This is a genomic window from Pseudomonas sp. RIT357 (assembly GCF_000632245.1).
Taxonomy (GTDB): Bacteria; Pseudomonadota; Gammaproteobacteria; order Pseudomonadales; family Pseudomonadaceae; genus Aquipseudomonas; species Aquipseudomonas sivasensis.
On sequence record NZ_JFYX01000021.1, the window covers coordinates 1 to 56,692 of the forward strand.

Sequence of the window (56,692 nt, forward strand, 5' to 3'; positions counted from 1 at the left end):
CTTTACGCATTCACGATCAACACATTGCCGGACTGGAATCCACTCAACTGTGGGAGGGGGGGCAGTTACTTAGCTTTATCTTTACGCATTCACGATCAACACATTGCCGGACTGGAATCCACTCAACTGTGGGAGGGGGCTTGCTCCCGATGGCGGTGCAACAGTCAAAACATCAAGTGACTGACACACCGCCATCGGGAGCAATCCCCCTCTCACATTTGGATTTCAGTGGACTTCGGATTTCCACACGGCCTGCTTCACCTCAATCGCCTTGGGCAACAACCGGTTCTGGAAAAACAAATCCGCCGTCGCTTGCTGCGCCTGAATGATCCCCTCATCAATCGGCAAAATCGGCGATGGCGGGCGGTTATCCATATAGCGGGCGATCACGTCACCGGGCAGGCCCATGAAGGCTGTCAGTACCTTCAAACTGTCCTCACGCTGGCTGCGGGTCAGTGCTTCGGCGTTGGTCAACTCACCCAGCAGATCATGGATAAATCCACCGTTGGCCTGGGCATATTCACGCCGCGCGGTGTACACCGGTCCCGACAACCCCAAGCCTTCACCATTGGCCAGCACATGGCTGGGGCTCTGGCTCAAGGCGAGGGACGAGTAGGGCTCCCAGATCGCCCAGGCATCCACGCTGCCTTGTTCGAACGCCGCGCGGGCATCGGCGGGTGGCAGGTACACCGGCTGGATGTCCTTGTAGCTCAGGCCAGCTTTGTTCAGCGCGCGCAGGATCAGGTTGTGGGAGCTGGAGCCTTTCTGGAAGGCGACTTTCTTGCCTTTCAAATCAGCCACCGAATGCAGTGGGCTGTCATTGCGCACCAGAATGGTTTCGGCGCTGGGCTTGGGCGGCTCGGCGCCGATATACACCAAGTCGGCGCCCGCCGCCTGGGCGAACAGCGGCGGGATGTCGCCGGTGGAGCCCACATCCAGTGCGCCCACGTTGAGCGCTTCAAGCATCTGCGGGCCGGCGGGGAATTCGATCCACTTCACATCCGTCTGCGGGAAGCGTTTTTCCAACAGGCCATGTTCCTTGGCCAGGACCAAAGCGATGGAGCCTTTCTGGTAGCCGATGCGCAGGGTGTCCGGCTCGGCCGCCCACGCGGTTTGGGTCATCAGTAAGGCCAACAACAGTGCCGGGATCTTCATGCCGGAGTCTCCTTGAAGCGATTTTCCGGGCGCGCCAAACCGAGGTTTTCCCGCAAGGTCGTGCCGGTGTATTCGGTGCGCAACAGGCCACGCCGTTGCAGTTCAGGCACCACCCACTGGGCGAAATCCTCCAGCCCACCGGGCAGATGAGGCACCAGGATATTGAAACCATCCGCCGCGCCGTTTTCGAACCAGTTTTGCAGCTCATCGGCAATCTGCACGGGCGTGCCGATCAGGCTGTAATGCCCGCGACCACCGGCGATGCGCCGTCCCAGCTGTCCCAGGGTCAACTGTTCGCGATGAGCCAAATCACTGAGCAATTGCTGACGGCTCCGTTGCCCGCTGTCGGTCAATGGCAGCTCCGGCAACGGTCCATCCAGTGGGTACCCGGACAGGTCGAAATTGCCTAGCATGCGCCCCAGCAAAGCAACGCCGACTTCGGGCTCCACGAGATCCTGGAATGCCTCGAATTTTGCCTGGGCCTCGGCCTCGGTGTGCCCGACCACCACAAACACGCCGGGCATGATTTTCAGCGAATCCGGCTGACGTCCATACCCGTCCAGGCGCCCTTTGAGATCAGCATAAAATGCCTGGGCATTGGCCAGCGAAGTCTGTGCGGTAAACACCACCTCGGCGGTCTGTGCCGCCAAATCGCGGCCCGTTTCCGAAGAACCCGCCTGCACGATCACCGGCTGGCCTTGAGGCGAGCGCGCCACGTTCAGCGGGCCTTTGACCCGGAAGTGTTCGCCCACATGATCGAGCACATGCCGCTTCGTCGGCTCGTAGTAGGTGCCGCTGGCTTTGTCGCGCACGAAGGCGTCGTCTTCCCAGCTGTCCCAAAGGCCCGTCACCACCTTATGAAACTCGCGGGCGCGGCTGTAGCGCTCGGCATGGCCCACGTGTTCATCGCGGCCGAAATTTTGCGCCTCTGCAGCAGCGTCCGACGTCACCAGGTTCCAACCCGCCCGCCCCCCTGACAGGTGATCCAGCGAGGCGAATTTGCGCGCCACATGGTAGGGCTCGTTGTAGGTGGTGGTCGCCGTGGCAATCAGGCCGATATGCTCCGTCACCGCACTCAACGCCGAGAGCAGGGTCAGCGGCTCGAAATGATCCGATCGCGCCATATGGCTGGCGATCTCGCCCGTGGGCGCGGCAATGCTGTCGGCTACGAACAGTGCATCGAACCTGGCCGCTTCGGCCACCCGCGCCAAGTGTTTGTACTGGGCGAAATCCAGCCCGGCATTTGCCGGTACGTCCGGATGGCGCCACGCGGCCACATGGTGCCCGGTTGCCATGAGAAAGGCGCCGAGTTTCAGCTGACGGCTCATGTTAGAAATCCTTGCGCAGTTGCACGCCGAAGTAACGTTCATCGTCACGAGGTACGGCGCGGTAGATGTAGTTGCCGCCACTGGCCAGCGACGGCGAGTAGGACTTGTCGGCGAGGTTTTTGGCCAGCAGCGCCACGCGCCAGCCATTGCTGTAGTCCGCCAGGGCCACGCTGGCGTTCCAGATGCCGTAGGCGCCTTGTTTGGTGTCGAGGTTTTGGCTGATGTCGTACTGCACTTCGCTCTGCCAGCTGTAGTCGGTGCCCAGTTCGATATCCAGGCCGTTATCCAGTGGGATGGTGTAGTCGGCGCGTACGTAACTCTTCCAGTCCGGGCTGTAGGGCAGCGGCTTGCCGTTGACGTTGCAGGTGGCCGCCGCGCCCGCCGGGCAGGCGAATTCGTCGATGCGTGCACGGGTGTAGGCCAGGGCGCCGGAGAGCTTGAGTTGCTGGGTGGCCTGCAAGGCGTAATCGAGTTCGACGCCTTCGGTGCTGACGCTGCCGGCGTTGATCAGGCGGGTCACCACTTGGCCGGCGACCGAGTCGAAAAAGTTGGCCTGGTAGTTGTCGTAGTCGCTGTGGAAAACCGCCAGGTTGGTGGTCAGTCGGTTGTTCCAGGCGGTGGCCTTGATCCCGGCTTCCCAGGTGTTGGAGGTTTCCGGCTTGAGCGCATCGGTATCGCGCGGCTGCATGTTGAAGAACACGTTGTAGGCCGGGCCTTTGTAGCCGCGCGAGTAGGTCAGGTAGCTGGTGATGTTATCGGTCAGGTCGTACTGCACGCCGAGGCGCCCGGACCAGCCATCTTCGTCCACTGAACCCGAGCTGGACGTGGCCGGTTGAATCCCACTGACGGTGGTGGCCGAGGTGGATACGCGGCGGTGATCGTATTTCAAGTCGTCATGGGTGTAGCGCAGGCCCGCGATCCCGCGAAAGCGCGAGGTGAAGTTGAGCGTGGTCTCGCCGAACACCGCGTAGCTGTCGCTGGTGGTGCTGTAGTCGGCGACGCCGCGGTCGGTGCGCGTGGTGGTGGTGAGCGTGCGCTGGTAAGTCTCTTCGTCCTTGCCATGCATGTAGAACAGGCCGCCGACGTACTCCAGGAATTCACCCTTGGGCGAGGCCAGGCGCAACTCTTGAGAGTACTGGTCGAAGGCCAGCTCACCCTTGTCGGCAGTGCCGGGAAACGCGGCGGTCACGCTGCCGAGGCGGTCGCCATCCTGGAATTGGGTGTTGTCCCAGCCGCGCCAGGCGGTGATTGAGGTCAGGGTGTAGTCGCCCAGGTTCCAGTCCAACTGGGCGGACAAACCTTTGTTGGTGTCCTCGACATGGCTGCGCGTATCGGTGTTGATGTCGCGGTTGTCGCTGGAGGCCCGCACCGGGCTCAAGGCGTTGCTGAATGCCGGGGTCAATGACTTACTGACCACACCATTCGGTGCATCGTCGTGGGACTGCATGTAGTCGGCGATCAGCGTCAGCGTCACGTCGTCGTTGGGGGTGAATTCCAACTTGCCGCGAATGCCTTTGTGGTTGTAACCGTTGACCTCCTGACCGTTGTGCTGGTTGTCGACGTTGCCGTCATAGCTGCCAAACAGCGTGCTGACCGAGCCTTTGAGCACGTCCGGCACCAGGCTGCCGCCGATGCCGAAACGGGTCCGGCTTTCATTGCCGCTGTAGTACGACTGGTCGATGTAGCCGTGGGTCTCGGCGGTGGGTGCCTTGCTGGTGATGTTGAGCACACCGGCCGAGGCGTTCTTGCCGAACAGCGTACCTTGGGGGCCGCGCAGCACTTCGATGCGTTCCAGGTCCAGCAGGTCGAGGGTGGCCTGGCCGGGGCGCGCATAGACCACGCCGTCGATCACCGTGGCCACCGTCGGCTCCACGCCGGGGGAGGTGGAGATGGTACCCACGCCGCGTACGAATAATGAGGTGTCCTTGTTCGATGCGCCGGTACGGAAGTTCAGCGACGGCACCTGTTGCGCGATGCTCGCCACGCCGTTGCGGTTGTCGCGCTCCAGTTGCTCGCCATCGAGTACCGAGACCGCCACCGGGACTTTCTGCAGGGATTCTTCGCGGCGGGTGGCGGTGACGGTCACCGCTTCGAGGGTGGCTTGCGGCTCGTCGGCGGCAACGGCGACGCCTGCCGGAAGTGCGGTCAATCCGGCGAGGAATAATAAGTGAGTGTGTTTGTGCATGCTGTGCCCGCTCAAAAAATGCCCTGGTCCGCTGCGGTTCTACGACCGTCAGCGCCTGTGAAACTGTCTTGGACATTCGCTTGAGCGAGTAGCAGACAGCGCGCTTTGTTAGCGCTAACATCGGCATTATTGTTAGCTCTGCTTTAGAGCGTCAAATACTTAAAAATTAGTCTCATATTCTTTTTGGTTGTTAACAGGATTCTCCCGTGAGCGAAGAAAAACCGCGCAAACGCCGTGGCGCCGGGCGTGTCACCTTGAATACCGTGGCGCGCCAGGCTGGCGTGTCGGCTATTACGGTGTCGCGTTATTTCAACCAGCCGGAACAGGTGTCCCCAGAACGCCGCGAACGCATTGCCCAAGTAGTCGCCGAGCTGGGTTACGTGCCCAACCTGGTGGCCGGCGGATTGGCGTCGGCGCGTGGGCGGATCGTGGCGATGGTGATCCCGAACATTTCCGGACCGATTTTTGCCAATACCATTCAGGGGTTCAGCGATACCCTCAGTCGCCATGGCTACCAACTGTTGCTGGCGTCGAGTTACTTCAGCGCTGAGCAAGAAGAAAGCGCGGTGCGGGCGTTTCTGGGTTGGTCGCCAGCGGCGCTGGTGCTGACCAGTCGCTTCCACAGTGCGGCGACTGAAAAGATGATTGCCGACGCGGACATTCCGGTGGTGGAAACCTGGGACTACGTGCCCGAGCGTGCACCGGTACAGATCGGCTTTTCCCACTACCAGGTCGGCGTCAGCGCCGCGCGTTACCTGCATGGCAAGGGCTATCGGCGCATGGCCTTCGTGCAGAACAGCGTGGCGGGTGACTTCAGCGCCCATGAGCGTGGGGAAGGATTTGCGGCAACCCTGGTCGAGCTGGGCGTGCAGCCCCAGGTGTTCGTCCCGGACGCCGGCCGCGCACCGTTCGAGGCGGGCAAGCAGGCCATGGAGGCGCTGATGAGCCACGCCACCCCACCGGAGGCGATCTTCTTCGCCAATGACAACCTGGCCGCCGGTGGCCTGCTGGCCGGGCAGCGTTCCGGATTGAAGTGCGCGGTGCTTGGGTTCGGTGATTACCCGTTTGCAGAAATGCTGCTGCCGAGCCTGAGCACCATCAAACCGCCGGCGCTTGAGATTGGTGTGCTGGCGGCGACGCGGGTCCTGGAAAGCCTGGGGGTCTTACCGGTTGCGGATGACGTCCAGCGGCTGAATTTCTTGCAATGTCAGTTGATCGCGCGTGAGAGTGCCTGACACAACCGGGCGCTACTCACGCGGGCTCGTATGCTTATGTGCCGGTCCGACGAGCTGCCTTCGGGTAGGCCTTGTTTGCCCAGGCGATATCGCCTGGGCTGAGCATCGAGTTTCTTGAGTGGAAGGTATTACTCGTCGTCAACGCGGGGTTGATCGCGTAGTGCATGGCTGAGTCTTCGTCATACGGCAGAAAATCATAGGCAGCGCTGCGCGGCAGGGGCAGCAAGTTGGCTTGCTGGTAGTGATGGGGTATATGCCGGTCAAGTTTGGCCAGGTCCCACGGGATATTCGCGTCAGGATGCTGATGGGCGTGCCGGGCGCCGAGCATGTGGCCGAATTCGTGCAACACGGTGTGGGCGAATGAAGTCGACGAGTAGTCTATCGGCAGGTTCATGGTCGGCATTCCGGGGGAGACTTTTTGTGCATCGGTACCGACCATTGAGACCCCGGAACCTTGATGAATCGGCACCCCCGAGATGCGAACATCGCCTTCTTCCCCGCTGACGAATTCGAATTTGAGGTTGATATGGGGCAGCCACTCGCTGGCGGCCTGCTTGACCGCCTGCACATAAGGGTCGTCCATCTCGTAGTCATACATGGCGATTTTGAGGGTGCTGTGCTGCGGCCAGTATTTATCGGGCTCACCCACATCGCGGCGACTTCGGGAGAGGCGTTCGGTCGGTTGAATGCTGTCGCCGTCCTCGGCGGGCGAGGGGGGTGGCGCGGGCAGCGGAGGCGTGAATAGTCTTGAAGCGATCATGGCGTCTTACTCGGGTTAACTGGGACAAGTCCGAGCATTGATTGGCACGGATCGCCCAGAGCGTTCCATTGAAGCCCCGACACTCGCCCGAGGTTTATTTGCGGCGCGGTGGCATTTTGGATACGGTGCAAGCCTCTTCCTCCAGGACTTTTCCATGACCGAGTCGCCGCCGAAAACCCGCCGCGCACCCAAAGGTGAAAAACGCCGCGAAGAGCTGCTGGATGCGGCCTTGCAAGTGTTTTCCCTGGAAGGCTACAGCGGTGCCTCGATGGCGCAGGTGGCGGGGATCGTAGGGATTTCCGTGGCCGGGTTGCTGCACCATTTTCCGAGCAAGATCTCACTGTTGATGGGCGTGTTGCAGCGGCGTGATGAGGTCAACCAGCGAATTGCCGATGAAGTGCGTGCGGAGAAAACCCTCAATGGTTTGCTCGGCAGCCTGCGCGCAATCAATCGTTCAAATGCCACGGCGCCTGGCGTGGTGCGCGCGTTTACCATCTTGAATGCCGAAAGTCTGTTGGATACCCAGCCGGCCTGGGCGTGGTTCCAGGCGCGCTACGCGGCGATTCACCAACGCATGCAAGGACAGTTTGCCGACCTGGTGGCGGCGGGGGAGGTGCGCGGCGACGTGGACATCGCCGGGCTGGTGGAGGAGATCCTGGCCATGATGGATGGCCTGCAGATCCAGTGGTTGCGGTTTCCCGAGCAGGTGGATCTGGTGGCGCGCTTCGACGCCTACATTGCGCGGGTTGAAGCGGCCATTCGAACCTGAGTCAAACACAGTCAAAAATGTGGGAGGGGGCTTGCCCCTCCCACATTAGACCGAGTCGGGATCAGTTACCGGAAGCACTGCCCTGGCTGCTGTCATCGCTCATGTCATAGCCATCACCTTCACTGGTGCCGCTGTCGCCTTCATTCTGATGCAGCACACCGCCAGTCTTCACCTGTGGCAGCTCACGCAACGTCGAATTGAGCGCTGAACGCGGCAACGGGTTGCTGGTGGTCGTCGACAGTTCCTGGCGGAACGGGTTGACCAGCTTGGCGTTCAGGCGAATGTCCTGAGACGACGCGCCCACCGACAAGTTGAAGCTGTCGGCGTCCACCACCCATTGCTTGCTCTTGACGTCGTAGTAGGCCAGCGAGCGATCGTTGAGCTCGATGGTCACGCGCTTGCTCTCGCCCGGCTTCAAGAACACTTTCTTGTAGCCCTTGAGTTCCTTGAGCGCACGCTCGACTTTCGGGTTGTTCTGGCCCACGTACAGCTCGGCGACTTCGGCGCCCGCCACCTTGCCGGTGTTGGCCAGGTCGAACGACACCTTGATCGGCGCCCCTGCAACTGCAACCCCTGGCGTCACGCTGATGTTGCTGTAGCCGAAGGTGGTGTACGACAAGCCATAGCCGAACGGGTAGAGCGGCTTGATGCCTTTTTTCTCGTAACCGCGATAGCCCAGGAACAGGTCGTCCTTGTAGCTCATCTCAGCCAGGGTTTCCTGGTTGTCGAACTTGGGGAAGGTCGCGTAGATCGGGTTGTCTTCGATGTTGCGCTCGATGCTGATTGGCAACTTGGCCGACGGGTTGACCTTGCCCAGCAGGATCTCCGCCAATGCCTGGCCGCCGTTCTGCCCAGGGTAGAACGCATGCAATGCGGCCGGTACCTGGTCGATCCAGTCGCTCATTTTCAACCCGGTGCCGCCGTGCAGGGTGACGACAGTATTGGGGTTGACCTTGGCAATGCTCTGGATCAGTTGGCCCTGGAACTCCGGCAGGTCGAAGCTGTGGTCAAAGCCTTCACCTTCGTATTCATTGCTGTTGCCCGCAGCCACCAGCACTGCGTCGTACTTGGCCAGGTCCTGTGGCGCCACCAGCGAGGCCCAGCTCATCTGCACGCCCACCAAACCGCCCATGGTCGAGAGGTAGCCGTTGCGGCGCGAGTATTCCAGCTTGATGTCGACGGCTTTGCCAGCCTCCAGATTGACCTTGGCGAATACCGGAATGGTCGGTGGGATGCTGTTGTTGGGCAGCGGCTTGCCGTCGCCGTTATCCAGCACTTTCTTACCGTTGACGTAGAGACGCACGGCACCGTCGGCGCGAATCTTGAACACCTGTTCGCCGCTGACGGTCGGGGTGATCTGGCCGCTGTAGCGAATCGAAGTGGCCGCCGTATCGCCGTTCACCGGCAGGCTGTCGGTGGACCAGTCCAGGTCGACATGGCGATCGGTGCGGCTGGCCGCCGGGTCGCCGGACCAGTTGGTGTTGTTGAAGAACTCGGTCTTCACGCCTTTGACGCTGTTGCCGTCGCTGTCCGTGTGAGTCCAGTTGGAGGCCGTCGGGTCCAGGGACAGGCCGTCGATAAACTCGACCTTGGCACCCGGCGCCAATTGCTGCAGGCCGCTCAGCTCGCTGATGTAGTTGGCCGCCATCACATTCGCGCTGCCGAAACCGGTGGGCGGGGCGTATTTGGCCAGGTTGCCGACCACCGCGATGGTCTTGACCTTCTTGGCATCCAGAGGCAGCAGGTTGTTCTGGTTTTTCAGCAACACGATGCCTTCGCGCGCCGCGTTCAGGGCCACGCGGTTGCTGGTGGCGCTGTTCATGTTGTGGCTGGTCAACGGCGCTTTGCTGTCGAACTTGTACAGGTAGATCTGCTTGAGGATGCGCCGCACCTTGTCATCGATGGTCGCGCTGCTCAGCTCGCCGCTGTCCAGGAACGGCTTGAGCACCGTGCTGTTCATCTGGTAGCCCATCATGTCCAGGTCGGTGCCGGCCTGCGCCGCTGGCAAGCCGTTGACCACCGCGTTGTAGTCACTCTGCACGAAGCCTGGATAGCCCCATTCGGTCTTCAGGATGTCGCGCATCAGGTGTTTGTTCTGGCAGGCGAACTCGCCGTTCACTTTCTGGAACGCACACATCATCATCGCCACCTTGCTGTTCTTCGAGGCGGACTCGAAGGGCGGCAGGGTCATCTCGCGCAGCACACGCTCGCTGATGATTTCGTCGAGGTGGAAGCGATTGCTTTCCTGGTCGTTGGCCGCGAAATGCTTGGCGTTGGCCCACACGCCACGGGACTGGATACCGTTGATCACTGCCGGCCCCAGGCTGGCGCCGAGGAACGGGTCTTCACCGGACAGATACTCGAACGCACGGCCACTGTAGGGCATGCGGTACAGGTTCACGCCGGGGCCGGTGACGAACTGATAACCGCCGCTGGCGGTGTCGTAGCCCAGTGCACGACCCAGGTCGATGGCACGGCGCGGGTTCCAACTGGCGGCCAGGTTCGGTCCGGAAGGGTAGACCACGCCCTGGGCGTTGCCTTCACTGGTGTAGCGCACACCGACGCCGCCGTCGGCACCGTGGATCTGTGGGATGCCGTATTGGGTCAGCGGCTTGACGTCCCAGCCACCGGTGCCGCCGATGTAGGCGAGTTTTTCTTCCATGGTCATCTTCGCCAGGGTTTTGTCCGCGGCCTTTTCTGCACGGTTCACCCGGCCTTCGTCCAAGGCAGGGCTGGTAGCCGCGTGCACCTGGGACACGGCCAGCGCCAGCAGGGCAAACGCCGACTGCGCACCGATCATCTTGCGTTTATTCATGGGGTTTCTCCGACAACTGTTTAGTAAAAATAGGGTGACGCTCGTCACTTTTTCGTGGGCAATAGTTCGCCTTGATCGCAATGTTTAACCGATGGCTAATTGCAATTACTTGGCGGGTTTTGCAGATTTTGTAAGTTTAATAATTGTGTTAATTATTGTTGTGGATGATGTCTTGGCGATATCACTAGATGGCATTTTGAACCGCGAAAACGTGATAATTAAGGCAATTCTTGCGGTTATAAGTCAAACGAAAGCTAATTTTTGCGTGAAATAAGAAATATTTCATTACGATTTTGAACTAAGACTAAACCTACCAGTCGATTGGTTTAAGAAAATAGATGGTGGCATGGCGAACTAGTGGCGCTGATCGGTAGTTCTAAAAGGCCATGTTTTATACACGCTGTCATACACAACGCTTTGCTGTAGGGTCTTGAACCGATTCAAGGCGCCACGTGAGCGTTTCGCAGTTTTTTATCTGGAGAATGTTTATGAAAAAGTCCCTGCTGGGTGCCGGTTTTGTGCTGGGCGTTGCATTGAGCGGCGCGGCCATTGCGGCTGAAGCCACCGACGCGGATGCCAAGTCCGGCGCCGCCGATTCCACCGTGTTGACCCAGTCCCACGATGCCAAGGCTGCCAAGAAGCAGAAGGCAGAAACCACCAAGGGTGGCCGACCGTTGAATGGCAGCCAGGCCGCGCCGAAGACCTCGAACTAACGGCGAAACGCGGCCCCCTGCGGGAGGGGAAAGCCCACTCCCACAGGGGTTCCCAGTAGCCCTTTAGAACATCGCCCCTCAGATAGCTACTCATGCCAAGTCCCTCAACGCCCATCAACGCCTGCCAGATGCACATCCCGCACACCGAACAGGTCTGCGCGTGGCTGATGCAGCACGCCGGCTTGAAAACCGTTGACCTGGAGCGCGCCCGGCGCCTGTCCCAGGAGTCTGACGACACCGAATTACTCGGCCTGCTCACCCGCCTGGGACTGGTCTCCGAAGTGGAGTTGGCCCGCGCCTGGGCAGACCTGCTTGGCGCACCGCTGTTGCTGGCGGACGCAGCGCCGCCGTTGCTCGACCCGTTGCCGGCCCTGACCGAGCGTTTTATGCGCCATCACCAAGTGGTGCCCGTGGGCTGGAGCCAGGGCGGGTTGCGGGTGCTGGCGGCCAACCCGGCGTTGGTTTATCCGTTCCAGGCCATGGCTTATGCCTGCGGTGTGCCGGTGTGGCTGGCGGTGGGCCCGCGCAATGAAGTCGATACCCTGATCGAGCGCTATTACGGCCAAGGCCGCTCGGCGATGGGTACCCTGATCGAAAACCTCGACGAACAGGGCGGCGCGCTCGAAGACATCGAACACCTCAAGGACATGGCCTCCGAAGCGCCTGTGATTCGCCTGGTCAACCTGATCCTGCAGCGCGCGGTTGAACATCGCGCCTCGGACATCCATATCGAACCCTTCGAAAATCAGCTCAAGGTGCGCTACCGCATCGACGGCGTGCTGCACGAGGCGGAGGCGCCGCCGTCCAGTTCATCGGCGGCGGTGATTTCGCGGGTAAAGATCATGGCGCGCCTGGACATCGCCGAACGCCGCCTGCCCCAGGACGGGCGCATCATGCTGCGCATCCAGGGCAAGGAACTGGACTTGCGTGTGTCCACCGTGCCCACCAGTTTTGGCGAGTCGGTGGTCATGCGTTTGCTCGACCGCCAGACCGTGCAGTTCGATTTTCAGAGCCTGGGCTTCGATGGCCAGCGCCTGGAAACCTTCCTCGAAGTGCTCGAACGCCCCCACGGCATCCTGCTGGTCACCGGTCCGACGGGCTCGGGCAAGACCACCACGCTGTACACCGCGCTGTCGCGGCTCAATACCGCCGAGCGCAAGATCATCACCGTGGAAGACCCGGTGGAGTACCAGCTCGAAGGCATCAACCAGATCCAGGTAAAACCGGCCATCGGCCTCGACTTTGCCGGCGCGCTGCGCTCCATCGTGCGTCAGGACCCGGACGTGATCATGATCGGCGAGATCCGCGACCTGGAAACCTGCCGCATCGCCATCCAGTCCTCGTTGACTGGCCATTTGGTGCTGTCGACCCTGCACACCAACAGCGCGGCAGCGAGTATCACGCGCTTGCTGGACATGGGCGTTGAGAGCTATCTGATCGCCTCGACCGTCAACGGCATCCTCGCCCAACGCCTGGTGCGCCGTCTTGATCCGGCCACTCGAGAAGCTTTCGAAGCACCGGCCGAACTGATCGCCGAACATGGCCTGGACCGTTTTACCGAGCAGCGCCCGATCATGCTCTATCGCCCTCGCGCCGACGCGCCCGGCGGCGGCTACCACGGCCGCAGTGCAATCACTGAATTGCTGGTGATGAACGATGAACTGCGCAGCCTGCTGATGCGTCAGGCCGACGCCGCCACCCTGGAACAGGCTGCCCGTCGCGGCGGCCTGCGCACCTTGCATGAAGAAGGCCTGCGCCAGGCCGTAGCTGGGGTGACGTCCCTGGAAGAAGTGCTGCGCGTTACCCGAGGGGAGGGCACGTGAGCCTGTTCAAATACCGCGCCCTCGACAGCCAGGGCACGCCGCAAAATGGCACCCTGGAAGCCAAGGACCAGGATGCCGCCGTCGCCGCGCTGCACAAGCGCGGTTTGTTGTTATTGCACATTGATGTGGCCGGCGCTCAAGGGCTGCGCAACGCCCTTGGGCGCGGCCAGTTGAACGGCGCGGCGTTGGTCAGTTTTACCCAGCAACTGGCCACGCTTTTGGGCGCCGGACAGCCGTTGGAACGCTCCCTGGGCATCCTGCTCAAACAGCCCGGCCAGCCCCAGACCCGCGCGTTGATCGAGCGCATTCGTGAGCGCGTCAAAGCCGGTCAGCCTTTGTCCAAAGCCTTGGAAGAGGAGGGCAGCCAGTTCTCGCCGCTGTACCTGAGCATGGTGCGTGCCGGCGAGGCCGGCGGTGCCCTGGAAAACACCTTGCGCCAGCTCAGCGACTATCTGGAGCGCAGCCAACTGTTGAGGGGCGAGGTGATCAATGCGTTGATCTATCCGGCGTTTCTGGTGGTCGGCGTACTAGGTTCACTGGCGCTGTTGCTGGCCTATGTGGTGCCGCAGTTCGTGCCGATCTTCAAGGACTTGGGCGTGCCGATCCCATTGATCACTGAAGTGATCCTGAATCTCGGCCAATTCCTGGGTGCCTACGGCCTGGCGGTGTTGGCCGGGTTGATTGTGACGATCTGGACCCTGGTCGCTCGCCTGCGGGACCCCCGGCGCCGCGAAAAATACGATCGCCGCGTGTTGGGCATTCGCCTCATCGGCCCACTGTTGCAACGGGTCGAAGCCGCACGACTGGCGCGCACCTTGGGCACCTTGCTGAGCAATGGCGTGGCCCTGCTGCAAGCCCTAGTCATCGCCCGGCAGGTCTGCACCAACCGCGCCCTGCAAGCGCAAGTCGCCCAGGCCGCCGAGTCGGTCAAGGGCGGCGGCACCCTGGCGAGTGCCTTTGGCTCGCAGCCGCTGCTGCCGGACCTGGCCTTGCAAATGATTGAAGTCGGCGAACAGGCCGGCGAACTGGACAGCATGCTGCTCAAGGTCGCCGACGTATTCGACGTTGAAGCCAAACGCGGCATCGACCGCTTGCTCGCTGCGCTGGTGCCGTCCCTGACCGTGGTCATGGCGGTGCTGGTGGCGGTGATCATGCTGGCGATCATGCTGCCGCTGATGAGCCTGACCAGCAATATATGAACCCTCAAGGACCCACCTCCATGCGCTCAAAACCTGCACGCCGCCAAAGCGGTTTCACCCTGTTGGAAATGCTCGCCGTGATCGTACTGCTGGGCATCGTCGCGACCATCGTGGTGCGCCAGGTCGGCGGTAACGTCGACAAGGGCAAATACGGCGCGGGCAAGGCGCAACTGGCCAGCCTTTCGATGAAAATCGAAAGCTACGGGCTGGATGTCGGTTCACCGCCCAAGACCTTGCAGCAACTGGTCGAAAAACCGGGTAACAGCGCCGGTTGGGCCGGGCCGTACGCCAAGCCGTCGGACCTCAAAGACCCGTTTGGCCATGCCTTTGGCTATCGCTTTCCTGGCGAGCACGGTGCGTTTGACCTGATCTTCTACGGCCAGGACGGCCAACCCGGCGGCGAAGGCTACAGCGCCGACCTGGGCAACTGGGAATAACCCACGACCATGCCCAACGCCCAACGCGGCTTTACCCTGCTGGAGATGCTGGTGGTGATCGTCTTGATCAGCATCGCGGCCGGGTTGGTCGGTTTTGGCCTGCAACAAGGTCTGCGTGCGGCGAAAGAGCGCCAGGCGGTCGGGCAGATCGTCGAGGCGCTGCGCAGCACGCGGGCCCGGGCGATTGTCGGTGGCACCACTGAAAGTACCGTCTTCGATTTGCGCGACTTGAGTTTTCAGGCGCCCGGTCGTCCGAAAAAACACTGGCCCGCCGAGCTACAGGTAACGCTGCACACCGCCGAGCAAGCGGGCTCGGCGGTGGATTTCTATCCTGATGGCAGCTCCACCGGCGGCAACGTGCTGCTTGTCAACGGCAGCCGACGTTGGCGCATCGACATTGGCTGGCTGACCGGCAGCGTCCAGTCCAAGGCCCTGCCATGAAGGACCAGCGCGGTTTTACCCTGTTGGAAATGCTCGCCGCGCTGACGCTGATGGCGATCTGTAGCACGGTGCTGCTGGTCGCCTTCGGCCAGAGCGCGCGCTCGTTGTTGCAGGTAGCCCATAGCGACCGCCTTACCCATGCCGCCTTGAGCGTAATGGATCAGGAGGGTACCGGGCCTCTGGCGAGCGGCACGCGCCAGGGCGAAATGGACGGCATCGCCTGGCAACTGCGCATCGCCCAACAGCCCAGCCGCATCGGCCAGGCACATTTGTTTCGCCTGGACCTGAGTGTCAGCGAAGGCCCGCGCCAGGCCAGCTTCAGCACCTTGAAACTGCGCGCCGCCGGGGCTGGATTGTGAAGCGGCGCCAGCAGGGCTTTACCCTGCTCGAAATCATGATCGTGCTCAGCCTGCTGGGGGTGCTGCTGACCCTGGTCGGCGGCGCGTTGCTCGGTGCCAATCGCGCGGTACTCAAGGCCCAGCGCTACACGGTCAGCCTGGATGAAATGCGTGCTGCCCAGCAGTTTTTGCGCACCGCCATCAGCGAGGCGTTACCGCTGGATGTGACCGAGGACGACAGCCAGGTCGATGGTTTTTTCGCGGGCGGACCGCAGCGCATGCAGTTTGTGGCGACCTTGCCCGGTGTGCTCGGTGGCGGCATTCAGCGTTTCACCCTGCAACTGACTGGCCCTGAGGCGCAGCGTGATTTGCAGGTGGCGTTTGCGCGGTTTGAGTCTCTGGCGCAGGTCAGCGTGCCGGCGTCACGCAGCGAGCCACAGGTGTTGCTCAAAGGCGTCGAAGACCTGCAATTCAGCTATCGCGGCTTGTCGCCCAAGGGCCAGGCCACCGGCTGGATCAGTGAGTGGCCGTGGACCAAACGACTGCCCTACGCGGTGCGGATTGCCGCCCGCGTCGACGGCCCGGTGCCGTGGGTGACCCAGGTGGTTGCTTTGCGCCTGAACCTGTCCGGCGGGGCGCCCGAATGATCAAGCACCAACGGGGTGTGGCCCTGCTGCTGGTGCTCTGGGTGCTGGCCTTGCTCAGTTTGCTGCTGGGCGGGCTGGCCGGTTGGGTACAGCTGGAAACGCGCCAGGCCGCGTGGCATCGCCAGCACACCCAGGCCGTGCTGGCGGCGGAGGCGGGCGTGGCGCTGGCGATGCAAGCCGTGGCCGACCCGTTACAGCGCAAACAGTGGATTGCCGACGGGCGTGAAATCCCGCTGGTGTTCGACGACGCCCAACTGCACGTGAGCCTGCGCAGCGAGCGCGGCAAGTTGTACCTCAACAGCGCCGAAGTGGGGGATTTTGCCCGCTTGGCCCTGGCCTGCGGCGCCACACAGGCCCAGGCCAAGCAGTTGGCCAGGGACTTGGAAGTGCGCCGCAACCAGGGCCTTGCACCGTTTCGGGTGGTGGAAGAAGTGCGACAACTGCCGGGCATGACCCAGGCCTTGTACAGCGCGCTGGTGCCGGAAATCAGCCTGTGGAGCGGCCTGGATCGGCCCGATCCGGCGTTCGCGAGCCCGTTGATGCGCCGCGCTTTGAACCTGCCGCACCAAAGTGCGGTGGGTGCCGACCCCGGTGATGTGCTGGTGGTCAGCAGCCGCGCCCAACGCCCCGGCGGTTACCACGCCGAGCTGCAAGCCACGGTGTTATTGAGCCCCGCGCAAGGCAGCGCACAACCTTATCGAGTACTACGTTGGCAAGAATGAATGAACACTTAACCGCGCGTCTGCACCTGCTGACGCAGCCGCTCGCCCGGCGCTGGCACGGCAGCCTGCTGCAACAGGGCTGGCGCCTGTGGCTCAAGGAGCTGCGTGGCTGCCTGCCGGGGTGGTTGTTGCCCCATGACATTCCCGAGCACGTCTACCCGTGGCCGATCACTGCGCCTGTGGTAAAGCTCACCGGCGAGGCGCGCCAGGTGTTGTTGCTGGCACCGGACGCCGTGTTGGTGCAGAGCCTGCAATTGCCTGTGGCCGCCGCACGCAACCTGTCCACGGTCGTCGGTTACGAACTGGACCGCTTCACTCCGTTCGACGCCGCCCAGCTGTACTTTGTCGCGCGTCAGGAACGCCGCACGGCCGCCCATCTACAGGTGACGCTGGTGGCGATCCTGCGCGAGCGTCTGGACCAGATCCTCGATGACTGCGCGGCACTCGGCTTGCAACCCCACGCCGTGGACGTATACGACCGCGCGGGCGTGCCCATGGGCATCGACCTGCTGCCGGCGCCGTTGCGTCCGCGCCAGCGCCCGGCGGGCAAGGGCTTGCAGCGCAGTCTGCCGTGGCTGTGCGGCGCCTTGCTGATTGCCGCCATGGTGCTGTGGCTCAACGACCGCCAGCGCGTGCTCGACGCCATGCAACAGAGCGTGCGTGCGCAAAAGGCCCAGGTCGCCGAGGTCCAGGCCCTGCGCCAGCAACTGCTCAACACCCGGGGCGCCGCGCAGTACTTGATCCGCCGCAAGGCCGCGCAGCCGCCCTTGGCCGCACTGCTCAATGAACTGACCGCCTGCCTGCCGCCCGACACCTGGATCGACCAGTTGGAAGTCAACGACGGTGCCGACGTCTCCTTCTCCGGGCAAAGCGCCAAGGCCAGTGCCCTGATCACCCGCATCAAGAACTGCCGCAGCCTGGAAAACGCTCAGTTCGAAGGGGTCATCCAACCCGATGCGCAAACCGGCAAGGATCAGTTTTCCTTGCGCGCCCACCTGCACCAGGAGGCCGCCGATGCGCCGACCACTGACACCCCGTGAACGCCGTGGCGCGGCCTTGATCGTCCTCGCGTTGGTGCTCGGCGGCGCGTATTGGCTGTTGATCGACAGCTGGTTCGCCGGACCGTTGCGCACCCTGGGCGAACAGGCCGAGCAGCTGCGCGAACAGCAGCAACGCTACGCCGGCGTGCTGGTCCAGGGCGACAGCTTGCGCCAGCAACTGGAAGAAGCGCGCCAGGACCCGGCTAGCAGCACCAGCCTGTTGCCCGGCGATGACCCCAGCGCGGTGGCCGCCGATTTGATGCAGCGCATCGCCGACCTGATCAATAGCCGCGCCGGTCTCGGTGGCGGCTGCAGCCTGACCCAGCGCATGCCCATCACCCCGGAGCAGGACGATGCCGAGCCCTATCGCCAGGTCAAAGTCAGCCTGACCCTCAACTGCGCCATCGAGCCCTTAACCGCGATCCTCCATGAACTGGAGTACCAGCGACCGTTTCTGTTTGTCGATGAAATGAGTATCCGCCGCGCCCCGGACGCACCCGCCAGTGGCGGCGCCGGCAAATTGGTGGTGCACCTGTTGGTGCGTGGCTACCTGCAACCGGCTGCCGCCGCGCAGGTGCGCCGATGATCAGCACCTTGCGTCCCCTGGAGTGGGGCTTGATCGGCGTGGCCGGGCTGTTGGGGCTGCTGATGGCCGGCATCCTCAGCAGCATCGGCGATGCGCCCCAGTGGTTGCCGCCGCCCGCGCCCGACACACGCGCCAATGCCGCGGCCAAGGTGTTGGTGGCCCCGAGCGCAACCCTGGACAGCCTGGCCGGCACCTGGCAGGCACCGTTGTTCAGCCCCGATCGCAGCCCCGACCGCGCGGTGGGCCAAGGCGCTGTCTCCAGCCTGTCGAGCCTCACGCTGACCGGCATCGTCCTCGACGGTGACCTGCGCGTGGCGCTGCTCAAGCGCGCCGACGGCCCGCCGTTGAAAGTCCACCAGGACCAGACCCTGCCCAATGGTTGGCGCTTGGAGCACCTGACCCCCCGCGACGCCCGTTTCGTACTCGACGGCCGCAGCCAAACCCTGAGCCTGCGGGCCCTGCGTTTGCCGCCGCCGTCCAGCACACCGCCGATTACCCTTCCTCGCGAGTCCACCCCTTGATCGATACCTTCCCTGGCGCCTTGCGCACCACCGCATTTTGCCTGGCCACCGCCGTCGCCCTCGGTGGCTGCGGGACATTCCCCGACCACCTCGACCCGGACGAGGCCCTGTTGCACGAAGCAATGCAGGGCACCGGCTCGCAACGTCCGCCCGTGGACCCGGCCAGCGAACAGGCGCCGGTCGACAGCGGCCAGCCCCAGGCAAAAACGCCGCCCCAGCGCCAACTGATTCGCGGCAACCAACAGTTTGTGCGGCAACCGGTTGCGGCACCGTCTGCGAAGGAGGAGGGCGGCGGCGACATCGTGTTCAACTTTGCCGACCAGCCGATTGAAGCGGTGATCAACAGCGTGATGGGCGATCTGCTGCACGAGAACTACAGCATCGCTCAGGGCGTGAAGGGCAACGTCAGCTTCTCCACCTCCAAACCGGTGAACAAGCAGCAGGCGTTGTCGATTCTGGAAACCCTGCTGTCCTGGACCGACAACGCGATGATCAAGCAGGGCAGTCGTTATGTGATCCTGCCGGCGAATCAGGCGGTGGCGGGAAAACTGGTCCCCGAAATGCGTGTGTCGCAACCGTCCAGTGGCCTGTCGGCGCGGTTGTTTCCGCTGCGCTATATCTCCGCCACCGAAATGCAGAAACTGCTCAAGCCGTTCGCCCGCGAAAATGCCTTCCTGCTGGTGGACCCGGCGCGCAATGTGCTGAGCCTGGCCGGCACCCCCGAAGAACTGGCCAATTACCAGGACACCATCGACACCTTTGACGTGGACTGGCTCAAGGGCATGTCGGTGGGCGTGTTCGGCCTGCAACGCGCCTCGGTGGCCGAACTGATGCCCGAACTGCAAAAGATGTTCGGCCCCGACAGCGGCATGCCCCTGGCGGGCATGGTGCGCTTTCTGCCTATCGAGCGGACCAACTCGGTGGTGGCGATTTCGTCGCAGCCGCAGTACCTCAGTGAAGTCGGCGACTGGATCCACACCATCGACGAAGGCGGCGGCAACGAGCCGCAGATGTATGTGTATGACGTGCGCAACATGAAGGCCACCGACCTGGCCAAGTACCTGCGGCAGATCTACGGCACAGGCGCGATCAAGGACGATACCCCGGCCAAAGTCGCCCCCGGTTTGCGCACGGCAACATTGTCGTCGCCGGGCACCAACAGTACGTCCGGCAGCACGCCGGGTGGCCTGAGCAACAACCTCAATGGCAACCAACCCGCCGCAGAGGATGAGGAGCAGGAACCCGAAGTCGAGCAGGACACCGCCGAGCAGGGCGCGACCGAAGACGCCCCGGCCAAAAGCCTCGACGCAGGCACCCGGATCACCGCGCAAAAAAGCAGTAACCAACTGCTGGTCCGCACCCGGCCGGTGCAGTGGAAAGAGATCGAATCGGCGATCAAACGTCTCGACAATCCACCGCTGCAAGTGCAGATCGAGACGCGCATTCTCGAAGTCAAACTCACCGGTGAACTGGACCTTGGCGTGCAGTGGTACCTGGGGCGCCTGGCGGGCAATTCCACCAGCACCACTGTGGCCAATGCCTCCGGCAGCCAAGGCGCGTTGGGGGGGGGCGGTGCTGGGCTAGGCGCGGATTCGTTGTTCTACTCCTTCGTCAGCACCAACCTGCAAGTGGCGCTGCATGCATTGGAAACCAACGGTCGCACCCAGGTGCTGTCGGCGCCGTCGCTGGTGGTGATGAATAACCAGCCAGCGCAGATTCAGGTGGGGGACAACATTCCCATCAGCCAGACCACGGTTAACACGGGTACCTCGGATACCACCTTGAGCAGTGTTGAATATGTGCAGACCGGGGTGATCCTCGACGTGGTGCCGCGGATCAATCCGGGTGGATTGGTGTACATGGATATTCAGCAGCAGGTCAGTGATGCGCAGGATCAGGCGTCGACTAACAGCGACACGCCGACTAATCCGCGTATTTCCACGCGGTCGGTGTCCACCCAAGTGGCGGTGCAGAGTGGGCAGACGGTGTTGCTGGGCGGGTTGATCAAGCAGGACAACGCGGAGTCGGTGAGTGCGGTGCCTTACCTTGGAAAGATCCCGGGGTTGCGGTGGTTGTTTGGGAATACGAGCAAGTCCAAGGATCGGACGGAGTTGATTGTGTTGATTACGCCTAGGGTGATTACCAGCAGTAGTCAGGCGCGGCAGGTGACGGATGATTATCGGCAGCAGATGCAGTTGTTGCGGCCGGCTCGGTAGGTCTGGGTATGTATGTGGTTTGATGTGGGGCTTGCTTCGGATCTGCGGTTTGTCGGTGTACATACCCGTTATTCAGGTAATGGCGGCTTATGGTTCCGCTCTTACAGCGGGTCACTTTTGTAAAGGCCGGAATGCCGGCCAGCGTGGTTGACGGGGCGACTCCAGATCAAAAGCAAGGCCGCGGCGGCCTTAGAGCCGACCGCATTCCAAATGTGGGAGGGGGCTTGCTCCCGATTGCAGTGGTTCAGTTACAGCTCTGTTGGCTGACACACCGCCATCGGGAGCAAGCCCCCTCCCACAGTTTGATCTCCGTAGACCAGACAGATACCTAGGCTCGGTGTGCCCGTAATCCGACATTGATTTGGCGGCGGCCCCCCAAATCAACATCGAATTCCGGCCAGCGTGGTTGACGGGGCGATTCCAGATCAAAAGCAAGGCCGCGGCGGCCTTAGAGCCGACCGCATTCCAAATGTGGGAGGGGGCTTGCTCCCGATTGCAGTGGTTCAGTTACAGCTCTGTTGGCTGACACACCGCCATCGGGAGCAAGCCCCCTCCCACAGTTTGATCTCCGTAGACCAGACAGATACCTAGGCTCGGTGTGCCCGTAATCCGACATTGATTTGGCGGCGGCCCCCCAAATCAACATCGAATTCCGGCCAGCGTGGTTGACGGGGCGATTCCAGATCAAAAGCAAGGTCGCGGCGGCCTTAGAGCCGACCGGGTTCTTAAGCCGAACGCATTCCAAATGTGGGAGGGGCGGTGCGACGATTCGACTTGCTCCCGATTGCAGTGGTTCAGTTACAGCTCTGTTGGCTGACACACCGCCATCGGGAGCAAGCCCCCTCCCACAGTTTGATCTCCGTAGATCAGACAGATACCTAGGCTCGGTGTGCCCGTAATCCGACATTGATTTGGCGGCGGCCCCCCAAATCAACATCGAATTCCGGCCAGCGTGGTTGACGGGGCGATTCCAGATCAAAAGCAAGGCCGCGGCGGCCTTAGAGCCGACCGCATTCCAAATGTGGGAGGGGGCTTGCTCCCGATTGCAGTGGTTCAGTTACAGCTCTGTTGGCTGACATACCCCCATCAGGAGCAAGCCCCCTCCCACAGTTTGATCTCCATAGATCAGACAGATAGGTCTTAGCCTGCTTTTGATCTGCTTTTGATCTTTATCTTAGGCGCCCCGTCAAACACGCTGGCCGGACACCGAGCCTAGGCGAGGTGCCGAGTGTTGGGGCAAGAGTCCTTGGTTACTTCGGGATGGGCTGGTATTCCGGCTCTTTTCCAAAGTGACCCGCCGTAAGGGCGAAACCAATACCCGCCGTTACTCCAACAACGGATATCCCCCCAATCCACCTAACCCCTCGCACCAAAAACATCATTATTATGAATAAAGTAATTAATAAATAATGAAATTAGAGAATATTAGCTTATATCAAAACAGCATTATATTTTCAAAACCCATTCCGTTATGTTTGATCGCAACAGCCTACCCCTGACCTCGGATGGTACCCAGCGTAATCAAGATTCTGCGCGCCATAACCGGGTGATCATCCCCCGCAGCAGAATCGTTGGAAGTGAGTTCAACGTATGTTGCCAATTCAATCCCCGCAGTCGCCCTAACCCCAAATCGCCGCAATAGCCCCATAAAACCGAGCACCGCGCATCGCCGCGTGACTGCCCGACTTCGCGATTTGGAAATACAGGCACGCCTATGAAGCAAACGTCAAAACCCACCGCCATCCTGGCCCTGGCAATTCTGGCCAACACCGCCCATGCCCAGGACGACAGCACCTTGTCCACCGTGGTGGTCACCGGCAACCGTGGTGCCGAGCAGCGCACGGTCACCAGCAGTCCGGTGCCGATCGATGTGGTCAGCGCCAAGCAACTGCAAAGCACCGGCAAGCCGGGTTTGATGGAGGCGTTGAGTGCGGTGATCCCATCGCTGACCCTGCCGGAAAAAACCGGTTGGGACGCCAGCGGCATTGCCCGCGCGCCGAACCTGCGGGGCATGAGCGCCGCCGAAGTGCTGGTGCTGGTCAATGGCAAGCGCCGCCACACCGCCGCGACGCTGAATATCAACGGCATCAACACCGGCGCCGCCCCGGCAGACCTGGACCTGATCCCCATCAGCGCCATCGACCATGTGGAAGTATTGCGTGACGGCGCCGCAGCCCAGTACGGCTCCGATGCCATCGCCGGGGTCATCAACGTGATCCTCAAGGCCGACACCAGCGGCACTTCGGTGACCAATGCCGGCCTTGGCTATGACGGCAAAAAACAGACCGTGCAACAAAGCCTCAACAAAGGCTTTGAGATCGGCAACGGCGGCATCGTGCAACTGGCACTGGATGCCCGCAGCCAGAACGATGACAACAAGGCCAGCGCCAACGGCTACACCTACGCACAGGCCTATGAGCAAGCCGGCCGTTCCACTTATGGCGGCTACGGCACGCCGAAGACCAACTTGCTGACCCTGGGCTACAACGCCGAGTTGCCTATCGACGACGATTTCAGCCTGTATTCCTTCACCACCTATTCACGGCGCAAGGCCGAGCAGGGGCAGAATTTCCGCCTGCCGACCATCACCAACACCATCACCACCGGGCCTAACGGTTACCCCGGTGGCTACACGCCGACCTGGTACATCGATGAGGACGATTTCCAGGCTGCATTCGGCGGCAAGGGCACCGTCGGCGAGTGGGACTGGGATTTGTCCACCACCTACGGGCGCAACGAAGCGGAGCAGGGCACCACCCATAACCAGAACCCGTCTTTGGGCGAGGCCACGCCGAACAGCTTCACCTCCGGCACTTGGATCAGCACCGAGCTGACCACCAACCTCGACTTCAAGCGCGGCTTCGATATCGGCCTGCAAAAGCCGCTCGACCTGAGTTACGGCTTCGAGCATCGGCGCGATACCTATGAGGTGCAGGCCGGTGATTACGAGTCTTATGCCAACGGCGGTTACTGCGTAGCCCCAGGCAATTGCGCATCAAGCGGGGCGCAGGTCACCAACGGCATTTCGCCGGATGAAGAAAGCAGCGCCTCGCGCAACAGCCTGGCCAGTTACGTCGATGTGGGCTTCAACCCGGTGCCGGACTGGTACGTGGGCACCGCGTTTCGCTACGAGCATTACAACCAGGGCGTGGGCGCCACCCGCAGCGGTAAGTTGACCACTCGCTACGATTTCACTCCACAGTTCGCCGTGCGCGCCACGGTGAGCAATGGCTTCCGCGCGCCGTCCCTGGCCAACAGCCTGTTCAGTGCGCGTTCCACCACCTATGGCGTGGTGGACGGGGTGTATCAGTCGATCAACTACGGGGTGCTGCCCACCGGTTCGGCGGCTGCCCAAGCCCTGGGCGCCCAGGATTTGAAACCCGAGCGCTCGACCAACTTCAGTCTCGGCTTCACCCTCACGCCCACCGACCGCCTGAGCTTCACCGCCGACGCCTACGTGATCAACCTGCGCGACCGCATCACCCTGACCGGCACCTTGCTGGGCCCGGAAATCACCCAGGTGCTGCAAGGCAACGGCATCACTTCCACCTCCGGCGGCCAGTACTTTATCAACGGTGCCGACACCCGCACCAAAGGCCTCGACCTGGTCGGCAACTACAGCCAGGACCTGGGCCAGTACGGCGCGCTGAAGTGGACCGCAGCGTTCAACTGGAACCAGACCAAAATCCTCAACTACAAGGAGTCCACCACGATCCTCGGCACGTCCTACGACCTGATGGACCGCCAGGCACGCAACCTGATCACCGGCGTACAGCCCAGCACCAAGCTGATCCTGGGCGGTGACTGGAGCATCGATCGCTTCAACCTCAACCTGGCCCTGACCCGCTACGGCTCCTACAAGGAGGTCAATGTGTCCGCCGACCGCAGCCTCGACCGGGTCTACGCGGCCAAATGGATCACCGATCTCGACCTTGGCTACAACCTCACCAAAGACCTCAACGTGGCCATCGGCGCCAAAAACCTGTTCGACGTCTACCCCAAGAAACAAGGCGTGCCCAGCAGCACCATGGTCAGCAGCTACGGCACCTATTCGCCCTACGGATTCACCGGCGGGTACTACTACACCCGCTTGACCTATGCCTTCTAAGGCCGAGGAATAAACCATGCCTATTGTTGCCAAACCCTATGACCTGATTGACCAGCCCCGCGAGGTTCGCCAGGTCCGTGTCTCCCCACCGATCAAAGCCCTGCAAGTGGTGCCTGCCCGGCACCCGTGGCGTTGGGCCGGGTCGATCTTCGCCGCTCTGGTGCTGCTCGCGATCGCCCATTCCCTCGCCACCAACCCGCGGTGGGAGTGGGGTGTGTTCGGCCAGTGGTTCTTCTCGCCGTCGGTGCTGCGCGGGCTTGGGCAGACGTTGTTGCTGACGCTGTTGAGCACGGTGTTCAGCGTGATCCTCGGCACGGCGCTGGCCCTGGCGCGACTGTCCGGCTCGCCGCTTTTGGCGGCCCTGGCCTGGGGCTATATCTGGTTTTTCCGTTCGATGCCGGCGTTGCTGGTGCTGATCATCCTGTACAACTTTGCCTACCTGTATGACCACATTGTGCTCGGTGTGCCGTTCACCAGCGTGGTGTTTGCCGAGTGGTCGACGGTGGACGTGCTCAGCCAGTTCACCACGGCGGTTCTCGGTTTGAGCCTGATGCAGGCGGCCTACGCGGCGGAGATCATTCGCGGCGGCCTGATCGGTGTGGACGCCGGTCAGCATGAAGCGGCAGCGGCGCTCGGTTTGCCTGCATCACGCCGCATCTTCCGGATCATCCTGCCCCAGGCATTGCGCTCGATCCTGCCGTCGGGCTTCAACGAGATCATCGGCCTGGTCAAGGGCACGTCCATCGTCTACGTGCTGGCCCTGCCGGAGCTGTTCTACACCGTGCAGGTCATCTACAACCGCACCCAGGCGGTGATCCCGCTGCTGATCGTCGCCACCGTGTGGTACCTGATCATCACCACCGTGCTGACCAGTGCCCAGTATTACGTCGAGCGTCATTTCGCACGGGGAACGGCAAGGGTGCTACCGCCCACGCCGTTGCAGCGCATACGCGGTTGGCTCAAGGAGAAATCCCATGAGTGAAGCGCGCGCAGGACGTATCCAGATCCAGGGCGTGGGCAAGCGCTTTGGCAGCCAGCAGGTGCTCAAGGACATCGACCTGACCATCGACCCCGGCAAGGTCACGGTAATTCTCGGGCCGTCCGGCTCGGGCAAGTCCACCTTGCTGCGCACCATCAACCACCTGGAGAAAATCGACAGCGGGCACATCACCATCGACGGTGAATACGTCGGTTATCGGCGCAAAGGTGACCTGCTGTATGAACTCAAGGAGCGGGAGATTCTCAAGCGCCGCATCGACGTGGGCTTCGTGTTCCAGAACTTCAACCTGTTCCCGCACCTCACCGCTTGGGAAAACGTCGCCGAAGCGCCTTTGGCCCACAAGCGCTGGAGTAAGGCTGAGGCGCAGTCCAAGGCCGCAGAGCTGTTGGCCAAGGTCGGCCTGGCGGACAAGGTCGATGCTTATCCGCGCCAGCTTTCCGGCGGTCAGCAACAGCGCGTCGCCATCGCCCGTGCCCTGGCGCTGGACCCGAAGGTGCTGCTGTTCGACGAGCCCACATCGGCCCTCGACCCCGAGTTGGTGGGGGAAGTCCTCGACGTGATCAAGGGCCTGACCCAACTGGGCGTGACCTTGGTCATCGTCACCCATGAGATCGGCTTTGCCCGTGAAGTGGCCGACCACGTGGTGTTTCTCTGCGACGGCCAACTGATCGAAGAAGGCCCGCCTGAACAGATTTTTCGCCAACCCCGACATCCCCGCACCGTGGCCTTTCTCGGCAAAGTGCTTTAGTTAACGGAGTGACTGCCCATGTTTATCTCTACCGCTCGTATCGGCCTATTGGCGCTTGCCGTCAGCACCGCACAAAGCGCATTTGCTGTGCAACAGGTCGACCTCAGCCCCGACCGCGTGCGCGTTCATGTGCCGCGCAACGAGGCGGCCATCGCGCAGATCCCACCGGGTTTCAAGTTCGCCCAGCCGGGCAAGTTCACCGTGGCCGTGTCCGGCGTGGCCGGGCCGCCCCTGGCGCTGCTGGCCAGTGACGACAAAACCACCATCGGCAGCGAAGCCGACACCGCGCAACTGGTGGCCGACAGCCTTGGCCTGCAACTCAACGTGGTGCAGACCAGTTGGGAGGATTGGCCCCTGGGCGTCAGCTCGGGCAAGTACGACGCGGTGATCAGCAACGTCACCGTGACTGAGGCGCGCAAGAAGCGTTTCGACTTCGCCACCTATCGCCAGGACGTGCTCGGCTTCTACGTCAAGACCACCAGCAAGATCTCTGAGATCAAACAGGCTGCGGATATTGCTGGGCTGAAGATCATCGTCGGCTCCGGTACCAACCAGGAAAAAGTCCTGCTGGCTTGGAACGAAGCCAATGAAAAGGCCGGCCTCAAACCCGCGCTGTTGCAGTACTTCGACGACCAGGCCGCCGCGCAATTGGCGGTGCAGTCCGGGCGCAGCGATGCGCTGTTCGGGCCTAACTCGGTGTACGCCTATTCGGCGGCGATCACCGGGGGCATCAAGCGCGTCGGCACGGTGAACGGTGGCTGGCCGTTGCAGGCCGACATCGCTGTGACCACGCGCAAGGACAACGGCCTGGTCAAGCCTATCCACACCGCCCTGGAAGGCGCGATTGCCGGCGGCCAATACGAACAGGTGCTGCAACGTTGGGGCCTGGATGTGGAGCGCGTGGACAAGTCGCTGATCAACCCACCGGGCCTGCCGGATTAAGGAGCAATCGACATGGGACTGACACGACGTGAAGCGTTGTCGAGCATAGCGGCGGTAGGCGGCGAAAAAGCCGTCAAGGATGCACTGGCGGCATTAGGTTTGGGGCCGTCGTCGCACCGCCGTCCGCAACCGTTGAAACTCAAGGAAGGCGTGGGGCAAGGCACCCGCGTGCTGGTGTTGGGCGCCGGGATCGCCGGTCTGGTCACCGCCTTGGAGCTGACCCGCGCCGGGTTTGACGTGCAAGTGCTGGAGGCGCGTGAGCGGGTCGGGGGGCGCACCTGGACCCTGCGCCATGGCGACCGCGTGGACTACAAGGATGGCCGCACGCAAACGGCGGCATTCGATCAAGGGCATTACTTCAACGCCGGCCCGGCCCGGATTCCCAGCCAGCACCGCACGATCCTCGACTATTGCAGTGAGCTTGGCGTGCCGTTGGAAGTGCTGGTCAACAGCAGTCATGGCGCCCAGGTAAGGCCCGATGTGCAAAAGCCGGCGTTCAGCGTTGGCCAGGCGATCAATGATGCGCGGGGGCACTTGTCCGGTCTGCTGGCCAAAGCCGTGCAGCGTGATGCCCTTGATGATGTGCTGAGTACTGAGGAACGCGCGCGGTTGCTGGCGTTTTTGCAGGTGTACGGCGACCTGTCCCAAGAGTTGGCCTTTGAGGGCACGATTCGCTCGGGGCACCTTGAGTCTCCTGCCCATCCGGGCGCGTTGCCGGCCAGTCGCAGCCCGTTGTCGCTGGATCAACTGCTGCACCCGGAACTGTGGGGCGCATTGCTGCACACCGAGTTTCCGGAGTTTTCGGCGACCATGTTCCAACCAGTCGGCGGCATGGACCGCATCACCGACGCGTTCTATCAACGGGTGAGTGATCACGTGCAGTTGGGGGCCGTGGTGCGTCAGATCCGCCAATTGGAGGACGGCGTGGCGGTGACCTATCACGACCAGCACAGTGGCCGCGAACAGGTGGTGCGTGCCGATTACCTGATCTCGACGTTGCCGCTGCCGTTGCTGGCCAAACTCGATACCGACTTCAGTGACCCGATCAAAGCCGCGCTGCTCAGCACCCGCAGCGACCAGGCGACCAAAGTGGCGTGGCAATCCCCGCGCTTCTGGGAAACCGACTACCGCACCTATGGCGGGCTGTCGTGGATCGAACACCCCGCGCGCCTGTTGTGGTACCCGAGCAACGACCTCAATACCCGCGAAGGCTTGCTCGTAGCCGGCTATGTAACCGGCGAGGGCGCCGATGCGTTTGGCGCAAAACCCTTCACCGAGCAATACGCCACGTCCAGGGAAGCGGTTGAATTGCTGCACCCCGGTTTCTCCAAACACCTGCGTAACCCGCTGGCCGTGACCTGGGAACAGATCCCCTACAGCGAGGGCCCGTGGTCGCAACGCGAACACTTCCCGGCTGACGCAAGCAGCCTGCTCGAAGCCGGCCATGGCCGTGTGTACTTCGCCGGCGATGGTCTGGTGCAAAGCGGCGTGGGCATCTGGCAGGAATCGGCGGCCAACTCGGCGCGGCATGTGATCGCGCAACTGGCCGAACGGGTAACCCAACAACGACAGGTCGCGGCACTCGCCGCCTCTTAAGGAGACACACCATGAGCGACAGCATTCAACGTACCAGCGTCGGCGATTTTCCGATCTCGCAGACCGTCACCGTGCCTGCGTCCGCCAGCCTGATCTTTGTCAGCGGGACCTTGCCGGACGCTGCCGATCCTCAGGTGCCGGGGGTCTATGGAAACACCGAAGTACAGACGGTTTCGGTATTCAACAAACTGCGCAAGGTTCTTCAGCAGCAGGACCTGGATCTGGGCGATATCGTGCAATTGCGGGTGTTTTTGGTGGGGGCTGAAGAGACCGACGGCAAGCTGGATTTTGCCGGGTTGCAGCGTGGGTATACGCAGTTCTTCGGTACGCCGGAGCAGCCGAACAAACCGGCACGGACGGCGTTGCAAGTCGTCGCGCTGCCATTGCCCGGAGCGTTGGTTGAAGTCGAAGCCATCGCTGCCCGCACAGCCTGATTCACGCGGTTAACAGTGTGGAAGGGGGCTTGGGCCTCGATGAGGGCGTGTCAGTTGATGCCTCTTTGACTGACCCGCAGCCATCGGGGGCAAGCCCCCTCCCACAGTGTGATCTTTTTTTTGCCAGTCAGTCCTCATGTTCGTTATGGAGAAATCCCTATGTCCACCTCACCCCGGCAACTCAAATTCGGTGCCATCCTCACCGGTGTCGGTACTGCGCAAAACGAATGGCTGCACCCGCAAATCCCCGGCGATGCCAGTGTCGATATCGACTGGTACCGTGCCCAGGCGCAACAGGCAGAAGCGGCCAAATTCGATCTGGTCTTCATCGTCGACAGCCCCTACATCACCCCGGATTCCGCGCCGCATTTCCTCAACCGTCTGGAGCCACTGACCTTGCTTTCGGCCATCGCCGGTGCGACGTCGAAGATCGGCCTGGTGGCCACGCTGACCACGTCCTACACCGAGCCCTTCAACGTCGCCCGCCAGTTTGCCTCGCTGGACCTGATCAGCAGCGGCCGCGCCGGTTGGAACGTGGTCACCACCGGCCTGGAAGGCGCGGCCGGCAACTTTGGCCGTGAGCAGCATATTGATCACACCGAGCGCTACCGCCGCGCGGCCGAGCACCTGAGCGTGGTGCAGGGGCTGTGGGATTCCTATGAAGACGACGCCTTCGTGCGAGACAAGGCCAGCGGCGTATTCCTCGACCCGCAACGCCAGCATCGCCTCGACCACCACGGCGAGTTTTTCTCAGTGACCGGCCCGTTGAACATAGCGCGTTCAGCCCAGGGCCAGCCGGTGATTTTCCAGGCGGGTATTTCCGAGTCCGGCCGCAGCCTGGCAGCGAATTACGCCGAAGGCATTTTTGCCGGCGTGGGCAATTTTGAAGACGCCCAGGCGTATTACAGCGACATCAAAAAACGGACTGCTGCCGCCGGACGTAACCCTGATCACGTGACCATCCTGCCGGGCATTTCGCCGATCATTGCCGACACCGACGAACAGGCCCAGGCCATCGACCGCGAGCGCAATGGCGAGTTGGACCTGGACAAAGCGCTGGTGCAACTGGGGCGGCCGTTCAACTACCACGACTTCAGCCAATACCCATTGGATGAACCCTTCCCGGAGTTGGGCGACCTGGGCAGCAACGGCTATCGCGGCCATGCCGAAAACATCAAGCAAGTCGCCCGTGATCAGGGCTTGACCCTGCGCCAGGCGGCGTTGCGTTTTGCCAAGCCGTTCTCCAGCTTTGTTGGCTCGCCCAAGACCGTGGCCGACGAGATCGAACGCTGGTTTGTCGAAGGTGCGGTGGATGGTTTCAACATCCACGTGGGCGCACCGGATGACTTCGCGCGGTTTACCGACCAAGTGCTGCCGTTGTTGCGTGAGCGTGGGTTGTTTCGCAGTGAGTACAGCCACAGCACCTTGCGCGGGCATCTTGGGCTGCCGGTGCCGGTGAATCGGCACACGGCTGCACGGAGCGAGGCGGCCTGAGGGTTACCACCATTTCCAGCGGCCCTGTTGTTTCAGGGTCGCGATGATGGCTTCGCGTTTGTGGCGTAGCTCTACCGACTTTTGCCGCAGTTCGCGGCAGCGGTTGCTGTTTAGGATCAGCAGACCGACAAGTGGGCCGAGTAGGGCCAGTGCGTAGAGATAGGTGTTGGGGCGCCACAGGATGGCGGGTAGGGATATCAGCAGGCAGAGGAGGTAGATCGCGACGTTTATCCATACCCAATGGATTCGGCCGTAGAGCACTTCGTATTTGGCCAGGGCGAAAACTGCGGCGACTACCATGCCGCCAATAAAGGATGCGTTAGTGGATGTATGAATAGGAAGTGGAGAAAAATAGGTCATTGCAGCCAGCAGCGTTACCAACCCTATTGAAAAGCATCCTGCAATAAGGTCGGCGCCTATTATTGGCATGAAGCGTCTTAGGAGTTTGCGCGGATCTTCGATAAAGAGCTCTGAGTGATAGGCATCTTCTCCTGTCATTCCTTTCCCATCGTTTATGCTTTTAAGGTTGTTCAGACTGTTGGTTTTTCTTCGCTTATTCACTCGGTCACCTCTTCGTATAGACCGATTGCGAGTGTCTTGACGTTTCCGTTCATTGCACTGCTGGTAAACCCCAATGTTGCTGCCAAGGCATCTCTTATATGGTTGGCGGTGGCTTGTTTCATTTCGGTTGCGCTAATGCGTTTGGACGCCCGACCCGCTGCCTGTTCCAACTTGAGTAGCTGAGTGGTGAGGCGTGGGTCGCGGATTCTGAGCAACTCGTTGTTCAGTTTTGCCCGCTCTTGTCGGGATAGACCGCTAAGGACTTGCCGCAGGTTTTTTCCTGTCACGCGCGTAGCAGTGTTAGCCGCTTTAACCGTTACAAGCGCCGAGCTTGTGACGCCGAGCAACGCCACACCATCCAGGACAGTCATTGCAGCGTCATACCATGCATTGTTGTCCAGTTCATCGTTGAATTGAGGGTTGTAGGCCTCACTGAATGTTCGAACAACACCAGAAAAGCATTGAATTGTGCTCGCAACTGCAGCGGCTTTACCAACGAAGGAGATCACCGCACTTGCTCCGCCAGTGAATGGCATAAACATAATTCCACTGCCGATAACCACCCAACTCAACACTGCTCCGATACACGTCGCTGTTGTACTCAGCGCCTCTACCATCAATTTTGACTCCCGAGGCTCATGCTCCAACATCCGCTTGAACTCCACCGGCCCCACATACCTCGGCGCTTCCCGCAGCACCACTTTGATCGGCCGCACGCTGCAAATCGCCTGGAACTCCCGCAGTACCACCACGTTGAAATCCCCATCGATATACACCACCCCCGCACCGATCAACGCCGGGTCGGCGTCTATGGCGAAGAACAACCGCCGCAGGTCGAGGCTGCTTTCAATGCGTTGGCGTGTAGTACGGTGGGCTGAGGGGAATCCATCCTTGAACAGAGCGGCCGTCATTCCTTAACTCCTTTTTTTGGGAGCTGAGAGAGTAAAGACGCCGCAATTGGGATGAATGTCGGAAGCTTCGCCATTTACAGTCGGGTACGTCCTGAAGCGATGTTGACGTCTTGTATGCCCGCTCCTGATTGAGGAAAAGTGCGCGCCACGTCACTTCCGGCGGACCACAGGACAAGGAGCCAACATGGCAGTCGACATGTTTTTGAAACTGGGCGACATCAAGGGTGAATCGCAAGACTTGGCCCATCGTGACGAGATCGATATCACCAACTGGGGGTGGGGATTATCGCAAACGGGCTCGATGCATTCCGGTACGGGAGGCGGTTCGGGCAAGGCCGACTTCACCAACCTGAACCTGACCAAACCCCTGGATAAATCCAGCCCCAACCTGATGATGGCGTGCGCCACCGGCAAGCATTACCCCGAAGCCAAATTGGTGGTGCGCAAGGCCGGCGGAACCAGCCCGGTGGAGTATCTGGTGATTACCTTGAAGGAAGTCATGGTGGTGTCGTACAGCACCCGCGCTGACACGGCCGATGATGTTTTGTACGACAGCATCGCCTTGAACTTCGCCACCGTCGACGTCAGCTACCAGCCGCAGAAGGCGGATGGCGCCAAGGACGGTGGGCCGGTGAAGTTTGGCTGGAATATTCGGCAGAATGTCAAAGTCTGATCCTTTGCCGCCAACCCGGTTGTCTACCCGCTCGACGGCAATGCGACGATGGCAGCGTTGGGCAGCAAACAGCTCAACCGCCTGTTCCTCAGCCCCATGCCGCTACGCATCGAACACAATGTGCCCACCTTCGACTGCATGCCGCAGGTGGGCGAGGGCGCCCAGCATGACCCGCTGACCACGAGTCCAGCGGCGCCGCCTGTGCTTAGAGGATGTTCAACGGGTAGCTGACAATCACCCGATGCTCATCACTGTCCCGTTGGGTCGTCACTTCAGTGCGCAACGACGCGTGGCGCAGGGCAATGCTCAGGTTCTTCAACGGCCCCTGCTGGATCACGTAGCTCACCGTCAGGTTGCGCTCCCACTCGCTTTTATCCCCAGTGGGCGTGCGGATGTTCGAGCCGCTTTCGTACATGCCCATAAAGCTCAGGCCTGGCACGCCGACCGAGGCGAAGTCATAGCCGTAACGCACCTGCCAAGTGGTTTCCCCGGCGCGCTGGAATTTGCCGATCATCGACTCGGTCATGAAGTAGGCCGTGGAACCGTCACCCTGGTTCAACCACACCGCATCGCTGTCGCCGCTGACCTGCTGCAGGCCGGCGGCAATCGTGTGGCCGTTGACCAGGTAGGTGAATTGGGCGCTGCTCAGGCGGCTGTCGACCTTGCCCTTGGTCACGCCGTCGCCGTAGTAGCCGAAGGTGTAGAACGCTGGGTCGTTGCCGTTGGCGCCGTCGGAGCGGTTGTCGAAGTGGCGCAGGTCGGTGCGCAGGGTGCCTGGGCCGATCTGCCAGTCGTACTTGAGGCCCAGGAAGTTCTGTTTGTAGAAGTCCTGCAGGTTGCCGTAGTAGTACTGCAAGGTCAGGTCTTTGGTCGGTTTGTAGTCGACGCCGCCGTAGTAGAACTTGTTGACGAACTCACCGGTACGCGCGTTGTTGGCGCCGGGAATCGACATGCCCATCTGGTCGCTTGAACCACGGCCCTTCACGTGTTCCAACTGGCCGAGGGTGAAGGTGAAATGGTCCAGGTCCTTGGACTGCACCTGCCCGCCATTGAAGGTCTGTTGCAACATGCGGTCGGTGGACATCACCACCGGCAGCATCGGCACCAGAGTGCCGTATTTCAGCTCGGTCTTGGCAAAGCGCGCCTTGGCCGTCAGCCCCAGGCTGCCGAACTCATCCACTGCGCGGCCATCGCTGTCGGTGGGGAACACGTTGCCGTTGAACGCGGTGCTTTGCGGGTTGTAGTGGCGCCCCTTGCCGGAGTCCAGACGCACACCGAACATGCCGATGGCGTCCATGCCGAAGCCCACGGTGCCTTGGGTGTAACCGGACTCGAAGTTGGCGATAAAACCCTGGCCCCATTCCTGGGTGTAGTTGGGGTCGGCGGCGCCGCTGCGGTTGTCGGCGTTGCTGAAGAAATTGCGGGCCAGCACATTTAGCTTGCTGTCTTCCACCAGGCCTGCGGCGTAGCCCTGCTGGGCGATGATCAGGCCACAGAGGCCGGCGAGTACGGTTGGTGCGCGATTGAAAAGCTCCATTGGTGTCATCCCCATGTGTGATTGGTTTTTTGAGGGCAGTCAAAAGCGGCAGTGAAAGTTTTCTATTTTTTTTCAGGAGCGGGAGCAACGGTGGCCGGCACGACGTGCAGTCGCACCGGCGGTAAGCGGTACAGGATGAACAGGGCGAGCACGCCAATTCCCGCGCACAGCAGCAGGCCCACGCCCACCGACTGGGCCAGCGCATCGCGGGCCAGCTGCAGCCATGGCGTGGCGTCGAGATTGGCGTGCAACAGCACTTGTGGGTCGGCATACAGGGCAATGCCCTCGGCGTGGCCCGCCGCAAGAAACACCCGTTGCAGATGTGTGCTGTAGAGCAGGTTGACCAGCACGCCCATGCCGGCAGTGCCGAGCAAACCGCCCACCAGACGCAGGGATTGAGTGAGCGCGGTGGCGATGCCGAGAAACTGCCGTTCGGCCAGGGTCTGGGTGAATACCGTGAGGTTGAGCAGGATGAATCCCAGGCCCAACCCGGCCAGTAGAATCAAGCCAAGCAACTCATTGAACGACGCGCTTCGTCCGACCACTGCCAACCCCAGGCACGCCAGCAGCAACGCGACAAAACCGGCCAGCGGCAACCAGTTTGGGTTGCGCAAACGGGTCACGATGCGGCTGTTGACGATGGCGCCGAGGGTGATGCTCAACGCCAGCGGTGTGATCAACACACCGGCGTCCTGAGGCGAATACCCGTAGGCGCCTTGCAGTAAGAGCGGCAGGTAAAACAGCAGCGAAAACATGATCGCCCCGGCGGCCACCGACAGCGTGAACAGCAGTTGCAGGCTCGGCAGGGTGAACAGCGCGGCCGGCAACAGCGCATGCGGGCAACGCCGCTCCCAGTGCCACAACGCAATGATCGCCGCGATACACCCCAGACCTAACGCCGCGCTGAGTGCGAGGCTCGAATGCCCCAGCCATTCCACAAACAATTGCAGACTGCCCAACGCCAGCGCGATCAACAGTGCGCCGGGCCAATCCAGACGAATGCTGCTGTGTTGTTGCGGGCGATACCACGGCAGGAAACGCCAGGCAATCAACAGCGCCAGGCAGCCCAACGGTAGGTTGATATAGAACACCGAGCGCCAGCCGAAGGCGCCGGTGAGATACCCCCCCAGCCCAGGGCCGATGGCATTGACCACGCTGAACAGCGCACTCAACAGCATCTGCCAGCGCAGGCGCTGGCGGGTGTCGGGAAACAGTTCGGGGATACAGGCGAACGCGGTGCCGATCAACATGCCGCCGCCAATGCCCTGCAACGCACGGCCGATCACCAGCACCAGCATGTCGTTGGCCAGGGCGCAGGCCAGGGACGCCAGAGTGAAGATCAACGTGGCGGCCAGTACGAACGGCTTACGCCCGTAGTAATCCCCCAGCCGTCCGAAAATCGGGATGGTGACGATGGACGCCAACAGATAACCAGTGGCGACCCATGCATAGAGTTCAAAGCCGTTGAGCTCGGCCACGATGCTCGGCAAGGCGTTGCCGATCACGGTCTGGTCGAGCGCCGAGAGCATCAGCACCAACGAGATGCCAATCATCGCCAGCAAGGCTTGCTTGAAACTCAGGGGAGGGTGGGCCGCCGCGGTCATCGTCGATCCTCAGCGCAACGCGGCAACGGCAGCGGCAATGCGCGCGCAGCCTTGGTCGAGGGTGCTGATGTCGGTAGCAATCGACATGCGAAAGAACGGCGCCAGGCCATAGGCCGTGCCCGCCACTACCGCCACGCCCTGGCTTTCGAGCAGGTACATCACCACTTCGCTGTCGCTGTTGAGGGTTTTACCCTCGGCTTTTTTTTTTCCTAGCAGGCCGCCGCAGTTCACATACAGATAGAACGCGCCGTCCGGCTTGCGGCAGCTCAGGCCGGGGATTGCATTGAGCAGTTCAAGGCAACGGTCGCGTCGTTGCTGGTACACCTCGACGCTGTGTTTGACGAAGTGTTGGTCGCCGTTGAGCGCTTCCAATGCCGCCGCCTGACTGACTGAGCAGGCGTTACTGGTGGACTGGGATTGCAGGGTCGCCATGGCGCCGATCAGGTCGGCGGGGCCGGCGGCATAACCGATGCGCCAGCCGGTCATGGCGTAAGTCTTGGATACGCCGTTGACCACCAGGGTGCGGTCCTTCAAGGCCGGTTCAATGGCCAGGATGTGTGGGTTGTCCAGACCGTCGAAGCGGATGTGCTCGTAGATGTCATCGGTCATCAGCAGCACATGCGGATAGTCCAGCAGCACGTCGGCCAGGGCGCGCAGTTCGGCGTGGCTGTAGCTGGCGCCGGTGGGGTTGCTCGGTGAGTTGAGCAGCAGCCAGCGGGTGCGCTCGGTGATCGCCTCGCGCAACTGTGCGGGGGTCAGCTTGAACCCGTTGTGTTCCGGGCAGGCCAGGGTCACCGGCTCGCCTTCGCAGGCCAGGACCATGTCCGGGTACGACACCCAGTAGGGCGCAGGGATCAGCACTTCATCACCGGCGCCTAGGGTGGCGGCGAAGGCGTTGAAGATCGCGCTCTTGGCGCCGCTGGTCACCAGTACATGAGCGGCGGTGTAGCTCAGGCCGTTCTCGCGGGCCAGTTTATCGACGATGGCCTGGCGCAGTTCCGGGGTGCCGGCGTTTTGGGTGTAGCGGGTTTCACCGCGCTCGATGGCCGCGCTGGCGGCTTGGCGGATGTGGGGGGGTGTATCGAAGTCCGGTTCGCCCACTACCAGGTTGATGATGGACTGGCCTTGGCGACGCAGCTCGTTGGCGCGGTCGGACGCGGCGCTGCTGGGCGATGGTTTGATGCGTTGCACACGGGCGGCGATGCGGGAGGCGGTCACGGGCGTTCCTCGATGATGGCGTTGATGGCGTCACAGTACGAGGGCCGGGCGAGGGGGCCATAAGACGAGTTTGTTCTGGGTTGATAGGCAGTGCTTATGGCTGGGCTTGCACCAAGCAGGTGCGTCCAGTCCTGGCTGCTCCGAGCGGGTGCTTTGGGTGGGGGATCAGGAGCAACCATAGCAAAGCCTTATGGCTGGTTATGCGGGTGGCCTGTCTTTTGCAAACCTGCCAGGTGTACACAAATCCAAATGTGGGAGGGGGCTTGCTCCCGAAAGCAGTGTGTCAGTCACAGGTGCATCCACTGACACTGCTATCGGGAGCAAGCCCCCTCCCACATTTAAGGCATCACTTGTCCCTTACATGAGCACCGCCATTTTGAACCTGCGTCGATTGAAGTATTTCGTAAAACTGGTCGACATCGGCAGCATGACCCAGGCCGCTGATGTGTTGCATGTGGCGCAACCGGCGTTGAGTCAGCAACTGGCAACCCTGGAAGCCGAGTTGCAACAACAATTGCTGATCCGCACCAAGCGCGGCGTGACGCCGACTGAGGCGGGCAAGGTGTTGTATGGCCATGCGCAAATTATCCTGCGCCAGTGCGAACAGGCTCAGAGCGATATCAATGCCACCGGCCATGCCTTGTCCGGGCAGGTGTCGGTGGGGCTGGCGCCGGGTACGGCGGCGTCGACGTTGTCGCTGCCGTTGCTGCGCACCGTGCGCGAACGTCACCCCGGCATCCTGCTGTACCTCAATGAAAACTTCGGCACCACGTTGAGCGAACTGATCATGAACGGCCGCATGGACATGGCCGTGCTTTACGGCGGGCGGGAGGTGCATGGTTTGAGTTTTGTCTCGCTGCTGCGCGAGCCGCTGTACCTGGTGAGTGCCGACCCGGCCATTGCCAGTCGCGAAGACATCCCGCTGGCCGAGTTGGCCGACATGGACATGCTGTTGCCGCGCCCCTACAACGTCATGCGTCGGATGGTGGACGAAGCCTTCCTGCGTATCGGCCTGGGTGTGCGGGTAGTGGCCGAGATTGAATCGTCTACCACCCTCACCGCCGCCGTGGCCGACCACTTCGGTTCGACCATCCTGCCTGAGTCGTCGGCGCGGGTCATGGCCGCGGACCCTTCGGTGCATATGTGTCGCATCGTCGAGCCCGAGGTGGAGGCGCCGTTGGCGTTGTGCCTGTCCGGGCATTTGCCGTTGTCCGTGCCGGCCCAGGCGGTCAAGGCGATTCTGCTGGAGCTGGTGGCGCAGATGCGTGGCAGCGCCGTGTGAGGCGTCATAAGGTCGGCTTATCACCCCAAAGCCAAAGCGTCTTGGCCGCGTTTCGAGGGGCTCGGTAGATTGGGCTCATCCACTCAAGACACGCTCGACAGGCAGGGGCCATACATGGATTCAGCACGTATCAAGGGGTTGATGGATTTGCTGGCCGAATCCGATCTGCTGGAACTGAGCCTCACCGAAGGCGACAGCACGCTGCGGCTGTTCAAGCAGGCGGGGCAGGGGACTACCAGCGTTGCACCCACCGTGGTCGCAGCCCCCAAAGCTGCACCGGCTGCCAGCGCCGTTGAAGTCAAAGCCAGCCTTTATGGCGTGCTGCACCTGACGCCCGCCGTCGGTGAGCCGCCTTTTGTGACCGTGGGGCAAAGCATCGAGGCCGGCCAGACCGTGGCGGTGATCGAGGCGATGAAGATGTTCCACCCGGTAAAGGCCAAGGTGGCGGGCCAGGTGGTTGAGATCCTGGTCGAGGCCGGGGTTGAAGTCGACGCCGGCCAGTCGCTGTTCCGGCTCGGTTGACCCTTACGCGTATTCGTTATTCAGGTGAATCCAATGTTCGACAAAGTGCTGATCGCCAACCGTGGCGAAATCGCCCTGCGCATTCAGCGTGCCTGCCATGGCCTGGGCATCAAGACCGTGGCGGTGTTTTCCGAAGCGGACCGTCACGCCCACTACGTGCAAAACGCTGACGAATCGCTGTGCATCGGTCCGGCCGCGCCGGGCATGAGCTACCTCAACCAGACCGCGTTGCTGTTCGCCGCCAAGGTCACCGGCGCCCAGGCGATCCACCCTGGCTACGGGTTCCTTTCGGAAAACGCCGGGTTTGCCGAGCTCATCGAAACCGCCGGCCTGACCTTTATCGGCCCGAGCGCAGCCTGCATCCGCACCATGGGCGACAAGGTGGCCGCCAAGCGTGCCATGCGTGAAGCCGGTGTGCCGTGCGTGCCGGGGCCTGATTCGACAATGCCTACCGACGACGCCAGCATTCTCGCCATCGCTGCCGAGATCGGTTACCCAGTGATCGTCAAAGCCGCTGGTGGTGGCGGTGGTCGCGGCATGCGCGTGGTGCAGGCCGAAGCCGAGTTGCTCGCTGCCATCGCGCTCACCCGTGAAGAGGCGCGGTTGGCGTTCGGCAACCCGGAGCTGTATATCGAGAAATTCCTCGGCCACCCGCGGCATGTGGAAATCCAGGTGCTGTGTGATGCCCACGGCCATGCGATCTGGCTCGGCTGCCGCGACTGTTCCCTGCAACGCCGCCACCAAAAAGTGTTGGAAGAAGCACCCGCACCGGGCATCGATCCCGCATTGATCGCCAAGGTCGGCGAACGCTGCGCCGAGGCCTGCCGCCAGATTGGCTATCGCGGTGTGGGCACGTTTGAGTTCTTGTACGAAGACGGCGAGTTCTTTTTCATCGAGATGAACACGCGTCTGCAAGTCGAACACCCGGTCACTGAAATGACCACCGGCATCGACATCGTGCAGCAGCAACTGCGCATGGCCCGCGGCGAAGTGTTGGGCTTGCGCCAGGAGGATGTGCAGCTTAACGGCCACTCCCTGGAGTGCCGGATCAACGCCGAAGACCCGATCACCTTTATGCCCACACCCGGCTTGATTCAGCGTTGGGAAGTGCCCGGCGGATTTGGCGTGCGGGTTGATTCCCATGTCACCACCGGCTACCGCGTCCCGCCGTACTACGACTCGATGGTGGCCAAGGTAATCACCCACGGCGCCACGCGGGAAGAGGCGTTAGCGCGGATGCGCCTGGCCCTGAGCGAAATGATCGTGGACGGCATCAGCACCAATATCCCGTTGCACCGAGACATTCTCGACGATCCGGCATTCTGCGCCGGCGGTGTCGACATTCATCACCTGGAGCGCTGGTTGCAGCAAAGGAGCCCGACATGAACACCGCACCTTCCATCAGCCTGCTGGGCTCCAGCGCGTTGCTGTTCGAGGCGCCGGGCGAGCTCGACCTGGCCCCGCAGCAGCGTATCTGGCGCCTGGCCCTGCAAGCGGGCGAATGGCCGGAAATCCACGAAGCCGTGCCGGGCATGAACAACCTGATGCTGACGTTCCTCACGCCGCCCCGTGAACTCAACGGCGTGTGCCAGCGCCTGCTGGATGCCTGGGAACAGAGCCAACCGCTGCCCCTGGAAGGGCGAATTGTCGAGTTGCCGGTGGTGTACGGCGGCGAATTCGGCCCGCACATGGCAGACGTGATCGCCCACACCGGGCTGGATATCGAGACCATTGCCAACCTGCATTGCGAGCCGCTGTACCCGGTGTACGCCCTGGGCAGCCACCCCGGTTACTGCTACCTCGGCGGCATGGACCCACGCCTGGCCACGCCCCGTCGCCAGGTGCCGGTGCTGAATATCGGTGCGGGCTCTGTGTCCATCGGCGGCGTGCAGACGGGCGTCTCCGCCTCGGCCGGCCCCAGCGGCTGGAACACCATCGGCCGCACCGAGATGGCATTTTTCGACCCCGCCCAAACCCCGCCTGCCATCTTGCGGCCGGGTGATTTCCTGCGCTTGCGCATCGAGAGGATCATTCGATGATCGAGATTCTATCGGCCACCGCCCTGGCCACCGTGCAGGACCTCGGTCGTTTCGGCAGCCTGGGTTACGGCGTAGGTACCTCGGGCGCCATGGACCATCTGGCCCTGGCCTTGGGCAACTTGCTGCTGGGCAATCCCGAAGACGCCGCTGCGATTGAAATCCCGCTGTTTACGTTTGAAGTTCGCCTGCTGCAGGACTGCGCCTTTGCCCTGACCGGCGCCGCCTGCGACGCCACGCTGGACGGCCAGCCGTTGCCGCCGAACTGGGTTTGCCAGGGGCGAGAAGGTCAAGTGTTGAGCCTGGGGTATCCGACGTCTGGCAGTCGCGCTTATCTGTGTTTGGCGGGGGGCGTGGACGTGCCGTCGGTGCTGGGTTCACGCAGCACGCAATTGCGTGGCGAGTTCGGTGGTTTGGACGGCCGAGCGTTGCAGCAGGGCGATCGACTCGCTGCCTTGCGACCAGGCCTCAGCACCTTGGCGCTGGACTTCGGCGTTTTGGCGCCCAGTCTCTCGCTGCCGTTACAGGTAGACGGCGTGCCCGCGATGCGCGTGCTGCCCGCCGCTGAATACGAGCGCTTCCAGGAAACCTCCCGCGCCGCGTTCTGGGCTGGCGAGTGGAAGATCACCACCCAGAGCAATCGCTATGGCTACCGCATGGAAGGTGAACCGCTGATGCCCATCGCACCGATGGAAATTCGCTCCCACGGCATCGTGCCCGGCGTGATCCAGGTGCCCCATGGCGGTCAGCCGATCATCCAGATGCGCGACGCGCAGCCCAGCGGCGGCTACCCCAAGTTCGGCAGCGTGATCGAGGCTGACCTATGGCGTTTGGGGCAGGCGCCGATCGGCAGCAAAGTGCGCTTTATCGAGTGCAGTTATGAAGAGGCCGTTGACGCCTTGGAAACCAATCGACGTTACCTGCGTGAAGTCAGCCGTCTGGTGGAGCTGCACCGTCAAGGAGTGAAAGCATGATGCTTGAAGAGATTCGCCAACTGGCGCTGTGGCTCAAGGAACACCACTTGGCTGGCGCAGAGATGAGCAGTCCTGGCGTGCACCTGACCCTCAAGCGCGGTGCGCCTGCCGTCAGTGTGGTCACGCCAGCCGCGGCTGCGACAGTGGATGACAAGGTGCTGCGCACCACCGGCCTGGGTCGTCTGCTGCTGACTCATCCGCAACAAAACCAGCCGTTCGTGGCTGTGGGCGATCAGCTTAGCGCCGGTCAACTGGTGGCCGTGCTGCAAGTGGGTGAGCTGTTGCTGCCTCAGCGCAGCCCGAAAGCCGCCAAGGTCGTGGATATACGCGTGCCGTGCGGCACCACCGTCGGCTACGGCGAAGCCTTTCTGGGCCTGGAGTATCCGGTATGAAGATCGATTTGAATGCCGACCTCGGCGAAGGCTTCGGCCCGTGGCGCATGGGCGAGGACGAAGCACTGATGAGCCTGATTTCCTCGGCCAACGTCGCCTGCGGTTATCACGCCGGCGACCCATTGATCATGGACACCACCGTACGCCTGGCGAAAGCCGGTGGCATCGACCTGGGCGCGCATGTGGGCTTCCCGGATTTGATGGGCTTCGGTCGTCGCCAAATGAACATCGAGATCAAGGAACTGGCCACCTATGTGATCTACCAGCTCGGTGCGCTGGCCGGGATGGCGGCTGTGAATGGCCATCGCATGACCCATATGAGCTTCCACGGCGCCCTGGGCAATATGGCCGCCGCCGATGCGGCGCTGGCCGAGCCGTTGGTGCGGGCGGTGGCGGCGTTCGACCCCACGCTGATCATCAGCTCTTCCAGCAGCCGCGCCATCGAAGGCGCGGCCGAAAAATGTGGTCTGCGCGTTGCCACGACGTTCCTCGCCGACCGCGCCTATGACGATGACTGCCTGCTGGTGCCACGCAAGGTCGAGGGCTCGGTGATCAAGGAGCCTGCGGCAGTCTTGCAACGGGTGCGGCAGTTGCTGGAGGAGGGCACCGTGACCGCCCTGAGCGGCAAGGTGCTGCGGGTGCCGGCCCACTCGATCCTGCTGCACGGCGACACCCCCGGCGCGGTCGACCTGGCGCGCACCATTCGCCAGGAAATCGAGCAATTGGGCGGGCGGATTACCCCGATTTCCCAGCTGCTGGCGGCGTCATAAGCAGGCCTTATCGCCACACAATCATCGCGTCTTGGTCCAGCGCCTGAAGGCTGGATAGAGTCGAACCATAACCCGCGACACAAGGAACACCCCATGCCATTTTCCGACTACAAAACCGCACTGGTCACCGGCGCCTCATCGGGCATCGGTGCCGCCGTTGTGGAGCGTCTGTGCCAGGAAGGCGTGCAGGTGCATGCCCTGGCCCGCAGTGCCGACAAGTTGCAGGCACTGGCGGCAAAGACCGGCTGCATTCCCCACGCTATCGACGTGACCGATATTGCCGGCCTGACTCGGTTGTTCGCCGAAAACACCTTCGACATCCTGGTCAACAACGCCGGTGTCGATAAACCCGGCTCCTTGCTCAAGGCCGATGCCGACGGTATCGACCTGCTGATCGACGTCAACCTTCGCGCGGTGTTGCACCTGGCGCGCCTGGCGTTGCCGGGGATGGTCGAGCGCGACTGCGGGCACATCATCAACATCAGCTCGATTGCAGCGGCCTACAACTTTGGCGGCAACTCTACCTACCACGCGACCAAGGCCGCGGTGAGCATGCTCTCGCGTCAATTGCGCATTGATGCCTTCGGCAAGCGCGTGCGGGTTACCGAGATCTGCCCAGGCCGAGTGGCCACGGACATCTTTGCCCATGTGCATGGCGACTCCGAGGAGACCTACAAACGCTTCGTCGAAGGTTTTGAATTGCCCCAGGCCGAAGACATCGCCAACGCCATTGCCTTCGCGATTGCCGCGCCGATTGCCGTCAACGTCGGGCATATGGAAATCACCCCCACCCTGCAAGTGCCGGGCGGGCTTTCTACCGCGCGACCTCAGGATTATCAGGGCTGAAACCAGCCCTCTAAAACAGAACGGATCAATCCGTCATTGCTGCACCGCGCCACGGCCACGCCGGGTGACTTTGATTTCTGCCCTAGCCCAATGCCGATAGGGATTGACCATGAAGCAAGACTTCGATTTGGCCGCGATTCTGCAAGGCGAGTATGCCGAGCTGATCGTCAAGGGCATCGAAATGACCTTGCAGCTGGCGTTGTTCGCCTGGCTGCTGGCGATGGTGCTGGCGCTGACGCTGGTTACGATGCGCCTGACCGGCAACAAGCTGGCCGACCGTCTGGTGGCGGGGTACGTGTCCTACCACCGCAATGTGCCGACCCTGGTGCAACTGATGCTGTGGTACTTCGGCGTGCCCACGTTGCTCAGCGAGTCCGCGCAACTGTGGCTGGCCAACCACAACACCGAATACCTGTTTTCGGTGATCGCCCTGGGCTTGTGCCAGGCCGCTTATTTCTGTGAAGACATGCGCAGCGGCCTGCGCGCCATTCCGGCCGGGCAGACCGAAGCGTCCAGAGCCCTGGGATTGGGCTACGTGCGCTCGATGCGCTACGTGATCCTGCCCCAGGGGGTGCGCAACTGCCTTCCGTCCTTGATCAACCACACCGTGTTGTTGTTCAAGAACACCAGCCTGGCCATGGCGATTGGCGTGATGGAACTGACCTACGCCAGCCGCGAAGTGGAGAACTATACGTTCCGCACCTTCGAGTCGTACCTGGTGGCCACGGTGTTCTACCTGGTGTTTTCACTGCTGCTGATGGGCGCCGGGGCGTTGCTCGCTCGGCACTTCAGCAAAGCCCTGGCGAGGTAGATGGCGATGTTCGATATCGTTGAAATCCTGCAGAACAACTGGACGTTGTTCCTCATCGGTCAATACCCCCATGGCCCATTGGGTGGCCTGGCGAGCACCCTGATCCTGGCCGCGCTGGCATTGCTGTTGGCGTTCCCGTTCGGCTTGCTGCTGGCGCTGGCGCGGGTATCGCCGTGGAAAGGTTTGTACTGGGTCGCCACGGTGTGGGTCTACGTGCTGCGCGGTATTCCGTTGCTGATGGTGATCTTTTGGACGTACTTCCTGGTGCCGTTGCTGATCGGCCATAACATCACCGGCTTCATGACCATGCTCTGCACCCTGGTTATCTACCAGAGCGCCTACCTGTGCGAAATCATTCGCGGCGGCATCCAGGCCTTGCCGAGTGGGCAATACGAAGCTTCCCGCGCCCTCGGCCTGGGCTACGTGCGCACCACGCTCTGGGTGATCCTGCCCCAGGCACTGTACAACGCGTTGCCGAGCCTGATCAGCCAGTTCATTTCGATCATCAAGGAGACCTCACTGGGCTACGTGATCAACGTGCAGGAGGTGACGTTTGCCGCCAACCAAGTCAACAACCAACTGCTGACCAAGCCGTTCCAGGTGTTTTTCATCCTGGCGATCATCTACTACCTGCTGTGTTTCGGCCTGACCCGCCTGGCCGGTTATGTGGAACAGCGCATTGCGCGCAAGCGCCTGGGCGACGGAGGGCAAACCCTGCCTGGCCAACCGTTGCTGGCCACCGATAATTGAAGAGGGCTGCGCTCATGCATCCAATGATCATGTTTTCGAAAATCAATAAATGGTACGGCGAGTACCAGGCGCTCACTGACATCACGGCCGAAGTGCAACCCGGCGAAGTGGTGGTGCTGTGCGGCCCTTCGGGGTCGGGCAAATCCACCTTGATTCGCACGGTCAATCGCTTGGAAGACATCCAGGCCGGCCAGATCCTGTTCGACGGCCAGGACGTGCACGGCACTGACGCGCAGATCAAACGCCTGCGTAGCCGCGTGGGGTTTGTGTTCCAGAGCTTCAACCTGTTCCCGCACCTGTCGGTGCTGGAAAACATCACCCTGGCCCCCAACAAACTGCGCAACCTCAAGGGCGCGGCGGCCAAGCAAAAAGCCATGGAGCTGCTCGACCGTGTCGGCCTGGCCCACAAGGCCGGTGCCTACCCGGCGCAGTTGTCCGGCGGGCAACAGCAGCGCGTGGCAATCGCCCGCGCACTGGCGATGGAGCCGCCGGTGATGCTATTCGACGAGCCCACCAGTGCCCTCGACCCGGAAATGGTCGGCGAAGTGCTGAGCGTGATGAAGGGCTTGGCCAAGGACGGCATGACCATGATGTGCGTGACCCACGAGATGAATTTCGCCCGCGAAGTGGCCGACACCATCTGGTTTATGGATGCGGGGCAGATTCTGGAAAAGAGCAGCCCCGAGGCCTTCTTCACCCAGCCCTCGCACCCGCGAGCGCAACGTTTCATCGCCGACCTGCGGGCCCATTGAGCTGCGGCGGTTTTGCTCCCTCTGCCATTTTGCTGGTCCAACTTTCTGGAGATTTCCCATGGGTATGAAGCATCTGTTTACTGCGCTGGCGTTGGGGCCACTGGCAATCGCGGTCGCACAGGCCGACCAATTGAGCGACATCATGGCCAAGCAATCCTTGAGCTGTGGGGTGTACGCCGACGTCCCGCCATTTTCCGCACCGGACCCGAAAACCCGCGAGCTGGTCGGCATGGACGTCGACCTCTGCAAAGCCCTGGCCAAGACACTCGGCGTAGCCCTGGAACTCAAGCCACTGTCGGTTGAAGCGCGTATTCCTGAAGTGAAAATGGGCCGTGTCGATGTGATCTTCGCCAACCTGGCCTACACCAAGACCCGCGCCGACCAGATCCAGTTCAGCGACCCTTACTACATCGCCAAGGAAACCCTGGTGGTGCGCGCGGCGAATGCCGACCAGCCGAAAAGCTTCTTCAAGGACAAGCGCATCAGCTCCACCAAGGGCTCGACCTCCGAACAGTCGATCCGCCTTGCTGGCGCCACCCCGGTGACCTTCCAGGACACTGGCTCGGCCTACATGGCCCTGCAACAGAACAAGGTCGTGGGCCTGGTGACCAACACCATGACCGCCCTGAAGCTGGTCAATCAGGCCAAGGCCGGTGGTGTGGAACTGGCGATTGCCAAAGAACCGATGGCCTTGGAGCCGATTGGTGCCGGTATGCGCCGCGACGAGCCGGCGTTTTTGGCCAAGGTCAATGAGTCGCTGATGGCGATGGAAAAGGCCGGGGAGATCGACGCGATCTGGGAGCGCTGGATCGGCCCGAACACCGAGTACAAGATGGTGCGCGAGGACAAGGTGCAGCCTTTGAGCGCGTTGAAGTTCGAGCCGTTGCCTTAAGGGTAATCGGTCACAAAAAAGCCCGCCGTGTGTGATGCACGGCGGGCTTTTTTACTGGGTGCTCCAGACAGGGTTCAGATCCTCATCAATCATCCAGTGCGGCTGGCCAGGTGTGATACGCACGCCGCCGACCCAGCGCTCATGCGTTGCATGGTCGGGCCAATGGGCTCGGCCATGGAGCACGTCCTGCCCCAAGGGGGTCAGCGCCAACATGCGTTGCGGCCATGGTTTTTGTGGGTCTGTCTCGGTCAGCAACGGCTTGTCGCCATCGATCAATGGCCGCAGCAGCACCTGAAACATCATGTCCCCCATGGACGGCAGCGGGTCGCGCTTGGCCATCAATTCGGCGAACACGCGACCGAACGGCAACGGCCCAGCTTCGGCGAGGTAGGTGAGGGACAGGCGCTCGGTCAGCGACAGACCATCGTGTGCTCCCGGCAATTCCTGCAACTGGCGCAACAGCGCCGGGGCAAGCAAGGGCAGGGCGGGGTGTTTGCCGTGGGCCAACGCTGCCCATGCCATGGGTGAACTGTCGCAATAGGCTGCCCAGGCGCGTTTGGCCAGTTGCACGGCCTCGTCGCCGATCAGTCTGCGCTGCGGCCAGAGCCAGGCGAGCACGTCCGGCGCCAGTTGGCCGATGCCGATAAAGCGCTCGACGCCGGGAATGCGGTCCACCTCGATCAGCTCCAGTTTGCCCGGTGCTTGTTCAAGACCGGCCAAGGCGCGGATCAGGAACAACTGGTCATAGGCATCTGCCTCGCACCACAACACGCTGTGTTCGGCGCTGGCCAGGGTTTCGAGGTGGTTGTATTCATCGTCGACACGGCGCGCTGCATCCGTCTCATTGATGGCAAAGGCTTGGCTGATAAAGGCACTGCGCATCGCACGAAATGCCGGGCTGGGCAGATCACGCACCGGACCCATGCACAGCGGGTCGCTGAGCATGTGGAACCGGCCCTTGAACCCCGCCACCTGCAGGCTATGGGCGATGTCATTGCCGCAGCGCCAGTGGGTGGTGCGCGCTTCATCGCTGGCTGCAAAGTCGGGATGGCGGGCGGCGAAGTCGATGGCGTCGATATGAGCCTTGAGCTTGGGCCAACTGCTGAAACCCAGTTGTTTGGCCACCTGCCATTGGGCCTGGGACAGTGTGGCAGCCGGGTCTTGGCTTTTCAGGTGCCGCAACAGTTCCTTGGCGCGCTTGCGCTGCTGCTCAAGGTTGAGACGGCCATCGGTGTTGGAAGATAGGGGGCGTTGCGACATACGATCTCCTTGCACAGACCTTTTCCGCTTTAAGGTTGGGAGTCGTAGAAATGAGGTGAAGCTTGAGTGTCTTGGGCGCAGCCCTTTCCGCGGAAGGTGGCGTAGAGAGCGCCAGGCGGGAAATATAGGCAGTGTGGCGCTCGATTGCAAATCAGGTATGCGCCCCCGATAAGGTTTAAGAATCGTCTTAAAGTCATGCGCTCCTGCTGACGGTTACCGTGTGCACCGTTGAATGATCGACGTTGCTGCCCAACTGTCAGGGTTACCCTATGTCCACTAAAACGCTCCGCCTCTTGATTGCCGATGCTGACCTTCAGCAGCGGATCAGGATTGAGAAGATGCTCAATCTGATGGGCTATCACCGCATCGCGCCCTTGAGCTCGTTCGATGAGTTGCGGGTGCTGACGCGTTCGGGGGGCGTGGCATTCGACCTGTTGATCATCAACAGCGCATTGGTGAGTTCGCCGCAGGAGAACCTGCTGGAGTACTGCCACGCCAACCCGTTGATTCGCCACACGCTGATTTACGATGGGCAATGCACACCGCATGTGCTGGTAGCGGGCAATCAGCCGACCTTGCACCTCTCAGTGCCGCACTTGCCGGACTTTATCGCGCTGCAGCATTGCATGGGGATCGTCGATCCTGCCCCTCGCATACGCGTGGGTAAGCGGCCGACCTTGCGCGTTGCTGACAGCCCCAATCCAGCATCGGCGCGCTTCCAGGGTGACCCGGCCTTGGTGGCGTGCGCAGTGGGGCTGTCGCCCAGGCGTTGAGGGGGTCAGGGGTTACTTGTCTTTGCGTGCATCCATGGTTTTCTGATGCTCGGCGAGGAACGGCTGCTCCGCCGGATCAAAGCGATCAATGCCGGCCGTAAAACGATGCCAGTACGGATACAACGGTTGGCGCCGTGTCACCGCTTCGATACGCGAGGACTGTTCGTCGGTGAGTTTCAGTTCGGTGGCCGCCAGGTTGTCGCGCAGATGCGCTTCAGTGCGGGCACCGACAATCAGCGAGGTAATCCCCGGACGATCCTTGAGCCACGCCAGGCAAGTGCGCGCCACCGACACGCCGTGTTCATCACCCACGGCGGCGAGGGTTTCGATGATGTCCAGCGCACGCTCCTGGTCATGCACGTAGGGTTCCGGCCAGTCGCTGCCCTGGCGGGTATTGGCCGGCGGCTTTTGCCCACGGCGCGTGGAGCCGGTGAGCAGGCCTTCGCCCATTGGCCCCCACACCAGAGTGCCGACGTTCTGATCCAGGGCCAACGGCAGCAACTCGTACTCGGCCTCGCGGGATTCCGGGGTGTAGTAGATCTGTTGGGTGATCGGCTTGAGCATGCCGTGCAGTTCGGCCTTGCCCAGGGTTTTCATCATCTGCCAGGCGGTGAAGTTGCTGGTGCCGAAGTAACGGATTTTCCCCGAGCCCACCAACAGCCGCAGGGCTTCGAGGGTTTCCTCGATGGGCGTCATGCCGTCCCAGTTGTGCAATTGGTAGAGATCGATGTGGTCGGTACCGAGGCGCTTCAAGCTGGCTTCGCAGGCGCGAATCAGGTGGTAGCGCGAGGAGCCGGAGTTGTTCGGGTTGCTGTCTACCGGGCTGCGGCCCTTGGTGGCCAGCAGGATATCGTTGCGTTTGTCACCCAGGGCCTTGCCGACCACTTCTTCGGCCAGACCGTGGGAATAGAGGTCGGCGGTGTCGACCATATTGACCCCGGCATCGAATGCGATATCGAACATGCGCTTGGCCTGGGGCACGTCCACCGATCCGCACTTTTCAAACTCGGCGCGACCGCCAAAGGGCACGGTGCCGAGGATGATTTCGGATACCAGCAGGCCCGAATGGCCCAGTTGTCGGTATTGCATGTCGTCTCCTACTTAACGTTGAACCTGAGTTTCTGAACAACGTGGGTGGCGATAGTTTGAATTTTTTCATGAAAACTTCCTGCGCCTGCTTCACCATTGCGCCCAACAGGTTTTAAGAGGAATACCGCGTCCATGAGCGCCCTGATAGAAACCCGCGCCCTCACGCGTATCGACGAGCGTCGCCAGGTGGCTTTGCTGCAACCCACGGATTTCACCTTGAAGCGCGCCGACCGCGTCTCCATCACCGGCTCATCGGGCTCTGGAAAAAGCGTCTTCCTGCGTGCGCTGGCTTTGCTCGATACGCCGAGTTCCGGGCAAGTGCTGTGGAATAACCAGCCGATCGTCAACGCGCAGATCCCCCATTACCGCAGCCATATCAGCTACCTGTCTCAACGCCCGGCGTTGCTCGAAGGCACGGTGGAGGACAACCTCAGGTTCCCGTTCAGTCTCAAGACGCTGCACCAACGCCGCTTTGACCAGGACGTGGTGACGACCTTGTTGGGGCATGCCGGCAAGGCGGCGGATTTTTTGACCAAGAACGCGTTGGACCTGTCGGGCGGTGAGTCCCAGGTGGTCTCGCTGATCCGTACACTGCAACTGAACCCCGAAGTGCTGTTGCTCGACGAGCCAACCGCCGCCCTCGACCCTGCGTCATCCCGTGACGTGGAAGCGCTGATCGACGCCTGGTTCGCCGGTAACAAGGCCCGCGCCTATATCTGGGTATCCCACGATCTGGATCAGGCACAGCGCATGAGTGACATCCACTTGCACATGAGTGCCGGTGTCCTCAGCGGAGCGACCCAACCATGAATTATCAAAACCTCACCGCCCTGGACATGGGCATTGCCGCGTCGCTGATCCTGGTCAACGGCGCGCTGTCGTTGCTGCTGCGCCTGGGCCTTGGACGCCAGTTGTTATGGGCGGCGGTGCGCACCGTGGTGCAACTGCTGGCCATCGGTTACCTGCTGGGCTGGGTGTTTGAATTCGCCTATTGGTACGTGGTGCTGCCGCTGATGTGCGCCATGACCCTGATCGCCGGGCTTTCGGCGGCGGGACGTGGGCGGCGTACGTATCGGGGGCAGCGGGTCGACAGCATTCTGTCGGTGTGGGGCAGTTCGTGGCTGGTGACGGCGGTGGGCTTGTTTGCGGTGATCCGCATTCACCCATGGTACGAGCCGCAATACGCGATCCCGATCCTTGGCATGATCCTCGGCAACACCTTGACCGGCGTGTCCTTAGGGATTGAGCGCATGACCCAGGAACTTACCTCGGGCCGCAACACCATCGAAATGATCCTGGCCCTCGGCGGCTCACGCTGGGAAGCCGCCCAGGAAGCCATTCGCCAGGCCGTGCGCGCCGGGATGATCCCCACGCTGAACCAGATGACCGTGGTCGGCATCGTCAGTCTGCCCGGCATGATGACCGGCCAAGTGCTGGCCGGAGAGAGCCCTGTGGACGCGGTGCGGTATCAAATCGTGATCATGTTCTTGATCGCCGCGTCATCGGCGTTGGGCACGGTAGGGGCGGTGTTGCTTACCTATCGGCGGTTGTTTTTGGTGGGCCACCGCTTTTTGCGCGAGCGACTGGAAGAGCGCTGACAAACCAGCCCCTGTGGGAGCCAGCTTGCCGGCGATGGCGGTCGATCAGGCAACCTCAGGTTATCTGGCCCACCGCTTCAATCCACCTCCGCCACACCAAAATCGAGCACCACCTTCATCGCCTGGGTCTTGTCCGCTGCCAGTTCAAACGCCTGCACGGCTTGCTCGAACGGCACCGTATGGGAGATCACCGGCCGTACATCAATGACCTGGCGATTGAGCAAGTCCACCGCCTGGGCAAACTCACTGTGGAAGCGGAAGGTGCCGCGCAGGTCGATCTCGCGGCTGACCAGCAGGTTCAGCGGCAGCGACACTTCACCGCCCAACCCGACAGTGACCAGCACGCCGCGCGGGGCGATGCAGTCCAGGCCGTTACGCAGGGCTTGGGCACTGCCGGAGACTTCGAACATCACCTCGAAGTAACCCTTCTCGGCGGTGTAGCGTTTGAGCGCATCGATGCCGTCGGCGATGTTATGGGTGCGCGTGGCGCCCATTTTTTCCGCGCAGGCCAGTGCGCTGGCGGACAGGTCCACAGCGACGATTTCAGCGGCACCGGCGGCGCGCAGGCTGCCGATCAGCAGGTTGCCGATGGGGCCGCAACCGGTCACCAGTACGCGCTTGCCGAACACCGCGCCGGCCCGTTGGATCGCATGCAGCCCGACCGACAACGGCTCGGCCAGCGCACCTTCGGCGAGGCTGACGTGATCGGCCAGCACATGTGCCTGATGCGTCTCGATCACCAGGCTCTGGCGAAACGCGCCCTGGATATGCGGAAAGGGCATCGCGCTGCCGTAGAAGCGCATGTTCAGGCAATGGTTGGGCAGGCCTTGATGGCAATAGCGGCAAGCGCCGCACGGGCGTGACGGCGATACGGCAATGCGCTGGCCGACCTTGAACAGGCCGGCGTCCGAGCCCACGGCGTCGATCACTGCCGATACTTCATGGCCGAGCACCATCGGCTCGCGCAGGCGCACAGTGCCGAAGCCGCCGTGCTGGTAATAGTGCAAGTCCGAGCCGCAGATACCGCCGCGGGCGATGCGTACACGCAGTTGCTCGGGCCCCAGAGCAGGGGGTTCGTCCTGGGGGCTCACCCGCAGGTCTTTTGAGGCGTGGCAGACAATGGCGTGCATAAGGTTCTCCAGGGTTACAGCGACGCGGTGATGCCACCGTCGACATACAGGATATGACCGTTGACGAAACTTGCGGCATCGCTGGCCAGAAACACCGCCGCACCGGCCAACTCGGCGACGTCGCCCCAGCGGCGGCTCGGTGTGCGCTGCACCAGCCAGTCGCTGAATTCGGGGTTGGCCACCAGGTTGGCGTTCAACTCGGTCTTGAAGTAACCGGGGCCGATACCGTTGACCGTCAGCCCGTGCGGGCCCCAGTCGATGGCCATGCCCTTGGTCAACATCTTCAACGCGCCTTTACTCGCCGCATACGGCGCGATGCCCGGGCGGCCCAATTCACTTTGCACCGAACAGATATTGATGATGCGCCCCCGTTTGCGCGGAATCATCGCCCGCGCCACGGCCTGACCCACCAGGAAGGCGCTGTCGAGGTTGGTGCTGATCAGTTCGCGCCAGTGCTGCTCGCTGTAGTCTTCCAGCGGCCCACGGCGTTGCATACCGGCGTTGTTCACCAGGATGTCCAAGGGGCCGAAGCGTTCCTCGATCGTTGCCACCCCGTCCTGGATTGCTGCGCTGTCGGTCACGTCGAAGGCCTGGGTGTGCACCTCCAGGCCTTCGAGGGTCAGCAGGGCGGCGGCGTCACGCAATGTGCTGCGGTTACGCCCGTTGAGCACCACCCGTGCGCCCGCTTGGGCCAGGCCACGGGCGATGGCCAGGCCGATACCAGCACTGGAACCGGTGACCAGCGCCAGCCGGCCGTCGAGGCGAAAGGTGTCTAGAACGCTTTGCATGGGCATATTTCTCCGCGCGCGCTTGTGATAATCAAAACGCTGTCTGATGGGCTTAACTTCACCTCGGTGTAGGGCGCAGGTCCAATGTTCATTTATGATCGGCTGATCAATATCCGTGATAACCAGGAGGGCTGGATGGAACTCAAGCACTTGCGCGCCTTTGTGGTACTGGCCCAGGAGCTGCATTTCGGCCGGGCGGCGGGGCAGTTGTCGATTGTGCAACCGGCGCTGAGCATGCAGATCAAGCAACTCGAAAGTGGCTTGGGCGTACGTCTACTGGACCGCAATCGGCACTCGGTGACGTTGACCGATGCCGGCCGGGTGTTCCTGCCGGAAGCCCAGGCGACCCTGCACCAGGCCGCGCGGGCGGCGGAGGCGGCGCGGGCCTCCAACCGGGGGGAAATCGGCCGAGTGCGGCTGGGCTTTGTGTCGTCGGTATTGCCGCAACTGTTGCCCGAGTTGATCCGCGCGGTGCATCAGCGCTACCCGCGTATCGAGCTGGAACTCAAGGACATGCCCGGCCCCGATCAAGCCGCCGCGTTGAAGCATGGCCGCCTCGATTTCGGCTTGATGCGCCTGCCCGCCGCCTACCCCGGTGTGCAGACCCGTGTGGTGTTGCGCGAGCCGTTCTGTGTGGCCTTGCCGATGGATCATCCGTTGGCCGCACAGGATTCGATCCAGCCCGGCGATCTGCTCGACGTGCCGGTGTACATCCTCGCGCGGCGCTATGCGCCGGGGTTCTACGACGAATTTATCCAGGCCGTGGGCATCCCGCTGCAGATCGCGTCCGAGCTGGGCGAGTTCACCACCATGCTCGCGCTGGTCTGTGCCGGGTTGGGCGTCGGCGTTTTGCCGCAGCAGGCTGCGCGGGCGTTGCCAGCCAACTGCGTGTCGCGGCCGCTGGTATTGGGAGCGTTTCAGGCCAGCACGGGGTTGGCTTGGACCGAGTTGGACAGCGCAGTGAAGACCACGCTGTTTACGCTGATCGTCGAACTGTTTGGCGAGTGATTGTTTCACCCGGTGAAATGCTGGATTGTAAAACCTGGTGATTCCATTGATCGACGCAGCGGTGGAACATCTCAGGTGTCGGAACCCCCACCTTTTGGAGCCTTACATGTCCCAGCCTGCGATCAAACTCTATGGTTTTCCACTGTCCGGCCATTCCCATCGGGCCGAGCTGATGCTGTCCCTGCTGGGGCTGCCTACCGAATTCATCCTGGTGGACCTCAAGCAAGGCGCCCATAAATCCGCTGATTTCACAGCGACGATCAATCGCTTCGGCCAGGTGCCGGCGATTGACGATAACGGCACGGTGCTGGCGGACTCCAACGCGATCCTGGTCTACCTCGCCACGAAATACGGCAACGGCCACTGGCTGCCAAGCGATCCGGTGGGGCAGGCGCGTGTACAGCGTTGGTTGTCGGCGGCTGCCGGGCAGCTGCATGCCGGGCCCGCAACTGCACGGTTGGCCACGGTATTTGGCGCCGACGTGGACGCGGCGGCCGCCATCAGTCGCGCCCATGCCTTGTTGGAAATGGTGGAACAGCAACTGAGCGAAACCCGCTTCCTGGCTGGCGAGCAGCCGAGCATTGCAGATATCGCGTTCTACACCTACGTAGCCCATGCGCCGGAAGGTAATGTGTCGCTGGTCGACTACCCTAAGGTGCGCGCCTGGCTTGCCAGTATTGAGGCCCTGCCAGGTTTTGTGGGCATGCCGCGTACGGCGGTAGGTTTGCAATCACAGTAACCTTCCTGAGGCGCATCGATGGACCGATTTCACGAAATGCAGGTGTTCCTGGCGGTGGCCGAGGAGGAGGGTTTCGCTGCCGCGGCGCGCCGGCTGAACACCTCGCCGCCCAGCGTGACCCGCGCCATCGCGGCCATGGAACAACGCATCGGCACCCAGCTGCTGGCGCGCACTACGCGCAGCTTGCACCTGACCGAAGCCGGCCAGCGTTACCTCGCAGATTGCCGGCGCATCCTCGCCGAGTTGGACGAAGCCGAAGAAGCGGCGGCGGGCAGTTATTCGATCCCCTGTGGCCACCTTACGGTGACCGCACCGGTGCTGTTTGGCGAGCTGTATGTGGCGCCGGTGCTGGGTGACTATCTCGACCGCTTTCCCCAGGTGAACATCAATGCCTTGCTGGTGGATCGGGTGGTCAACATGGTCGACGAAGGGATTGATGTGGCTGTGCGTATCGGCCATCTGCATGAACCGGGGCAACAGGCGATCAAGGTGGGCGAGGTGCGCCGTGTGGTGTGCGCGTCGCC

At 62.0% G+C, this 56,692-nt stretch carries 54 protein-coding genes (1 of these 54 cut by a window edge); 40 read left to right on the forward strand and 14 right to left on the reverse strand.

Annotated features, from left to right (window positions below; genetic code table 11):
• Positions 1-225: 225 nt before the first annotated feature.
• The 3 genes from BW43_RS13155 to BW43_RS13145 are packed head-to-tail and all read right to left on the reverse strand — an operon-like array spanning position 226 to position 4,668.
• Positions 226-1,155 carry a sulfonate ABC transporter substrate-binding protein gene (locus BW43_RS13155; RefSeq protein ID WP_032887227.1) on the reverse strand — a complete coding sequence of 310 codons (930 nt, stop codon included), beginning with the start codon at positions 1,153-1,155 and terminating at the stop codon, positions 226-228.
• Positions 1,152-2,483 carry an LLM class flavin-dependent oxidoreductase gene (locus BW43_RS13150; protein ID WP_032887228.1) on the reverse strand — a complete coding sequence of 444 codons (1,332 nt, stop codon included), beginning with the start codon at positions 2,481-2,483 and terminating at the stop codon, positions 1,152-1,154. The genes BW43_RS13155 and BW43_RS13150 overlap by 4 nt, the downstream gene beginning before the upstream one ends.
• 1 nt (position 2,484) lies before the next feature.
• A complete protein-coding gene (locus tag BW43_RS13145; RefSeq protein ID WP_032887229.1) occupies positions 2,485-4,668 on the reverse strand; it encodes a TonB-dependent receptor in 2,184 nt (727 codons plus the stop codon).
• 206 nt (positions 4,669-4,874) lie between these two features.
• On the opposite strand from BW43_RS13145, the gene BW43_RS13140 reads away from it, so the two are divergent.
• The gene (locus tag BW43_RS13140) at positions 4,875-5,903 is read left to right on the forward strand and encodes a LacI family DNA-binding transcriptional regulator (protein ID WP_032887230.1); all 1,029 of its coding nucleotides are present in this window, start codon (positions 4,875-4,877) and stop codon (positions 5,901-5,903) included.
• A 34-nt stretch (positions 5,904-5,937) separates the two neighbouring features.
• Here BW43_RS13140 and BW43_RS0127520 read toward each other — a convergent pair whose 3' ends face one another.
• Positions 5,938-6,663: a M12 family metallopeptidase gene (locus BW43_RS0127520; protein ID WP_081797720.1), complete on the reverse strand. Its 726-nt coding sequence runs from the start codon at positions 6,661-6,663 to the stop codon at positions 5,938-5,940.
• 154 nt (positions 6,664-6,817) lie between these two features.
• Here BW43_RS0127520 and BW43_RS13135 point away from each other — a divergent pair, with 154 nt between their 5' ends.
• Positions 6,818-7,432 (forward strand): TetR/AcrR family transcriptional regulator, encoded by a 615-nt coding sequence (locus BW43_RS13135; protein ID WP_032887231.1) that lies wholly within the window; start codon positions 6,818-6,820, stop codon positions 7,430-7,432.
• Positions 7,433-7,493: 61 nt separating this feature from the next.
• On the opposite strand, the gene BW43_RS13130 is transcribed toward BW43_RS13135, so the two are convergent.
• The gene (locus tag BW43_RS13130) at positions 7,494-10,247 is read right to left on the reverse strand and encodes a glycoside hydrolase family 3 protein (protein WP_032887232.1); all 2,754 of its coding nucleotides are present in this window, start codon (positions 10,245-10,247) and stop codon (positions 7,494-7,496) included.
• A 488-nt stretch (positions 10,248-10,735) separates the two neighbouring features.
• Here BW43_RS13130 and BW43_RS13125 point away from each other — a divergent pair, with 488 nt between their 5' ends.
• The 19 genes from BW43_RS13125 to BW43_RS13035 all read left to right on the forward strand — a co-directional run bounded on the left by BW43_RS13125 (position 10,736) and on the right by BW43_RS13035 (position 31,252).
• Positions 10,736-10,960, forward strand: coding sequence for a hypothetical protein (locus BW43_RS13125; RefSeq protein ID WP_032887233.1), 225 nt, complete (start codon positions 10,736-10,738; stop codon positions 10,958-10,960).
• A gap of 128 nt (positions 10,961-11,088) precedes the next feature.
• Positions 11,089-12,783, forward strand: a complete 1,695-nt coding sequence (gene gspE, locus BW43_RS13120) for a type II secretion system ATPase GspE (RefSeq protein ID WP_032887234.1) — start codon at positions 11,089-11,091, stop codon at positions 12,781-12,783.
• Complete coding sequence (gspF, locus tag BW43_RS13115; RefSeq protein WP_032887236.1) at positions 12,780-13,982, forward strand: type II secretion system inner membrane protein GspF; 1,203 nt, start codon at positions 12,780-12,782, stop codon at positions 13,980-13,982. The genes gspE and gspF overlap by 4 nt, the downstream gene beginning before the upstream one ends.
• A 20-nt stretch (positions 13,983-14,002) precedes the next feature.
• Entirely contained in the window at positions 14,003-14,419 is a 417-nt protein-coding gene (gspG, locus tag BW43_RS13110) for a type II secretion system major pseudopilin GspG (protein ID WP_095185610.1), read from the forward strand.
• Positions 14,420-14,428: 9 nt separating this feature from the next.
• Positions 14,429-14,860: a prepilin-type N-terminal cleavage/methylation domain-containing protein gene (locus BW43_RS13105; protein WP_032887238.1), complete on the forward strand. Its 432-nt coding sequence runs from the start codon at positions 14,429-14,431 to the stop codon at positions 14,858-14,860.
• Positions 14,857-15,219 carry a prepilin-type N-terminal cleavage/methylation domain-containing protein gene (locus tag BW43_RS13100; RefSeq protein WP_032887240.1) on the forward strand — a complete coding sequence of 121 codons (363 nt, stop codon included), beginning with the start codon at positions 14,857-14,859 and terminating at the stop codon, positions 15,217-15,219. Before BW43_RS13105 ends, BW43_RS13100 begins: the two co-directional genes overlap by 4 nt.
• On the forward strand, positions 15,216-15,845 hold the full coding sequence (locus tag BW43_RS13095) for a prepilin-type N-terminal cleavage/methylation domain-containing protein (protein WP_032887241.1): 630 nt from the start codon (positions 15,216-15,218) through the stop codon (positions 15,843-15,845). Before BW43_RS13100 ends, BW43_RS13095 begins: the two co-directional genes overlap by 4 nt.
• Positions 15,842-16,567, forward strand: coding sequence for a hypothetical protein (locus BW43_RS13090; protein WP_032887242.1), 726 nt, complete (start codon positions 15,842-15,844; stop codon positions 16,565-16,567). The genes BW43_RS13095 and BW43_RS13090 overlap by 4 nt, the downstream gene beginning before the upstream one ends.
• A complete protein-coding gene (locus BW43_RS13085) occupies positions 16,564-17,607 on the forward strand; it encodes a PilN domain-containing protein (RefSeq protein WP_032887243.1) in 1,044 nt (347 codons plus the stop codon). The genes BW43_RS13090 and BW43_RS13085 overlap by 4 nt, the downstream gene beginning before the upstream one ends.
• Positions 17,582-18,193: a type II secretion system protein GspM gene (gene gspM / locus BW43_RS13080; protein ID WP_032887244.1), complete on the forward strand. Its 612-nt coding sequence runs from the start codon at positions 17,582-17,584 to the stop codon at positions 18,191-18,193. The genes BW43_RS13085 and gspM overlap by 26 nt, the downstream gene beginning before the upstream one ends.
• The gene (locus BW43_RS13075) at positions 18,190-18,714 is read left to right on the forward strand and encodes a general secretion pathway protein GspN (protein ID WP_032887245.1); all 525 of its coding nucleotides are present in this window, start codon (positions 18,190-18,192) and stop codon (positions 18,712-18,714) included. Before gspM ends, BW43_RS13075 begins: the two co-directional genes overlap by 4 nt.
• The gene (gspD, locus tag BW43_RS13070) at positions 18,711-20,930 is read left to right on the forward strand and encodes a type II secretion system secretin GspD (RefSeq protein WP_032887247.1); all 2,220 of its coding nucleotides are present in this window, start codon (positions 18,711-18,713) and stop codon (positions 20,928-20,930) included. The genes BW43_RS13075 and gspD overlap by 4 nt, the downstream gene beginning before the upstream one ends.
• A 1,714-nt stretch (positions 20,931-22,644) precedes the next feature.
• The gene (locus BW43_RS13065; RefSeq protein WP_032887248.1) at positions 22,645-25,038 is read left to right on the forward strand and encodes a TonB-dependent siderophore receptor; all 2,394 of its coding nucleotides are present in this window, start codon (positions 22,645-22,647) and stop codon (positions 25,036-25,038) included.
• A 16-nt stretch (positions 25,039-25,054) separates the two neighbouring features.
• Positions 25,055-26,020: an amino acid ABC transporter permease gene (locus BW43_RS13060; RefSeq protein ID WP_032887249.1), complete on the forward strand. Its 966-nt coding sequence runs from the start codon at positions 25,055-25,057 to the stop codon at positions 26,018-26,020.
• Positions 26,013-26,786, forward strand: a complete 774-nt coding sequence (locus BW43_RS13055) for an amino acid ABC transporter ATP-binding protein (RefSeq protein WP_032887251.1) — start codon at positions 26,013-26,015, stop codon at positions 26,784-26,786. Before BW43_RS13060 ends, BW43_RS13055 begins: the two co-directional genes overlap by 8 nt.
• A gap of 18 nt (positions 26,787-26,804) precedes the next feature.
• Positions 26,805-27,728, forward strand: a complete 924-nt coding sequence (locus tag BW43_RS13050; RefSeq protein ID WP_032887252.1) for an ABC transporter substrate-binding protein — start codon at positions 26,805-26,807, stop codon at positions 27,726-27,728.
• A 12-nt stretch (positions 27,729-27,740) separates the two neighbouring features.
• The gene (locus BW43_RS13045; protein ID WP_032887254.1) at positions 27,741-29,324 is read left to right on the forward strand and encodes an FAD-dependent oxidoreductase; all 1,584 of its coding nucleotides are present in this window, start codon (positions 27,741-27,743) and stop codon (positions 29,322-29,324) included.
• Between the two features lie 11 nt (positions 29,325-29,335).
• Positions 29,336-29,758: a RidA family protein gene (locus tag BW43_RS13040; RefSeq protein ID WP_032887256.1), complete on the forward strand. Its 423-nt coding sequence runs from the start codon at positions 29,336-29,338 to the stop codon at positions 29,756-29,758.
• Positions 29,759-29,917: 159 nt separating this feature from the next.
• Positions 29,918-31,252: an LLM class flavin-dependent oxidoreductase gene (locus BW43_RS13035; protein ID WP_032887257.1), complete on the forward strand. Its 1,335-nt coding sequence runs from the start codon at positions 29,918-29,920 to the stop codon at positions 31,250-31,252.
• A 3-nt stretch (positions 31,253-31,255) separates the two neighbouring features.
• Here BW43_RS13035 and BW43_RS13030 read toward each other — a convergent pair whose 3' ends face one another.
• Both BW43_RS13030 and BW43_RS13025 read right to left on the reverse strand, forming a co-directional pair.
• Positions 31,256-31,813, reverse strand: a complete 558-nt coding sequence (locus BW43_RS13030; protein ID WP_256226423.1) for a hypothetical protein — start codon at positions 31,811-31,813, stop codon at positions 31,256-31,258.
• Complete coding sequence (locus BW43_RS13025; RefSeq protein WP_032887258.1) at positions 31,810-32,724, reverse strand: hypothetical protein; 915 nt, start codon at positions 32,722-32,724, stop codon at positions 31,810-31,812. Before BW43_RS13025 ends, BW43_RS13030 begins: the two co-directional genes overlap by 4 nt.
• A 184-nt stretch (positions 32,725-32,908) precedes the next feature.
• Between BW43_RS13025 and BW43_RS13020 the strand changes: the two genes are divergently transcribed.
• Positions 32,909-33,397, forward strand: coding sequence for a type VI secretion system tube protein Hcp (locus BW43_RS13020; RefSeq protein ID WP_032887259.1), 489 nt, complete (start codon positions 32,909-32,911; stop codon positions 33,395-33,397).
• A 205-nt stretch (positions 33,398-33,602) separates the two neighbouring features.
• On the opposite strand, the gene BW43_RS13015 is transcribed toward BW43_RS13020, so the two are convergent.
• From BW43_RS13015 to BW43_RS13005, 3 genes are all read right to left on the reverse strand, one after another.
• A complete protein-coding gene (locus BW43_RS13015) occupies positions 33,603-34,934 on the reverse strand; it encodes an OprD family porin (RefSeq protein WP_032887260.1) in 1,332 nt (443 codons plus the stop codon).
• Between the two features lie 62 nt (positions 34,935-34,996).
• Positions 34,997-36,538 carry an MFS transporter gene (locus BW43_RS13010; RefSeq protein WP_032887261.1) on the reverse strand — a complete coding sequence of 514 codons (1,542 nt, stop codon included), beginning with the start codon at positions 36,536-36,538 and terminating at the stop codon, positions 34,997-34,999.
• Between the two features lie 9 nt (positions 36,539-36,547).
• Positions 36,548-37,756 (reverse strand): aspartate transaminase, encoded by a 1,209-nt coding sequence (locus tag BW43_RS13005; protein WP_032887262.1) that lies wholly within the window; start codon positions 37,754-37,756, stop codon positions 36,548-36,550.
• A 376-nt stretch (positions 37,757-38,132) separates the two neighbouring features.
• Here BW43_RS13005 and nac point away from each other — a divergent pair, with 376 nt between their 5' ends.
• The 12 genes from nac (at position 38,133) to BW43_RS12945 (ending at position 47,783) form a co-directional block, all read left to right on the forward strand.
• Entirely contained in the window at positions 38,133-39,038 is a 906-nt protein-coding gene (gene nac, locus BW43_RS13000; RefSeq protein ID WP_032887298.1) for a nitrogen assimilation transcriptional regulator NAC, read from the forward strand.
• 114 nt (positions 39,039-39,152) lie between these two features.
• Positions 39,153-39,560 carry an acetyl-CoA carboxylase biotin carboxyl carrier protein subunit gene (locus tag BW43_RS12995; RefSeq protein ID WP_032887263.1) on the forward strand — a complete coding sequence of 136 codons (408 nt, stop codon included), beginning with the start codon at positions 39,153-39,155 and terminating at the stop codon, positions 39,558-39,560.
• Positions 39,561-39,593: 33 nt separating this feature from the next.
• Positions 39,594-40,946, forward strand: a complete 1,353-nt coding sequence (accC, locus tag BW43_RS12990; protein ID WP_032887264.1) for an acetyl-CoA carboxylase biotin carboxylase subunit — start codon at positions 39,594-39,596, stop codon at positions 40,944-40,946.
• Positions 40,943-41,599: a 5-oxoprolinase subunit PxpB gene (pxpB, locus tag BW43_RS12985; protein ID WP_032887265.1), complete on the forward strand. Its 657-nt coding sequence runs from the start codon at positions 40,943-40,945 to the stop codon at positions 41,597-41,599. The genes accC and pxpB overlap by 4 nt, the downstream gene beginning before the upstream one ends.
• Positions 41,596-42,570, forward strand: a complete 975-nt coding sequence (locus BW43_RS12980) for a biotin-dependent carboxyltransferase family protein (RefSeq protein ID WP_032887266.1) — start codon at positions 41,596-41,598, stop codon at positions 42,568-42,570. Before pxpB ends, BW43_RS12980 begins: the two co-directional genes overlap by 4 nt.
• Positions 42,567-42,962: a biotin/lipoyl-containing protein gene (locus tag BW43_RS12975; RefSeq protein WP_032887267.1), complete on the forward strand. Its 396-nt coding sequence runs from the start codon at positions 42,567-42,569 to the stop codon at positions 42,960-42,962. The genes BW43_RS12980 and BW43_RS12975 overlap by 4 nt, the downstream gene beginning before the upstream one ends.
• Complete coding sequence (locus BW43_RS12970; RefSeq protein ID WP_032887268.1) at positions 42,959-43,732, forward strand: LamB/YcsF family protein; 774 nt, start codon at positions 42,959-42,961, stop codon at positions 43,730-43,732. The genes BW43_RS12975 and BW43_RS12970 overlap by 4 nt, the downstream gene beginning before the upstream one ends.
• Positions 43,733-43,825: 93 nt before the next feature.
• Positions 43,826-44,578, forward strand: coding sequence for an SDR family oxidoreductase (locus tag BW43_RS12965; protein WP_032887269.1), 753 nt, complete (start codon positions 43,826-43,828; stop codon positions 44,576-44,578).
• A 109-nt stretch (positions 44,579-44,687) separates the two neighbouring features.
• Positions 44,688-45,389 carry an amino acid ABC transporter permease gene (locus BW43_RS12960; RefSeq protein WP_032887270.1) on the forward strand — a complete coding sequence of 234 codons (702 nt, stop codon included), beginning with the start codon at positions 44,688-44,690 and terminating at the stop codon, positions 45,387-45,389.
• A 6-nt stretch (positions 45,390-45,395) separates the two neighbouring features.
• Positions 45,396-46,139 (forward strand): amino acid ABC transporter permease, encoded by a 744-nt coding sequence (locus BW43_RS12955; protein ID WP_032887299.1) that lies wholly within the window; start codon positions 45,396-45,398, stop codon positions 46,137-46,139.
• 23 nt (positions 46,140-46,162) lie between these two features.
• Entirely contained in the window at positions 46,163-46,891 is a 729-nt protein-coding gene (locus BW43_RS12950) for an amino acid ABC transporter ATP-binding protein (protein WP_177326440.1), read from the forward strand.
• Positions 46,892-46,949: 58 nt separating this feature from the next.
• Entirely contained in the window at positions 46,950-47,783 is an 834-nt protein-coding gene (locus BW43_RS12945) for an ABC transporter substrate-binding protein (RefSeq protein WP_032887272.1), read from the forward strand.
• 51 nt (positions 47,784-47,834) lie between these two features.
• Here the strand turns inward: BW43_RS12945 and BW43_RS12940 are convergent, their stop codons facing one another.
• Positions 47,835-49,043, reverse strand: coding sequence for a DUF1835 domain-containing protein (locus BW43_RS12940; protein WP_032887273.1), 1,209 nt, complete (start codon positions 49,041-49,043; stop codon positions 47,835-47,837).
• A 338-nt stretch (positions 49,044-49,381) separates the two neighbouring features.
• On the opposite strand from BW43_RS12940, the gene BW43_RS12935 reads away from it, so the two are divergent.
• Complete coding sequence (locus BW43_RS12935) at positions 49,382-49,816, forward strand: chemotaxis protein CheY (protein ID WP_233896855.1); 435 nt, start codon at positions 49,382-49,384, stop codon at positions 49,814-49,816.
• 12 nt (positions 49,817-49,828) lie between these two features.
• Here BW43_RS12935 and BW43_RS12930 read toward each other — a convergent pair whose 3' ends face one another.
• Positions 49,829-50,905, reverse strand: a complete 1,077-nt coding sequence (locus BW43_RS12930; RefSeq protein WP_032887275.1) for an aldo/keto reductase — start codon at positions 50,903-50,905, stop codon at positions 49,829-49,831.
• Positions 50,906-51,037: 132 nt separating this feature from the next.
• On the opposite strand from BW43_RS12930, the gene BW43_RS12925 reads away from it, so the two are divergent.
• Together BW43_RS12925 and fetB are read left to right on the forward strand one after the other, a co-directional pair.
• A complete protein-coding gene (locus tag BW43_RS12925) occupies positions 51,038-51,715 on the forward strand; it encodes an ATP-binding cassette domain-containing protein (RefSeq protein ID WP_032887276.1) in 678 nt (225 codons plus the stop codon).
• The gene (gene fetB / locus BW43_RS12920) at positions 51,712-52,503 is read left to right on the forward strand and encodes an iron export ABC transporter permease subunit FetB (protein WP_032887277.1); all 792 of its coding nucleotides are present in this window, start codon (positions 51,712-51,714) and stop codon (positions 52,501-52,503) included. Before BW43_RS12925 ends, fetB begins: the two co-directional genes overlap by 4 nt.
• Before the next feature lie 77 nt (positions 52,504-52,580).
• Here fetB and BW43_RS12915 read toward each other — a convergent pair whose 3' ends face one another.
• Together BW43_RS12915 and BW43_RS12910 are read right to left on the reverse strand one after the other, a co-directional pair.
• Positions 52,581-53,633 (reverse strand): L-idonate 5-dehydrogenase, encoded by a 1,053-nt coding sequence (locus BW43_RS12915; protein WP_032887278.1) that lies wholly within the window; start codon positions 53,631-53,633, stop codon positions 52,581-52,583.
• Positions 53,634-53,647: 14 nt separating this feature from the next.
• Positions 53,648-54,421, reverse strand: coding sequence for a glucose 1-dehydrogenase (locus BW43_RS12910; RefSeq protein WP_032887279.1), 774 nt, complete (start codon positions 54,419-54,421; stop codon positions 53,648-53,650).
• 135 nt (positions 54,422-54,556) lie between these two features.
• Here BW43_RS12910 and BW43_RS12905 point away from each other — a divergent pair, with 135 nt between their 5' ends.
• The 3 genes from BW43_RS12905 to BW43_RS12895 form a co-directional block, all read left to right on the forward strand.
• Positions 54,557-55,429 carry a LysR family transcriptional regulator gene (locus tag BW43_RS12905; protein WP_032887300.1) on the forward strand — a complete coding sequence of 291 codons (873 nt, stop codon included), beginning with the start codon at positions 54,557-54,559 and terminating at the stop codon, positions 55,427-55,429.
• Positions 55,430-55,535: 106 nt separating this feature from the next.
• A complete protein-coding gene (locus BW43_RS12900; RefSeq protein WP_032887280.1) occupies positions 55,536-56,168 on the forward strand; it encodes a glutathione S-transferase family protein in 633 nt (210 codons plus the stop codon).
• An 18-nt stretch (positions 56,169-56,186) separates the two neighbouring features.
• Positions 56,187-56,692: the 5' portion of a LysR family transcriptional regulator gene (locus BW43_RS12895; protein WP_032887281.1), read on the forward strand. 403 nt of this gene lie beyond the right edge of the window; 506 of the gene's 909 nt are visible here — the first part of the coding sequence; the start codon lies at positions 56,187-56,189; its stop codon lies beyond the right edge, outside the window.

Coding starts and splice junctions, on each gene's coding strand:
- BW43_RS13155 (WP_032887227.1), bottom strand. CDS start 1,155: ATGAAGATCCCGGCACTGTTGTTGGCCTTACTGATGACCCAAACCGCG.
- BW43_RS13150 (WP_032887228.1), bottom strand. CDS start 2,483: ATGAGCCGTCAGCTGAAACTCGGCGCCTTTCTCATGGCAACCGGGCAC.
- BW43_RS13145 (WP_032887229.1), bottom strand. CDS start 4,668: ATGCACAAACACACTCACTTATTATTCCTCGCCGGATTGACCGCACTT.
- BW43_RS0127520 (WP_081797720.1), bottom strand. CDS start 6,663: ATGATCGCTTCAAGACTATTCACGCCTCCGCTGCCCGCGCCACCCCCC.
- BW43_RS13135 (WP_032887231.1), top strand. CDS start 6,818: ATGACCGAGTCGCCGCCGAAAACCCGCCGCGCACCCAAAGGTGAAAAA.
- BW43_RS13130 (WP_032887232.1), bottom strand. CDS start 10,247: ATGAATAAACGCAAGATGATCGGTGCGCAGTCGGCGTTTGCCCTGCTG.
- BW43_RS13125 (WP_032887233.1), top strand. CDS start 10,736: ATGAAAAAGTCCCTGCTGGGTGCCGGTTTTGTGCTGGGCGTTGCATTG.
- gspE (WP_032887234.1), top strand. CDS start 11,089: ATGCACATCCCGCACACCGAACAGGTCTGCGCGTGGCTGATGCAGCAC.
- gspG (WP_095185610.1), top strand. CDS start 14,003: ATGCGCTCAAAACCTGCACGCCGCCAAAGCGGTTTCACCCTGTTGGAA.
- BW43_RS13105 (WP_032887238.1), top strand. CDS start 14,429: ATGCCCAACGCCCAACGCGGCTTTACCCTGCTGGAGATGCTGGTGGTG.
- BW43_RS13100 (WP_032887240.1), top strand. CDS start 14,857: ATGAAGGACCAGCGCGGTTTTACCCTGTTGGAAATGCTCGCCGCGCTG.
- BW43_RS13090 (WP_032887242.1), top strand. CDS start 15,842: ATGATCAAGCACCAACGGGGTGTGGCCCTGCTGCTGGTGCTCTGGGTG.
- BW43_RS13085 (WP_032887243.1), top strand. CDS start 16,564: ATGAATGAACACTTAACCGCGCGTCTGCACCTGCTGACGCAGCCGCTC.
- gspM (WP_032887244.1), top strand. CDS start 17,582: ATGCGCCGACCACTGACACCCCGTGAACGCCGTGGCGCGGCCTTGATC.
- BW43_RS13075 (WP_032887245.1), top strand. CDS start 18,190: ATGATCAGCACCTTGCGTCCCCTGGAGTGGGGCTTGATCGGCGTGGCC.
- BW43_RS13065 (WP_032887248.1), top strand. CDS start 22,645: ATGAAGCAAACGTCAAAACCCACCGCCATCCTGGCCCTGGCAATTCTG.
- BW43_RS13060 (WP_032887249.1), top strand. CDS start 25,055: ATGCCTATTGTTGCCAAACCCTATGACCTGATTGACCAGCCCCGCGAG.
- BW43_RS13055 (WP_032887251.1), top strand. CDS start 26,013: ATGAGTGAAGCGCGCGCAGGACGTATCCAGATCCAGGGCGTGGGCAAG.
- BW43_RS13050 (WP_032887252.1), top strand. CDS start 26,805: ATGTTTATCTCTACCGCTCGTATCGGCCTATTGGCGCTTGCCGTCAGC.
- BW43_RS13045 (WP_032887254.1), top strand. CDS start 27,741: ATGGGACTGACACGACGTGAAGCGTTGTCGAGCATAGCGGCGGTAGGC.
- BW43_RS13040 (WP_032887256.1), top strand. CDS start 29,336: ATGAGCGACAGCATTCAACGTACCAGCGTCGGCGATTTTCCGATCTCG.
- BW43_RS13035 (WP_032887257.1), top strand. CDS start 29,918: ATGTCCACCTCACCCCGGCAACTCAAATTCGGTGCCATCCTCACCGGT.
- BW43_RS13025 (WP_032887258.1), bottom strand. CDS start 32,724: ATGACGGCCGCTCTGTTCAAGGATGGATTCCCCTCAGCCCACCGTACT.
- BW43_RS13020 (WP_032887259.1), top strand. CDS start 32,909: ATGGCAGTCGACATGTTTTTGAAACTGGGCGACATCAAGGGTGAATCG.
- BW43_RS13015 (WP_032887260.1), bottom strand. CDS start 34,934: ATGGAGCTTTTCAATCGCGCACCAACCGTACTCGCCGGCCTCTGTGGC.
- BW43_RS13010 (WP_032887261.1), bottom strand. CDS start 36,538: ATGACCGCGGCGGCCCACCCTCCCCTGAGTTTCAAGCAAGCCTTGCTG.
- BW43_RS12995 (WP_032887263.1), top strand. CDS start 39,153: ATGGATTCAGCACGTATCAAGGGGTTGATGGATTTGCTGGCCGAATCC.
- accC (WP_032887264.1), top strand. CDS start 39,594: ATGTTCGACAAAGTGCTGATCGCCAACCGTGGCGAAATCGCCCTGCGC.
- pxpB (WP_032887265.1), top strand. CDS start 40,943: ATGAACACCGCACCTTCCATCAGCCTGCTGGGCTCCAGCGCGTTGCTG.
- BW43_RS12980 (WP_032887266.1), top strand. CDS start 41,596: ATGATCGAGATTCTATCGGCCACCGCCCTGGCCACCGTGCAGGACCTC.
- BW43_RS12975 (WP_032887267.1), top strand. CDS start 42,567: ATGATGCTTGAAGAGATTCGCCAACTGGCGCTGTGGCTCAAGGAACAC.
- BW43_RS12970 (WP_032887268.1), top strand. CDS start 42,959: ATGAAGATCGATTTGAATGCCGACCTCGGCGAAGGCTTCGGCCCGTGG.
- BW43_RS12965 (WP_032887269.1), top strand. CDS start 43,826: ATGCCATTTTCCGACTACAAAACCGCACTGGTCACCGGCGCCTCATCG.
- BW43_RS12960 (WP_032887270.1), top strand. CDS start 44,688: ATGAAGCAAGACTTCGATTTGGCCGCGATTCTGCAAGGCGAGTATGCC.
- BW43_RS12955 (WP_032887299.1), top strand. CDS start 45,396: ATGTTCGATATCGTTGAAATCCTGCAGAACAACTGGACGTTGTTCCTC.
- BW43_RS12950 (WP_177326440.1), top strand. CDS start 46,163: ATGATCATGTTTTCGAAAATCAATAAATGGTACGGCGAGTACCAGGCG.
- BW43_RS12945 (WP_032887272.1), top strand. CDS start 46,950: ATGGGTATGAAGCATCTGTTTACTGCGCTGGCGTTGGGGCCACTGGCA.
- BW43_RS12940 (WP_032887273.1), bottom strand. CDS start 49,043: ATGTCGCAACGCCCCCTATCTTCCAACACCGATGGCCGTCTCAACCTT.
- BW43_RS12935 (WP_233896855.1), top strand. CDS start 49,382: ATGCTCAATCTGATGGGCTATCACCGCATCGCGCCCTTGAGCTCGTTC.
- BW43_RS12930 (WP_032887275.1), bottom strand. CDS start 50,905: ATGCAATACCGACAACTGGGCCATTCGGGCCTGCTGGTATCCGAAATC.
- BW43_RS12925 (WP_032887276.1), top strand. CDS start 51,038: ATGAGCGCCCTGATAGAAACCCGCGCCCTCACGCGTATCGACGAGCGT.
- fetB (WP_032887277.1), top strand. CDS start 51,712: ATGAATTATCAAAACCTCACCGCCCTGGACATGGGCATTGCCGCGTCG.
- BW43_RS12915 (WP_032887278.1), bottom strand. CDS start 53,633: ATGCACGCCATTGTCTGCCACGCCTCAAAAGACCTGCGGGTGAGCCCC.
- BW43_RS12910 (WP_032887279.1), bottom strand. CDS start 54,421: ATGCAAAGCGTTCTAGACACCTTTCGCCTCGACGGCCGGCTGGCGCTG.
- BW43_RS12905 (WP_032887300.1), top strand. CDS start 54,557: ATGGAACTCAAGCACTTGCGCGCCTTTGTGGTACTGGCCCAGGAGCTG.
- BW43_RS12900 (WP_032887280.1), top strand. CDS start 55,536: ATGTCCCAGCCTGCGATCAAACTCTATGGTTTTCCACTGTCCGGCCAT.